This window comes from Amycolatopsis sp. N2S4-7, assembly GCF_058119595.1.
This window is the reverse complement of sequence record NZ_CP172299.1, coordinates 4,585,599-4,642,924: the sequence shown is the minus strand read 5'-3', so window position 1 is coordinate 4,642,924 and position 57,326 is coordinate 4,585,599. Positions and strand designations below refer to the sequence as shown.

Below are 57,326 nucleotides of genomic sequence, written 5' to 3'. Positions count from 1 at the left end.
GCTCGTCGAGAGCTGGGCCCACGGCGGCGGGAACCTCGGCCTCGCCCTATACGCCAGCGGCAGTGACACCTACGCCTGGAAGCGCTTCGACAGCGTCAACTCCCCCTACCCGCCGTACCTGTCCATCACCTACAGCCCGTACGGCGCGGACTACCGGGTCTCCAACAGCTACGTCCAGCCAACCGGAACCGCCGCCGGTTCCCAACAGGTCACCGTGACCAACCGGGGCACGGGGACCTGGACCCCGCCGGGCACCACCCTGTCCTACCAGCTCTACACCACCAGCTGGCAGCGAGTTTCCGTCACCGCGCCCAAAACCTCGCTGCCGCAGTCGGTCGGCCCTAACGGATCGGTCACCGTCAACGCCGCCATCGGCGCGGTGACACCCGGCCAGTACTACTTGTGCTGGGACATGCAGAACGGATCCACCTCATTCAACACCGGCTACGGGGTGCCGACGTCGACGTGCAGCCTGATCAACTCCGCCAACACGCCACCGCAGATCGACTCCGCCAACCCACCGTCCAATGTGGTCCTCGGCTCGCTGACCCCACAGCTGATGGCGACCGGGCACGACCCGGACAACTACCCGGCGAGCGGCCTGGACTACGACTTCGTCCTGTACGGGCCGCCTGCCGCGGGGAGCAGCACCCCGCCGACGCTGGCCGACTCCGGCTGGGTGCAGACACCCAACTGGAGCGTGCCCGCAAACAAGCTGGCGTGGAACCAGACCTATTCCTGGACCGTCGCCGTACGCGACCACCTCGGGCAGAGCGCACCTTCGGTACCCGCGTACTTCTCGACCGCCGTGCCGCAGCCTCTGATCACCTCCCACCTCGGCACCGCGGCAACCGCCGAAGCCGGCCGCGGCTTCGACGCCGGCGTCGGCGACTACACCAGCACCGCCACCGACGCAAACGTCGCCGTCACCGGCCCGGCACTGACGATCACTCGGTCGTACAACTCGCTCGACCCGAGAACCACCAGCTTGTTCGGCAGCGGCTGGTCCACCGCCTACGACATGGCAGCCACGCCGGACAGCGACGGCTCCGGCAACGTCGTGGTGACCTATCCGGACGGCCGGACCCTGCGCTTCGGCCTCAATGTCGACGGCACAACTTTCGCGCCACCGCAGGGCACCTACGCCACGTTCAGCCCCGTCTCCGGCGGCGGATTCACCCTGACCGACCGTGGCGGCACGACCTACACCTTCGGCCGCCACGTCGGCGCGAGCTGGAAGCTCACCACCGTCACCGACGCCGATGGCCGGACCGAAACCCTGACCTACGACGCCGGGGGCGCGCTCAGCACGATCACCAACACCGCCGGCGGCCGCTCACTGCACCTGACCTGGAACGGCGCCCACGTCGGCCAAGTGAGCACCGACCCGGTCACCACCGGCGGCGCCCCGCTGACGTGGACCTACAGCTACGCCGGCGACACGCTCACCAAAGTCTGCCCGCCGACCTCGGCGACCCAGTGCACGACCTACGGTTACACCAGCGGCAGCAGTGCCGGTTCGCACTACCGGTCCACGGTCCTCGACGCCCAGCCCTACGCCTACTGGCGGCTCAACCAGACCTCGACGGCGACCACCGCGGTCGACGAGGTCGGTCCGAACCTCGGCACCCTCAACGGCACCTCCACCGCGACATCGTCGAGCACCTCCACACCTCACCCGGGGTCACCCGACACCGCGACGGCGTTCGGCGGCAACGCATCAGTCCGCTTGCCGGACAACCTGGTCGGGTCCGCGACCTACCTGTCCGTCCAGCTCTGGTTCCAGACGACCGCGAACGGTCCCGCCGGCGTGCTGCTGTCCACCGGACACAGCCCGATCGGCAGCGCCAATCCGAGCTCCGGATCGATGCCCGTGCTGTACGTCGGCACCGACGGCAAGCTCTACGGCCAGTTCTGGACCGGCGCCGTGGCCCCGACCGTATCCGCGGGGAAGGTCAACGACGGTGCCTGGCACCAGGCGACACTGACCGGACAGGGCACGACGCAGTCGCTGTACCTGGACGGCGCCCTCGTCGGCACCAAGGCCGGGCAGCTGGGCAACTACGATCCCGAAGACTTCGTCGGCGCCGGTTACGTGAACACCAACGCCTGGATCAACGGCCCGCCCGCCGGCTGGAGCTACTTCTCCGGCAACATCGCCGAAACGGCGTTCTACACCCACGCCCTGGGCGCGCCCGCCATTGCTCAGCAGTACGCCGCCGGAACCACCGCCGCAGCCGAGTTGACGTCGGTCACCAGCCCGAACGGAAAGACAGCGGCGCAGGTCCAATACGACAACGTCATCGACCGCGCCACCCGGGTCACCGACGCCAACGGCGGCAGCTGGACCATCGGCTCACCGTCGTCCTCCGGATCCAGCGCCCAATACCGCGGCGCCGTCCTCAGCGCGCTGCCGCGTAACCACTGGTCGCTGGGGGAGTCCTCTGGTACCCAAGCCGCGAACCTGATGACCACGGGCAACGCCCACGGCAACGGCTACGACCCCATCGGCTCGGACGGATACGCGACCTACCACAACGTCACCCTCGGACAGCCCGGCATGATCACCGGCGCGGCGGACACCGCGGCCGGCTTCAACGGCACCAGCTCATGGGTCGCCTTGCCACAGGCTGCCAACGGCGACTTCGGGCTGTGGTTCAAGACCTCCAACCCGGGCGGCGTTCTCCTCGGCTGCCAGTCCCAAGCACCCGGCACCTCCGGTGTCCCGGCCGACGCCCACCCCGAGTTGTACGTCGGCACGGATGGCAAGCTCTACGGCGAACGATGGGACGGCTACTACACGCCGATGGCTTCGCCGTCGGGAGTCGCCGACGGGAAGTGGCACTTCGTCGCTCTGGTCTGGGAGAGCGACGGGGCCGCCTGGGACGAGAAGCTGTACCTCGACGGCATGCCCGTGGCCACCCGGAGCAAGGACGTCGGCGACTGTGACGGCGACGACACCACCTACGTCGGTGCGGGCTACATCAGCAGCGCCTGGCCGGCCGCGCCGACGGCTAACCCGCAGGGATACTTCACCGGTTCCATCGCCAACGTCACCAATTTCGGCTATGTGACGCCGAACGCCGGCACGATCAAGGCGTTGTACGACGCGTCCCACGCCGCGGCCACGAGCACCACACCCTTCACGACGGTCACGGTCACCGACCCCGGCACTGCGACCTTGAAGTCCGTCTACGACCCCGCGGGCGGCGGGCGCCTCGTCGCCGCGACGGACGGCCTTGGCAACACGACATCTCACAGCTACGACGTCAACGGCTTCCCCTACCGGACAACCGATCCGGACGGCGCCTACGTCCTCACGACCCATGACACCCGCGGGAACCTGCTGTCCCGCACCACCGGCGACACCAGCGACTGGAACACCGCCACCAGCTACTACACCTATCCAGCCGCCGGCACCTACGCGAGCACCGACCCCCGCGACGACGAACCCACGGCGTTTCGCAACGAAAACTCCGCGGACCAGAACGACACCACCTACCTCACCGGCTACAGCTACTCCACCCACGGTGACCTCCTGACCGTCACCGACCCACTCGGCGGGCAGAACACCAGCACCTACACCACCGGCACCGAGACAGCGATCGGAGGTGGCACCCAGCCGGCCGGGCTGCTCGCCACCCGCACCGACCCGCTCCACCACGTCACCAGCTACAGCTACGACAACGCCGGAGACCTCGCCCAGGTCATGCTGGCCAGCGGAGCCCGGACGACGTACTCCTACGACAACCTCGGGCGCCGCACCGGTCAGACCGACTACTCCGACACCTTCCCCATCGGGATCACCACCGCCTACACCTACGACGGCAACAGCCGCCTGCTCAGCAGACTCGATCCGGCCACGACCGACGCCGTCACCGGCAGGGTCCACACCAGACAAACGAGCCTCACCTACGACCCGGACGGCAATACCCTCACATCGACCGTGTCGGACACGACCGGCGGCGACACGGCACGCGCCACAGTGGACACCTACAACAGCCACAACCAGCGCGACAGCCACACCGACCCGCTGAACCACCGCAGCACGTACGGTTACGACGCCTACGGCAACATCAGCACCACCACAGACCCGAGCGGCAACAGCTACGCGTACAGCTACAACGCCAACCGGCAACGCCTGACCACGACGCTGCGGAACTGGACCGGTGACCCGAACGCCCCTTCGCCCGCCGCCGACCTCGTCCTCGACTTCCGCTCCTACGACCCGGCCGGACTGCTCGCCCTCGACACGAACGCCATGGGGCGGCAGCACGCCTACACCTACACCGCCCGCGGCGCCCTCTCCACAGACACCCTCAGCGGTCCCGGAGACCCCGCAACCTTCTTCCGGTTCTACGACTACGAGCCAGCCGGCGCCCTCTTCGAGATCGACCAGGGCCCGAAAGACAACGTACTGCAGACCTACTACTTCCATGACGAAGCGGGCCGGATAAGCAGTTACGCCCGCCTCACCGACAGCTGCACCTGTGACGGCCAGACGACCATCGGCTACACCCGCGACGCCGCGGGGAACATCACCAAGCAGTCCGAAGTGGACGGTACGAGCACCTACGACACCGACTACACCTACGATGTCCTCGGCGACCGGACGTCCCAGACCGTGCACAACGGGTCCGCCGACCTCATCACATCGTGGACTTACGACCAGCGCGGCGTCGCGACCTCGATGACCGATCCGCGCGGGACGGGCTACACCACCGACTACACCCACGACGCCCTCGGCCGGCTGACCACGACGACAGCGCCCGCCACGAGCGTGGAAACCGGCGGCGGTGCGCCGGTCCAGGCCCGGCCGATCAGCCAGACCGGCTACGACACCTTCGACGAACCGACGGCGACGTCCGATCCTGACGGAAACATCACCACCGACACCTACGACGCCGACGGGGAGCTGCTGGCCGTCTCCTCTCCGGCATACACACCGCCGGGGACCACGACGAGCCTCACCCCGACGTCCAGCCGTACCTACGACGCCCTCGGCAACGTCCTCACCAGCACCGATCCGCTCGGCAACGTCACCACGAACACCTACGACCAGCTCGGCCACCTCGCCCGGCAGAGCCTGCCCACGGCCGGCGGTACCACCCCGGTCTGGCGTTACGGCTACGACCTCGACGGCGACCTGCTCTCGGCCACCGATCCGACCGGGGCACGTCACGAAGCCACCTACGACGCTGCCAGGGAACAGCTGACCTCGACCGACATCGTCCGCCAACCCACAGCCGCCGCCTACACCACCCAGTTCACCTACGGCCTCAACGGCCGCTTCCTCGGCCTGCCCACCATCGTCACCCAGCCCGGCGGGCAGCAGACCAGCTACGAATACAACCGGCTCGGCGAAACCACGTCCGAAACCGACCCGCTCCAGCACAAGACCACCTACGACTACGACGACCTCGGCCGCGCGACCCGCACCACCCTGCCCGACGGCACAGCTACGACAAAGACCTACGACCCGGCCGGTCGACACACCGGATCGGCGGAACTCGACGCCGCCGGAACCACCCTGGCCACCACCAGCGCGACGTACGACCCGGCGGACAACCTGGCGACCAGCACCGACGCGACCGGCGCCACAACCGTCTACAGCCACGACGCCCAGGGGCGGCTGACCCAGCGCGTCGACCCGGTCTCGGCCGGATCGACGATCACCACCGGCAACGGCTATGACGCTGCCGGCCACCTGACCCGGTCCACCGACGGCGCGGGCCACGTCACCACCTTCACCTACAACAGCCTGGGCCTGCTCGAGTCGAAGATCGCGCCGCACGTCGCCGGATACACCACCACCGCCGACAGCACAGCCACCCTGTCCTACGACAGCGCCGGCCGACCGACGGCGGTCTCGCTACCCGGCGGAGTCGGCACGTCCGTCACCTACGATGCGCTGGGCCGCGTCACCGCAGAGACCGGCACCGGCGCACAAGCCCCGACGCCCAACCGCAGCTTCGGGTACGACGCCGCAGACCGCCTCACCTCCGTCGGCGCGCCCGGCGGCACCGAGACGTTCACCTACGACGACCGCGGCGACCTGCTGACCGCCGCGGGCCCCGCCGGCACCAGCAGCTTCGGCTACAACAGCAACGGACAGCTGACCACTCGTACCGACCGGGCCGGCACCGCAGCCTTCACCTACGACGCCGCCGGGCAGCTGGCCACCGCCACCGACCCCCAGACCGGCACCACCGCCACCTACGGCTACAACACGATCGGGCAAGTCACCTCGATCGGGTACGGCACCTCGGCCGCCACCCAGACCAACACCTACAACGACCAGCACCAACTGACCGGCCAATCCCTGACCGCACCCGGCGGCACCGCCGAGGCTTCGATCACCTACGGCCACGACCCCGACGGCCATATCACCAGCCTCACCACCGCCGGCACCGCGGGCGCCGGCGGTACCAGCTACGGGTATGACCAATCCGGGCGGCTGACCTCAGCCACCAGCGGCGGCACGACGACGACCTACGGCTACGACGGTGCGGGCAACCGAACCCAGGCCGGGTCGGCAACGGCGACGTACAACGAACGCAACCAGCTGGTCAGCGCCGGTTCCACGTCGTACACCTACACCGCTCGCGGAACCCTGTCGTCGAAGACCTCCGGCGGGACGACGACCGGCTACACCTTCGACGCTTTCGGCCAGCTCGGCACCGACGGCACGAACAACTACAGCTACGACTCCCTCGGCCGCATGCTGACCAGCGGCGCCAATACCTTCAGCTACGACGGCACCACCAGCGTTCTCACCGGCGACGGCGCCGACACCTACGGTCGCGGTCCCGACGGCGATCTGCTGTCGGTCAGCCGGGGCGGGCACTCGGCACTCGCCTTCACCAACGCCCACGGCGATCTCACCGCGACCTTCACCGCCGGCGGCGCCTCGCTCGACGGTTCCACGGCATTCGATCCGTACGGCCAACAGGCCGCGGTCTCGGGAAACAGCTATGACCTCGGCTACCAGGGTGGCTGGACCAGTCCCACGACTGGCTTCGTGGCCACGGCGTCGCGCTGGTACAACCCGGCGTCAGGCGGGTTCACCAGCCAGGACACCATGCAGACCATCGGCGGGTCGGCAGCGACCGGCAACGGCTACGCCTACGGTGACGACGACCCGCTCGACAACCTCGACCCCACAGGCAACAGCTCCTGCGGCGGCAAATCACGCGGTAGCAGCTCGAGTCGGGGTGGTTCCCGCGGCAAATCTCGCGGCAAGCCACGCCCCGCCGGCGCGGCAGTCAGCTACCTCAGCGAGGCCGACATCCAGGCGGCCCTCTCCCTGGGCGGCTCCCTTTCGTGGTCGGACAGCTACGAAATAGCACCGGCGCCGACCTGGCACTGGTCCTCGGGTCCCTATGTGACCGAAGAGGGCGACATCTACGAGAACGGTCGCCGCGTAGGTAGCGGCGGACGCTACTTCTACGACGAACTGTTCGAGGAATTCTTCGAGGGCGGCCTCTTCCCAGCGTCCGCTGGGGAGTGCGATGTGCCCGACGGGCCGCGCAAGCCGACTGCCGAAGACGGCATCACCCAGAAACCGATCAACGAACGGCCGAGCGGACAGAACACTGCGCCGACCCAGCCGGGTATGAAGAACGGTGACAGCGGCCCTGCCGACGAGCCGGCGAACACTGGAACCGAAGCAGACGTCAATCCCGCTGAGGTCGCCGGCGAAACTCCGTTCCAAGGAGCAAGCCAGCCGGTCGAGCCGGACTTCGGTGAGTCACATGGCGGTGACCCGGGAACCGGATGGGACGCCACCACTGACAGCGGCGTCGACGAAGACTCGACTGGCCAGCTCGATGACCAAATCAAGGCAAGAGAACCGTTACGAGGGCCCGACGGGCGATACATTTCGGATCCGAACCGCCCCGTTACCTCGTCGACCTACGATCGAGTCAATCTTCGCGAATCCACGAAGGCCGCGGTTCGTGCCGCGCAGCCGCAGGACGAGGACGGAAACTACATCGATCCGAACACCGGTAAAATCATTCCGAAGGACGGCCCGTTCCACTACGGACATAGGCCCGGGTTCGAGTATTGGCGAACCCGTGACCGTGCACAGCTGGAAGAGTGGACCCGGCAGCGGTTCATCGAGTACGAGAACGAACCCTCGCATTACTGGATCGAGGATCCGTACAGTAACATGAGCCATCTCTACGAGCAACGCTAGGAGACATCGACATGGTTGACCGCCAAGGGCGCTCAGAGTTGCATTACAGTGCGCTTGAGGGTGCCGCTGACCAGGCTCGCGCACTCCTGGCGGCCGGGCAGGACCCAAACCTTGGGGATCGTGACGGTTTCGTTCCACTCCACCTGGCGGCACAGCAGGGAAACGTGGAGGTCGCCGAGGTGCTGCTTGAGGCCGGGGCAGTTGTCGATGCGGTCAACAAATACGGGAACACACCCCTGTTTGTAGCGGTCTTTAATTCGCAGGGGCGCGGTGATGTCATCCAATTACTTCGTCGACATGGGGCGGATCCGCGCAAGACCAACGATTCAGGGCAAACTCCCGTTGGCCTGGCTCGACTTATTGCGAATTATGATGTCAAGCAGTTCTTTGAAGACGTCCAGTAAAGTGTGATCCACAGGCAAATGGACTCAACGGCGGCCGAGATCACGACGGAATGCGGCAACTACGAAATTTGGTAGCTCGGCGGTGATGCCATCGCGAAGCACCGCTGAGAAGAAAGGCTGTCGTCAGGGGACCGTCGGTCAGAAATGACAAGAACATCACCAGACTCGGTCGCCCGTTCCAGGCGGAACCGGACTTCCAAGCGGGGAAGTTCAACATCGATATCACCGCTGACGCCGAATATTCGGAACGAATACATCTCAACCGTGACTACATCGATTCGAAGGAGAATCTGCTGACCTACCGGAGGCTGACCATCCCGGAGATGATCGAACTCTTCGGCGAAGCATGACGGCCTGCCGGGTATGCTCCGACCGTTCGCAATCGGCCCGACCTTGTGAGTACGCGACATGACCCACGCAACCTACGAAGACCGGGAGTTTCGCCACCTCAGGCTCGACGAGCGGCCGTGGACGCTCGCCGGTATCTCGGTTCGGGGCGGCGAGTTGTTCGACTGTGCGATTGTGCAGGTCGACGATCCGGCGTACCCGATCCGGTGATCGACTCGGCGATCACCGGAACGCAGCTGGTCAACAGTGCGGCGATCGGCGTGCGGTTCGAAGACGTCACGGTCACCGACTGCCCCACACCGGCCGACCCGGTGTACCTGGACGGGTGCCTGTTCCGGCGTGTCGTCCTGCGCGGGCGGCTGGGTTCGTGGATTTTCAACGAAATGCCAAAGTCGGTCCCCGGTGACCGCGGGGAGGCGTTCGCCGAAGCCGAGCGGCAGTTTACGCGGAAGGCGAGTACGCGCTGGACATCAGCGAGGCGGTGTTCGAATCCGCGTCGATGTTCTCCTTGCCGGGAGAACTCGTCCGGCGCGATCCGGAGACGCAGTTCCTGGTGCGCAAGCAACGGTTGGCCGGAGCGGACCTCTCGACGCTGCCACGGTCCGTCCAGCGCTGGCTGAAGCGCGTGGCCCGCAGCCCGTTCGACTCCACCGTACTCGTCGTCGGCCGCGACGAAGTGGACTTCAAGGAAAGCCTGACGCTCCACCGGAAACTGGTCGACCTGGGCATCGCCGAAGCCTGAAGACAAGGATCACCGTGCTGTACACCTACTTCGCGGCAAAAGGAGGCCGAGAGGCGGAAATGGCCGCTGCTCGCGTCGGCAACGAACTCGACGGCTTGACGGTCAAGGGAGTCGATCCGATGGACGAACTTGCACGACTGGAAGCGGTTCTCACGGGGAGAACCTCGACGAGATCCGATCCGACCCGCGGCACGGCTTGGTGGTTGCAGAGTTCAACGACGACGACTGCGTTGTCCTGCCGTTGACTGATCCGCTGACGAAAGCGCTCGCTTCAGCTGAGCCGGACGTCCTCCGACAGGCGGTGTCGAATGCCGTCGGTGCGGGAGGTGCCTTGAGCATCGTCGCCGAGCGGCCAGCACTGACGGAGTTCGCGGCGGAGCTGGCAGCGCTGGCTCGTCGCGCCGTCTCAGATGGTCAAAAACTCTATTGCCGAGTCGCTTCTTGATTCTCTTCGGCGTCACCCTTGTCGCGGGTGAGTCGGATCGATCTCCCGAAAGCCGAACGGCGTTACCTCACTCGCCGGATCGAAGAACTGGGTCCGTGAAGCGGCGGGTCATCACGGCGCCGGGAGCCGAGCCCCGATCGGCCGGCCGCGTAGTTCACGATGATTCTCGAAACCGAGCGCACGCAGCCCGTCCGTCGCAAGGGTTCATCCGTAGTCAAAAACAACCGAGGTCACATCACACGAGCGAAACCACGGCGCAGGCGGAGGGCGATCGCGCAGGCTGCTCGACTGATCACCGGAGATCGTCCGGATTCCGACGTTGCTATCGGCGGTTCGCGTCCAGCACCAATACCGTCATGTCCAGAATCCGCTGGTAGTAATCGCGATCGCAGGCGTTGAACTCGGGGATGACTCGGATGAGTTGCTGTTCGCATTCGGCGAGGACCTTCCATCTCCGGTCGTCCAGGAGATGTTGTTGCGCCAGCCAGACGGCGACACAACCGGCTGGGTGCGCGTCGAGCATCACCATGTCGATGCCTCCCAGGTCGGCACCTCGCCAGCGGCTTGGGAACGGCGCCTTGCGATGGGCCTCGAAGAGCGTCCTGACAGCTGCCCGCCGACCCGTGAGATCCACCGGCTTTCCCCCTCTTGACTTTGGCGAAGCAATGGTGCGGGCGCACGCTCATCGGCATGTGCGTGCGTCGCGGCCCCCGAGGTCACCGGCCCTACCAAGCGACCAGCAGCTCTGTTCGGTCGGAGATCGCGTAACGAGCCATCGGGAACCACGACTGAGTACCGACTCGCCGGGAGTTCATGCATGTCGATGACCGGGGCGACTGCGTCGACCTCCAAGCCGCTGCCGGGGGTCTGGCCGTGACCTGATCGAGGTGACACCGGTCGGAGTGCGGTTGACCTGCGTCGGCGGCGTGCACGACGTCGGCAACGGCACACCGCCCTGACCGGTCGCGGTGGCCGGTCAGCCGCGCGGGAACGGCGTGCGCAGGACACGCGCGGCGAGCACGGCGCAGACCAGCGCGATCGGGATCTCGGCGAAGACCGCCATACCGATCGCAGTGGCCAGGTCCGGGCCGGGCGCCGCCGCGGTGACGTCGAACCAGGCGTCCACCAGCAGCAGCACCGCGGTACCGACCGCGGTCAGCACGCACCGGCTGTCCCGTCGCAGCAAGAAGCGGCCGGTGGCGAACAGCGCCAGCGCCTCGCAGCTGTCCAGACCGACCCAGACGAGCGACCAGTGCGCGTCCCGCGCGCTGGCCGGCAAGGTGACCGAGAGGTAGAACACCCACGGGATCATCGCGAGCCCGGCCAGCACGAAGGCGACACCGAGCGCCCCCGGCCGGCGTCCGCCGGGGCGGTCGGCGCGGGCGTCCGGACGCCCGCTCCTCGGCCGGGACCCGATCCGGCCGGGGACGGGGTCACGGCTGAGGCTGTCCGTGGCGGCGAGCATGGCGGTCGTCCCCTCTCCGCCCGGCGTCGGCGTCTGATGGTGCGCCGGGCACGATCACCACTCTGGCTGCCGTGGCCCGGCGAATCAGTAATGCGGCTTTCCGTTCCGGGGGTGGTGCTAGGTACAGGCCGAAGCGGGCGTCAGCGCCATGGAGCACCGGTCACGCGGTCGATACCTTGGGGACCATGAACACCGTCCTGGCGCCGATCGGCCGCTTCCTGCTGGCGCCCTGGCGCGGGCGGGCGTGGCGCGACCTGTGGTTCGTGCTCCTCTCCTCGGCGCTGAGCCTGCTGCCGCTGGGTCTGATCGGGCTGCCGTGGGCGTTCTTCGCACCGAGCTACCTGCCGTCGATCCTCGCCTGCGCCTTCCTCCCGCCGCTGGCGGCGGTGCTGCTGGGCCCACAGCTCACGACGCTGCGCCGGTACGCGTACTACGAGATCCGGGGCGCCCAGATCCCCCGGGCCCCGCACACGGCCCGGGACAAGGCGTCCGCGGACGCGCCGTTCCTCCAGCGGATGCGCGCGCGGCTGCGCCACCCGCGCACCTGGCGGCAGGCCTGCTTACTTCGTGATAGGTGCAGTGTGATCGCTTCGTGCGGTGGGCGGGCTGACAGGCTTGTCGCCTGACTGGCGCAGCAGTGCTGCGTGCTCTTCAAGCCCGGGTGCTGCGAACGATGTGCGTCCTCGGTAGACACGAGTCGCTGTCCGCACACGAGCGTGGGATGGTCCCGACGGGTGACTGGGTTGCCCGAGTCGTTGTGCGTCAGACAATTGCTTCTTGTAAGGCTAGCAGGTGGGAAGGTTGCAGTATTTGGTTGTCGGCTTCGAGTCGCGTCGGGGTGATGCTGGTTCTGCCTCGTTCGATCGGGCGGCTTGGAGGTCGTCATGGCGTGGGTTGAGCAGACGGGTCAGGCTTCGTGGCGGGTCCGGTACCGCCGCGCGGACGGAACTGTGGGGTCGGTGCCGGGTTCTCGAGTCGCCGGAGCGCGGATGCGTACGCCGGTGACATGGAGTCTGACCAGCGTCGGCAGGTGTGGATTGATCCGGCGGGTGGCCGGCTCGTGTTGCGGTCGTGGGTGGAGCGGTGGTTTCCGGTGCAGGATCTGGATCCGCGGACGGTGGACAATTACGAGAGTTACCTGCGGTGTCATGTTCTTGTCCGGTTTGGTGCGACGCCATTGGGGGAGATCACGGCGTTGGATGTCGATGCGTGGGTGAAGGAGTCGCGGAGGCGGGCTACGCGGCGGCGACGGTGGCGAGTTGGGTGAAGCTGCTGTCGATGATTCTGAGTGATGCGGTGCGGGAGCGGTTGATTCCGGTCAATCCGGTGCGGCAGCGGCGTCGGCGTGGCCGCCGGTCCCGGGCGATGGTGGCAGAGCGGGTGTGGGCGAGTCCGGAGCAGGTGCTGCGGATTGCGAATCAGGCCGGTGTGCTCGGGGGAGAGGTGGCGCGGTTGCTGGTGATCACGGCGGCGTGGACGGGGTGCCGGTGGGGTGAGCTGGCGGCTCTGCATCGCGACAACCTCGACCTGGAGGCCGGTCGGCTGGTCGTCGACGCCGAGGTCGGTTCCCTGCATGAGTCGCGAGGCCGGCGGTGGTTAGGTCCGCCGAAGACGCCGTCGTCGGCCCGCACGATCGTGTTGCCGCCGTTCCTAGTCCGGCTGCTGCGTCGGCATCTGGAGACGCATCCGTTCGAGTTCGTGTTCACCAACGCGTGTGGCACCTGGCTGTGGCGGTCGAGCTTCGACCGGCGGGTGCTGCGCCCGGCGATCGACGGCGGTGGCGGTAAGGCGGGGGTGCGGCTGTATGCGGTCCAGCCGGGGTTGACGTTTCACGGGTTGCGGCACAGTCACAAGACGTGGTTGATCGCCGGGGGTACGCCGGAGATCGCGCAGGCGCGCCGGTTGGGTCATCATCTGCCGAATCGGGTGGTGGAGGTGTATTCGCATGTGGCGCCGGAGGTGGAGAGGCGGTTGCTGGCCGATCTGCAGCGCCGCTGGCTTAAGGCGACCCGCAGTCCGTATCCGAAGGGGCTGAGGCCAAAGTCGGCAGCGACAGGCCGACCGCGGACAGCCCCGTCGGCAAAACACACTCGATCGGGGTCGGCTGCCCCTATCGCCGCTGGCGGGAGGGGTCAGCTCGGAGGCACTGCCTGTGAGCGGCGGCGACGTGGCGTCAGAGGTTCCGTGGGCGGGAGCGTGGTGCTCCAGAAGTGCCCCAGCAGGGACACCGATGCGTCGGTCGAAGCGAATCACCCAAGATCGTCCCTCAACAGCAAGAAACCCCTCCGACCTGCCGGAACGGCGTGACCGAAGGGGTTCTGCGAGAGAGTGGAGCTAAGGGGACTCGAACCCCTGACCCCCTCACTGCCAGTGAGGTGCGCTACCAGCTGCGCCATAGCCCCGGAGCGAAGTTCAACTCCGCATCTCGTGTGTCCATACATTACACCCCGCCCAGCACCCCTCCGCGCGGGGGTCCCCACACTAACGACAACCCTCTGACCTGCGGCTTTACACCTTATTTTTAGTCGTGTATTGACTCCGGGTGTGGCCGCCGTTACATTTTGCGCGGTTGTGACGCCGAGGTCCCCGCCCGTTACGCCGCGTCTACCCAGACCGGGCACGCCTCTGCCGTTTCCTGCTCTACGAACGCCGCCCACGGCGGCAGAGGAGGTTTCGCATGAAGAGGACGCTGGTGCTGCTGTCCGCAGCATTGGCCCTGGTCGCGGGCACTGCCACCGCACCCGGAGCCCAAGCCGCCGTCACTCCCGATGGCTGGTACACCGTGACCGCCGCGAACAGCGGGAAGTGCGTTGACGCGCGGGCCGCCGGGACCGCGAACGGCACCGTTGTCCAGCAGTACTCCTGCAACCAGACCGCGTCGCAGGAGTGGCAGTTCCAGTCCACCGGCGACGGCTACTTCCGGGTGAACGCCCGGACCAACCCGGCCGCGGCCTGGGATGTCACGAACGTCTCCACCGCCGATGGTGGCCTCGTCCAGCTGTGGACCTACTCCGGCGGCGCCAACCAGCAGTGGCAGGCCGTCGACGAGGGGAACGGCCGGTACCACTTCGTCAGCCGCAACAGCGGGAAGTGCCTCGACGTCCCCGGGGCCTCCGCCGCCGACTCCGTCCAGCTCCAGCAGTACGCCTGCAACGGCACCACCGCGCAGTCGTTCACGCTGAACCCCGTGAACACGACCCAGCCCGGCCAGCCCGACTTCGGCCCGAACGTCGTCGTCTTCGACCCGTCGATGCCGAGCTCGACCATCCAGAGCCGCCTGAACAGCATCTTCGGCCAGCAGGAGCGCAACCAGTTCGGCAGCCAGCGCTATGCCGTGATGTTCAAGCCGGGCACCTACGCCAACGACGTCAACGTCGGCTTCTACACGCAGGTCCTGGGCCTCGGCCTGAGCCCCGACGCCGTGACGATCAACGGCGCCGTGCACGTCGAAGCCGACTGGTTCCCGCCGCAGAACGCCACCCAGAACTTCTGGCGCGGTGCGGAAAACCTGTCCGTCAACCCCACCGGCGGTGCCGACCGCTGGGCGGTGAGCCAGGCCGCGCCGTACCGCCGCATGCACGTCCGCGGCGACCTGCAGCTCGACGACGGCGGCTGGGCCAGCGGCGGCTGGATCTCCGACACGAAGATCGACGGCCAGGTCCGCTCCGGCTCGCAGCAGCAGTGGATCTCCCGCAACTCCCAGTTCGGCAGCTGGTCCGGCTCCAACTGGAACATGGTCTTCGCCGGGGTCCAGGGCGCCCCCGCCAACACCTTCCCGACGCCGCCGTACACCACGGTCGCCCAGACGCCCGTCGTGCGCGAGAAGCCCTTCCTCTACATCGACAACGCCGGCAGCTACCAGGTCTTCGTGCCGAGCACCAAGACCAACGCCTCCGGCACCAGCTGGGCGAACGGCACCGCTCCCGGCAGCTCGATCCCGATCGACCAGTTCTACATCGCCAAGCCCGGCGCGAGCGCCGCGGACATGAACGCCGCGCTCGCCGCCGGCAAGAACCTGCTGGTCACGCCCGGTGTCTACCACCTCAACCAGACGCTGCGCGTCACCCGGCCCGACACCGTCGTGCTCGGTCTCGGCATCGCGACCCTGGTGCCGGACAACGGCATCACCGCGATGACCGTCGACGACGTCGACGGCGTCAAGGTCGCGGGCCTGCTCATCGACGCCGGCACGACCAGCTCGAACACGCTCATGCAGGTCGGCCCGGCCGGCTCGACCGCGAACCACGCGGCGAACCCGACGTCACTGCACGACGTGTTCTTCCGGATCGGCGGCCCGGCCGTCGGCAAGGCGACGAACAGCCTGGTGGTGAACAGCGGCAACGTGATCGGCGACCACATGTGGATCTGGCGCGCCGACCACGCCGCCGACAACAGCTACGTCGGCTGGACCACCAACACCGCCGACACCGGCCTGATCGTCAACGGCGACAACGTGACGATGTACGGCCTCTTCGTCGAGCACTACCAGAAGACGCAGGTGGTCTGGAACGGCAACGGCGGCCGCACGTACTTCTTCCAGAACGAGATGCCCTACGACGTGCCGAACCAGGCGAGCTGGATGAACGGTTCCACGCAAGGGTTCTCCGCCTACAAGGTGGGCCCGAACGTGACCAGCCACGAGGCGTGGGGGCTGGGCAGCTACTGCTACTTCAGCACCAACCCCTCGGTCGCGAGCGCGCACGCCTACGAGGCGCCGAACACCGCCGGCGTCCGGTTCCACGACATGGTGACCGTGTCGCTCAACTACCAGGGCACGATCACGCACGTGATCAACACCACCGGGGCGGCGACGCCGACCGGCACCAAGCCGGTCAACCTGGTGAGCTACCCCTGAGCACCGGCGTGCGCCGTGGTGGCGGCCGCGGCGCACGCCGGTCCTTTGTGGATACGCCCGAACGGGGTGTTCGGGAAGCCGCCGGCGGGTGGTCGTCGCGATACTGGGGTCCCCAACGATCCGGGAGCGGCAGATGACCTCCTTCGCAGCGTTCACCGTCGTCGAACCCCGTCGGGCCTGGCCGCTGGTCGCCGTCCGCGGCGTCTTCGCCGTGCTCTTCGGGCTCTTCGCGCTGATCTGGCCCGGCGCCACCGTGCTCGTCCTGGCGATCCTGTACGGCGTGTACGCGATCGTCGACGGCATCGGCGGCCTGATGCAGGCGTTCCGCCCGGGCGACGCCGCCCACCGCGTGGCCTACGGCGTCCTCGGCGCGCTCGGCATCATCGCCGGCATCCTCGTCCTGGTCTGGCCGGGCATCACGGTGCTGCTGCTGGCCCTGCTGGTCGGCCTGTGGGCGATCGTCACCGGGATCGCCGAGATCGCGGCGGCGGTCCGGCTGCGCAAGCAGATCCGCGGCGAGGCGTTCCTCATCGCGGCGGGCGCGATCTCGGTGCTCGCCGGCGTCCTCATCGTGATCAACCCGATCGCCGGTGCGTACGGCATCGCCCTGCTCGTCGGCATCTACGCGGTGCTCTACGGCGTCGTGCTGCTGGTTTTGGCCTTCCGGCTCCGGAAGCTCGCCGCCTGAGTAGCGTGCGGGGGTGTCGACCCGCGAACTGGTGGTGCTGGGCACCGCGAGCCAGGTGCCCACGCGCCACCGCAACCAGAACGGCTACCTCCTGCGCTGGGACGGCGAGGGCATCCTCTTCGACCCGGGTGAAGGCACGCAGCGGCAGATGCTGCGCGCCGGCGTCGCCGCGTCCGACGTCACGCGCCTCTGCGTCACGCACTTCCACGGCGACCACAGCCTCGGCCTGCCCGGGGTGATCCAGCGGCTGTCGCTGGACAAGGTGCCGCACCCGGTCCACGCCCACTTCCCGGCGTCCGGCGCGCACTACTTCGCGCGGATGCGGCACGCGACGGCGTTCTACGAGCAGGCTGACCTGCGGGAACACCCGATCACCGAGGACGGCCCGATCGCCACCGGCAAGCTCGCCCTCGAGGCCCGGCGGCTGAGCCACCCCGTCGAGGCGTTCGGCTACCGGCTGGTCGAGCCGGACGGCCGGACGATGCTGCCCGAGCGGCTCGAGGAACACGGCATCGGCGGCCCGGACGTCGGCAGGCTGCAGCGCGAGGGCCACCTCCGAGGCGTCAGCCTCGACGACGTCAGCGGGGTCCGGCGCGGCCAGCGGTTCGCGTTCGTGATGGACACCCGCCTGTGCGACGCCGTCTACGCCCTCGCCGAGGACGCCGACATGCTCGTGATCGAGTCGACGTTCCTCGCCGAGGACACCCAGCTCGCCCGCGACTTCGGGCACCTGACCGCGCAGCAGGCGGCGCGCGTCGCCGCCGAGTCCGGCGTCCGGCAGCTCGTGCTGACCCACTTCTCGCAGCGCTATCCGGACCCGGCGCGCTTCCTGGAGGAGGCCAAGGCCGAGTTCGACGGCGAGATCGTCGTGGCCGAGGACCTGGAGCGGGTCCAGGTGCCGAAACGGCGGTCCTCCCCGGACGGGCGCGGCGCGCCGTAGGCTGCATCCGTGAGCCAGCCGATCCTGATGACCGTCGACGACGATCCCGCCGTGTCCCGTTCGGTCGCCCGTGACCTGCGGCGCCGCTACGGGAAGGACTACCGCGTCATCCGCGCCGACTCCGGCCAGGACGCCCTCGACGCGCTGCGCGAGATCAAGCTGCGCGGCGACGCCGTCGCGGCGATCCTCGCCGACTACCGGATGCCGCAGATGGACGGGATCGCCTTCCTCGAGAAGGCGATGGACCTGTTCCCGCACGCCCGCCGTGCCCTGCTGACCGCCTACGCCGACACCGACGCCGCGATCCAGGCGATCAACGTCGTCGACGTCGACCACTACCTGCTCAAGCCGTGGGACCCGCCGGAGGAGAAGCTCTACCCGGTGATCGACGCGCTGGTGGAGACCTGGCGCGCGGTCGGCGACCGGCCCGTCGAGGAGGTCAAGCTCCTCGGCCACAAGTACTCGTCGCCGTCGTTCCACATGCGCGACTTCCTCGCGCGCAACGCCGTGCCGTACCGCTGGTTCTCCGTCGACGAGCCCGAGGGCAAGCGCCTGCTGCAGGCGGCGGACGCCACCGAGGCCGACATCCCGGTGGTCGTCACCCCGGACGGCACCGTCCTCAAGCAGCCCAGCGGCAGCGAGATCGCCGACGCGGTCGGCTTGTCGACCCGCCCGGCGCAGGAGTTCTACGACCTCGTCGTGATCGGCGGCGGTCCCGCAGGCCTCGGCGCGGCCGTGTACGGCGCGTCCGAGGGCCTGCGCACGGTCCTCGTCGAGAAGAAGGCCACCGGTGGCCAGGCCGGCACGAGTTCGCGCATTGAGAACTACCTCGGCTTCCCCGACGGCGTCTCGGGCGCCCAGCTGACCGACCGGGCGCGGCGCCAGGCCCAGAAGTTCGGTGCCGAGGTGCTGACCGCGCGTGACGTCGTCGGCCTGGAGGCCCGCGGCTCGTCGCGGGTGATCACCTTCGGCGACGGCAGCGAGATCGCCGCGCACTCGGTGATCCTCGCCAGCGGCGTCACCTACCGCGCCCTGGAGGCCGACGGCATCGAGGAGCTGAGCGGCCGCGGCGTCTACTACGGTTCGGCCTCGACCGAGGCGCCCGAGTGCAAGGGCGAGCACGTCTACATCGTCGGCGGCGCGAACTCCGCCGGGCAGGCCGCGGTGTTCTTCTCCCGGCACGCCAGCGACGTCACGATCCTGGTGCGCGGCTCGTCGCTGGAGGCGTCGATGTCGCACTACCTGATCGAGCAGATCGCCGGCATCGAAAACATCCACGTCCGGACGCACACGACGGTCAAGCAGGCCCACGGCGACGGCCACCTCGAGCGGCTCACGCTGTGCGAGGACGGCGTCACCGAGACGGTCGAGACCGGGCACCTGTTCATCTTCATCGGTGCCGCCCCGCGCACGGACTGGCTCGGCGAGGACATCCAGCGCGACGACCACGGCTTCGTCCGCACCGGCCCCGACCTCCTCACCGCCGGGCAGCGGCCCCCCGGCTGGCCGCTCGACCGTGATCCGCACTACCTCGAGTCGTCGATCCCGGGCGTGTTCGTGGCCGGTGACGTGCGGTCCCAGTCGGTCAAGCGGGTGGCGTCCGCGGTCGGCGAGGGCGCGATGGCCGTGACGCTGGTACACCGGTACCTGGAGGAACAATGAGCGCACTGCCGCGGGAAGAGCTTCGCGGCCTCTTCCTGTTCGAACACCTTTCCGAAGCCCAGCTCGACTGGGTCGCCGCCAACGGCGTCCTGGAGCAGTACGAGGGCGACACCTTCGTCATCCGCGAGGGTGAGGAAGCGACCTGCTTCTACGTGATCCTGAACGGCGCCGTCCGGATGACGCGGCTGGTCAGCGGCACCGAGGTCGAAACCAACCGCTCCGACCAGCGCGGTGCCTACTTCGGCGCGACGCAGTTCTTCGTGCACCAGGAAGCCGAGCACCGCTACGGCGCTTCGGTCCAGGCTCTGAGCGATCTGACGCTGCTCGCGCTGCCCGCCGCCGAGTTCGCCGTCGAGTTCCGCCAGTGGTTCCCGATGGCGACCCACCTGCTGGAGGGCATGTACCTCGGCTGGCGCAACAGCGACACGGTGATCGGCTCGCGCCGCCGTCTCCTGGCGCTGGGTGAGCTGTCGGCCGGCCTGACGCACGAGCTGAACAACCCCGCGGCGGCCGCCGTCCGGGCGACGTCCGCGCTGCGCGAACGCGTCGCCGGGATGCGGCACAAGCTCGCCTTCCTGGCGAAGAAGGACATCGACCCGGAGCTGCTCTACCAGCTCATCGACGTCCAGGAACGCCTGGTCAAGCAGGTCGCGCAGGCGGAGAAGCTGACCGCGATGCAGCAGGCCGACCGCGAGGACGAGATCACCGACTGGTTCGACAACCACGGCATCGACGGCGGCTGGGACCTCGCCGACATCTACGTCCGCGCCGGGCTGACCACGGCCGACCTGGACAACGTGCTGGAGCAGGTCGGCGACACCTTCATGGACGGCGCCGTCCGCTGGCTCGCCTACGCGCTCGAGACCGAGATGCTGATGGGCGAGATCGAGGACTCGACCACGCGCATCTCCGCGCTGGTCGGCAAGGCCAAGCAGTACTCGCAGATGGACCGGGCGCCGCACCAGTGGGTCGACGTCCACGACGGCCTCGACTCCACGCTCGTGATGCTGTCCGGCAAGATCGGCGACGGCGTCCGCGTCGTCAAGGAGTACGACCGCTCCCTGCCGAAGGTCCCGGCCTACCCGGCCGAGCTGAACCAGGTCTGGACGAACATCATCGACAACGCCCTGGGCGCCATGAAGGGCGAAGGCACCCTGACGCTGCGCACGTGGCGCGTCGACGACCAGATCCGCGTCGAGATCGGCGACACCGGCCCGGGCATCCCCGCGGACATCAAGCCGCGGATCTTCGAGCCGTTCTTCACGACGAAGCCGGTCGGCGAGGGCACCGGGCTCGGCCTGGACATCTCGTGGAAGATCGTCGTCGAACGGCACCAGGGCGATCTGCGCGTCGAGTCCGAACCAGGGAACACCCGGTTCGAGGTCTGCCTGCCGACGGTCGAGCAGGCCTCGCTCTGATGAGCTCCGTCCCGACGGTCACGACCGAACTCGGGGCGCTGGTGGGGCTGGCGGGCGACGGCGTCCGGCGGTGGCGCGGGATCCCGTACGCCCGACCGCCGGTCGGCGAGCTGCGGTGGAAGGCGCCACGGCCGCCGTCGCTGCCGCGCGGTGTGCACGTCACGGCGGAGTACGGCCCGCACGCGATGCAGGCGCCGGACCCGATGAACCCGTCCGCGGTGTGCGACGAGGACTGCCTGTACCTCAACGTCTGCACGCCGGAAGGGCCCGTGCCGGCGGGTGGGTGGCCGGTGCTGTTCTGGCTCCACGGCGGCGGGTACCGCGTCGGCCACGGCGAGCAGCTGGGCGACGGCGAGGAGTTCGCGCGCGCCGGCATCGTCGTGGTCACGATCAACTACCGGCTCGGTTCGCTCGGCTTCCTGCACCTCGCCGGGATCTTCGGTGAGTCCGAAATGGACGCCGGGGTCTGCGGCCTGCTCGACCAGATCGAGGCCCTGAAGTGGGTGCGCCGCAACATCTCCGCGTTCGGCGGCGACCCCGCGCGGATCACCGTCTACGGCGTTTCTGCGGGCGCGAAGAGCCTCGGCAACCTGATGGGCAGCCCGCTGGGCGCGGGGTTGTTCGCGCAGGCGATCAGCAGCAGCGGCGGCGCGGACCACGTGGCGACGCCGGAAGCCGGGACGGCGCTGGCCCGCCGGCTCCTGGACGAAGTCGGCTGCCACGACATCGACGCGCTGCGGGCGTTGCCGGCGAAGGAGTTCGTCGAAGCGCAGGAACGGATCCTCACCGGCTTCCAGGCGCTGTGGCTCTGGCGGCCGACGCTGCATCCGCGCGTGCTGCCGGAGGTCCCGATCGAGCCGATCCGCCGGGGGAGCGCGGCCGGGATCCCGCTGCTGATCGGCTGCAACAGCAACGAAGGCAGCACGTACGCGCTGATGCTCGGCGACGACGTCGCGACGGCTCCGGCGTCCGACGTGCTCGCGAGCATCCTCGGCGACGAAGGCGCTTCGCGGCTTCTCGAGACATACCTCCGCCGCGTCCCCGACCTCAAAGCCGCGAAGATCGCCGCGATGGGCGACGAACGCTACGGCATCCCGACGCAGCGGCTCGCCGACGCGCAGTCCGCGCACGCGCCCGTCTACCGCTACCGCATCGACGTCGCGGCGCCCGGCGTGCCCGAACAGCTCGACGGCGGCCACGGCACCGAGACGACCATGGCGTGGAAGACCCCGCTGCCGCTCTACGCTGAGGCGACCGCGGTGAACCCCGCCCGCGAGCGCGCGGCGTTGCTGATCCACCGCTGCTGGGTGCGGTTCGTGCACGACGGCGTCGCGTCCGCGGACGGTCCCGAATGGCCGCCGTACGGCCCCGAATTGCGGCCGGTGCTGGTTTTCCGGGAAGACACCGATCTGGTGCTCGACCCGCGGGCCGACGAGCGGAAAGCCTGGGGCGACGCGGAATGGGCGTCCGGGACCTGGTTTCCGGTGCTCTGACAGGGTTTCCGTGATTTACCCGTGTGAGTGATGATGTTCGAACGGGCGTTCGAGTAGCTTGGTCAGTGTCAGCCAATCCGGGCTGGCACAGGCAAAAGGGGAGCTATGAACGCGTTCCGAGTTTCGGCAGAGTCAGCGTCACGGCCGCCGTGGTCAGCCAGGTCAGCAAATCCGTCAGGGGAATGCGGGAAAGCCGTTCCGGCCATTCCTCCGCCATTGTGTGCAACACGAGTTCGTCGCGCCGTGGCTCGACCTTCGTCAGCTTTATGCCCGGCGGGAGTTCCGGCAGCGGAAGCACGATGGGGCGGAAGCGGGCCGGTGGGCGCAGCTGCCGCCGTCCGATGTGGAGTGTCCGCGGCACGAGCACCACGGCGTCGTCCGCCACCTGGGCTTCGAGCGTCAGGTGACCCCACTGCGGGCGCTTGGCCCAGTGGATCTGGAGCAGCCCGCTCTCGGCCGGGGCCGCGACGATCCCGGGGCGGACCGCCGCCACCCGCTCGCGCAGCACATCCGCGGACACCGCGATGTGCAGTTCGACCCGCGCGGGGATGGCGGCCGGCGTGGGCAGCGAGCGGAGGCGGACGTCTTCGGCGAGCACGGTGACCCGGCGCAACGGGATGCTTCCCGGCTCGCCGTCGTCCTCGGTTGCCGACTGCGGCCAGTCGACGTCCTCGGCGACGATCCGGACGTCGCCGACGCGGCCGGTGGCCAGCCGGAGGCTGTCGGCCGGGTAGTCGAGCTCGGTGAGCGTGAGGCCGACTTCGCGGTCGCCGACCTTCGCCGTCAGCCTGCGGCCGACGAGCTGCTCGGTGACGGTGCGCGCCAAGGCGGCCGGGGTGACCGGGACGTTCGGGAGCAGGGCACGCCCGGCCGCGGCCAGCCCGGCCAGCTCGGGCCAAGGCGACCAGCCGTCGAACCACCTGCCGTCGCTCATCCGTCCAGTGTCGCTGAAGAACACCGGTGGCGGCGACGGCGGGTGGTCCGGCGGCGCGGGTGGGGCAGCGGTTCGCCGCCCGTCACCGGCCCGCGAAGCGGGCGATGATGCCGGTGACGACCAGCCAGAACACCGCGGCCAGGCCGAAGTCGAGGATCACGGCCAGGCTCGGGCTGTCCACCGGGAACAAACCGGGCCAGAACAAGGCGAGAGGAACCGCCAGTGACTTGATGAACTGGAAGAAGGCGTTGCCGGCGTTGGCACCGGCGAGCACCATGATCATGTAAAGAACTTCGATCCCCGCGAAGATCGCGCCGATCGCCGTGATGACCCGCACGGCCGTGTTCCGTCTGGTGGTGGTTCGCCAAGGAGACATGCCCGCAAAATTCCCGGATCGGGTGACGGATCAAACGCTCCAAGGGGCAGATTGCGCCGTTCGGCCGCTTCCTGTCGCTCTCCGCTAGCTGGATAGCGCGCTCAGTGAGCTTCCTGTGCGTCCTGTTCACGGCGTTGTCGTGGGTGCTGCCGCACGCCTTCACGTCCGACCCGGGCGTGCTTGCCGAGATCCCGCACGCGTGGTGGTTCTTCGTCGCGCTGCAGCCGATCGCCGGGGTGGTCTTCGCCCTGGACGGCGTCCTGCTGGGCGCGGGCGACGCCGCCTTCCTCCGCAACGCCACCCTGGGCTTCCTGCCGCTGATCTGGGCGTCCCTGGGGTAGGACGGGCATCTGGACCGGCCTCTCCCTCTTCATGCTCCTCCGCCTGCGGCGATCCTGGCCCGCTGGCACTCGGGCAACTGGGCGATCACGGGCGCCACCCGCCCCGCCTGACCGGTCGGCTCGCGTACCCAGAGGGTCGGCTCACGAACCGACCTCCAGGTACGCGAGATGCCCTCCAGGCACGCTAGGTGCGGGCCTTTTCGGCGCCGCCGAGCAGACGGGCCACGGCCCAGTCCTGCACGGCGAGCCCGACGGACTTGAACACCGTTCGTCCGTTCACCACCGGCGGGGTGCGCAGGGCCTGACCCAGCTCGAGCAGCGCACCTCGGTCGAGGAGCCCGGTCTCCACGGCGTGGATCACCTCACCGGCCTCCTCGAGGGCGGCGCCCACCTGGTCCACCACGACGAGACCGGCGGTGGCGAGCAACCCGGCGGGAAGCTCCCGCATGGACGGCAGGTACGACCCGATCGCGTTGACGTGAACCCGTTCGGGCAAGTCATCGACGGCGAAGAGAGGAGCGCGAGACGAAGTAGCGCAACAGACGATCTCCGCGTCGGACACGGCGTCCGAGGCGCTCGAAGCCACCCGCGTCACCATTCCGGGGAACTCGGCGGCCATCCGTCCCGCGAAGGCCTCGGCCCGCGACCGGTCGCGGCCGAACACGGCCAGCCGGCGCACCGGGCGCACCGCCGCCACGGCGCGCACCTGGTCGGCGGCCTGCGCGCCCGTGCCCAGCAGGGCGAGCCGGTGGGCGTCGGGTGGGGCGAGGAGGTCCGTCGCGACGCCGGACGCCGCGCCCGTGCGCAAGGTCGTCACCTCGACGGCGTCGGCGACCACCTGGCCCTCGGCGGTGTTCCAGACGAGCGTGCCCAGGATCATCGGCGTGCGGCCGGCGACCAGGCTGAGCGTCTTCACGACGGTCGTCGACGACGGGGTGTGGCAGGCGCTCATCACGAGCGTGGTGCCACCGCCGAAGGACAACCGTTGCGGCACTGCGAAATGTCCGGCGGCGAGGTCGAGGAACGCCTCCCGCACCGCGTCGACGGCGGCCGTCATCGGCACGGCCTTCCGGACGTCGTCGGCGTCGAGCATGCGCGCGGCCCTCCCGGGTCGGGGTCTGCCGCTAGCCTGACGGGATGTCCGAGGCCACGCAAGATCCGTGCGAGGAGCAGCGGTTCGTCCGCGACGACTGGTACGGCGAGGAGATCACCGGGCGGCACTACGTGCGGTGCGAGTTCCGGGAGGTCGACTTCTCGGAGGCGGTCACGCGGAACTCGGTGTTCACCGACTGCGTGTTCGGCAACGTGCGGTTCAACGCGTCGCGGCACGAGGATTCGGCGTTCACCGGCTGCGCCTTCAAGCGGTGCAACTTCTTCGACGCGGAGTTCACCGGGTGCAAGCTCGTCGGCGCCACCTTCAGCGAGTGCGAGCTGCGCCCGCTGCGGGTCACCGGCGGCGACTGGTCGTTCGCCGGGCTGGCGGGCGCCGACCTGCGGTCGGTCACCATCCAGGGCGTGCGCCTGCGGGAGGCCGACCTCACCGGGGCGAACTGCGCCGGCGCGGTGTTCACCGACGTCGACCTGTCCGGGGCGACGCTGCACGCCGTGCAGCTGCCGCGCGCCGACCTGCGAGGCAGCGACCTGTCGGCGCTCGACCCGCTGAACGCCGACCTGGCCGGCGCGATCGTGTCACCCGAACAGGCTGCGGTGCTCGTCACGTCGCTGGGGCTGCACGTCCGGGCGTAGGCTCGGCTCGACCGGGAAGGGAGTGCCGCATGGGTGTCGTGACACCGGGTTTCCAGGGCCGGGCGCGCAGCGGCGATCCGCGCCTGCCGCCCGGGCAGTACCTGGCCGAGGACTTCCCGGTGCTGTCGGTGGGCCCGACCCCGCGTGTGCGCACCGAGACGTGGGAATTCACCGTCACCACCGAGACCGGCGAGAAGCACGCCTGGAGCTGGGCCGAGCTGATGGCCCTGCCGAGCGAGAAGCCCACAGTGGACATCCACTGCGTCACCCAGTGGTCCAAACTGGACACGCGCTGGCGCGGCGTCGCGGTGGACACGCTGGTCGGCGGGCTCGACACCGAGGCCGACTACGTCATGGTGCACTCCTACGGCGGGTACACCACGAACCTCCCGCTGGCCGACCTGCTCGACGGCCAGGCCTGGATCGCCTACGAGTACGGCGGCGAGCCGCTGACCCCGGAGCACGGCGGCCCGGCGCGGCTGCTCGTGCCGCACCTGTACTTCTGGAAGTCCGCGAAGTGGGTGCGCGGGCTGGAGCTGAAGACCCGGGACGAGCCGGGCTTCTGGGAGAACGTCGGCTACCACGACTACGGGGATCCATGGCGCGAACAGCGGTATCAGGGCGACTAGCCTGGCGGGTCGCCCGCCTGGCCGCGTTCCGGGACGAGACACCGACGGCCCGCACGCTCGTCTTCGACCTGCACGGCTGGCCGGGACACCTCCCGGGACAGCACGTCGACGTCCGGCTCACGGCCGCCGACGGCTACCGGGCGCAGCGCAGCTACTCGCTCGCCGCGCCCGCGGACGGCGACCGGGTGGAGCTGACGGTGCAGCGCGTCGCCGACGGCGAGGTCTCGGAACACCTCGCCGGGCCGTACGCGATCGGCGACCCGGTGGAGATCCGCGGCCCCGTCGGGGGCTGGTTCGTCTGGCGTCCCACGGACCCGGCCCCGGTACTCCTCGTCGCCGGCGGCTCGGGCATCGTGCCCCTGATGGCCATGATCCGAGCCCGCCGCGCGGACGGCGTCCGGACGCCGTTCAAGCTGATCTACTCCCTGCGCACCCCGGCCGAGCTGTACTACGCCGAGGAGCTGCGCACGCCCGTGGCCGGCCTGGACATCACGTACGTCTACACGCGCGAACTGCCCGAAGGCCGCCCAGGTCTGCCGCGCCGCATCGACGTGGCCACGCTCAACACAGCAGCCTGGCCGGCAGAGTTCGGCGCATCGTGTTTCGTGTGCGGGCCAACGGGCTTCGTCGAGACGGTCGCGGACATCCTGGTCGCCCTCGGCCACGACCCGCACCGCATCCGCACAGAACGCTTCGGCCCCAGCCGCGACTAAGCGGTGCCCGGGCAGCCCAGCCGCGACCGGGCCGCGCCAGCCGGGGCCGAGCAGCTGCGGCCGAGCTTCGGCAGCTGCAGCCGGGCCGCGCCAGCCGTGACCGAGCCGCGGCGGCTGCGGGCCGGGCCCGCCGTAGTCGGCCCGGGCCGGCTGTGGCTGGGCCGGGCAAACCGTGACCGGGCCGCGCCAGCTGCAGCCAGGCAATCCCCAGCCGCCGACGGGCCGCCCCAGCCGCCGCCGGGCCGCCCCAGCCGCCGCCGGGCCGCCTCAGCCGCCGCCGGGCCGCCTCAGCCGGGGCCGAGCAGCCCCAGCCGCGCCGACCTTCGCTCAGGAGGCGTCCGGGCGGGACAACAGCTCCCGGAGCGTCGCCAGCAGCTCCCGCCGGTCCGCCGCCCCCAGCTTCCCGCGGATCCGCGCCATGTGGTGCTCCACCGTCTTGCCCGAGATGAACAGCTTGCTGCCCGCCTGCTTGTACGTCAGTCCCTCGACCACCAGGCGGGCCACCTCCAGCTCGCGCTCGCTCAGCGCCGCCAGGCCGCTGCCGGGGGCGGCCTGCTCCGTTGTTCCCGGGTCGCGGCGGGCGGCCGTTCCCTGGAACTGGCGGGCCGCCTCCAGGAGCTGGACCATGGCCTTGCGGTCGGATGTCCGGATCGCCGCCTGGCCGGCCAGGCGCGCCGCGTCCCAGCGGAGGCCCAGGTCGTGCAATTCGGCCGCCGCTGCGGAGATCGTGTCCGGGTTGAAGCCGCCGCCCAGGACCGTGAGCCAGCCCTGGGCTGCCGTGGCCAGCGCCAGTGGGTGGCGGCCGCAGTGGGCGTGCGTCGTCAACGTTGCCAGGTGTGCCTTTGCCGCCTCCGCGTCCTCCAGCGTGATTGCCGCGTGCAGCTCGTGCCAGACCAAGGAGACCGTCCACAGTGGAGGCTCGCCGAGGCGGGCCAGCAAGCCGTGGGCGCGCTCCAGCTGACCCGCCAGCTTCGCGTACGCGCCCGTGCGGGCGGCGGCGATCGCCAGCTCGCCCAGCGGGAGCAACGTGAACAGGTCGGTCTGCTGCCGCATCGACGCCTGGTACGCGCGGTTCCACGACCGCTGCAGGCCGACGAGGTCGCTGGCCCGCCGGGCGAGGCCGAGTTCCAGCGTCGCGAAGAACAGCTCGTCGCGGGCTTCCAGCGTGCGCCCGGCGACGGCGTCGCGGTGTTCCGCGGCCTTGGCGAGGTCGCCGGCCGTCATCGCGACCCAGCCCAGCAGCAGCCGGTGGCGGACCTCCAGGAGGTCTCCGCCGATGCCGCCGTCGAGGGCCCGGCTCAGCACGGACTCCGCCAGCGCCAGCTCGCCGGTGTGCAGGGCGGCGAGCGCCGCCAGCGCCGCGGGACTGTCCGGCAGCAGCGTGCCGCCCAGTGCGGGCTCCAGCATCGCGGCCGCGCCGAGGAGGGTGGACAACGTCTCCGTCGCGCAGCCGGCCACCGAATCCGCGATGCCCTGGGCCATCCGGGTCGCCGCGCCGGCGAACAGCGTCGGGGCGAGGCCGGGGGAGGGGGAGTCGAGGAGCCGGCGGGCGCCGTCGAGGTCGCCGGTGCCGACCAGCGCGATCGCCGCGAACGCGTCGGCGCCGGCCCAGTTGGCCGTGGCGGACGTCGCCGCCGCGGGCCCGTCGGCGGTGCGGGACGCCCAGTGGTACAGCTCCGCGCTGCGGGCCAGCTCGCCGCGGTGCGCCAGCACCGTCGCGGCGATCGCGGCCCCGGCCGCGCGGGTTCCGGCGTCGTCGGCGCCGAGCATCCCGTCGCCGAGCCGCAGCGCGGTGTCGAGGTCACCGGACAACGCGGCCGCCCGCGCCCAGCCCGCCATGACGGCGGAAGAGCGGTCGCCGGCTTCGGCGGCGGCTTCGAAGAGCCGGGTCGCCAGCCGGGCGTCGGTCGGCAGGGCCTCGCCCGCGGCCGCGGCGAACGCGGCCGCCGCGGATGCGCCGGAACTGCCGGTGCCGAGCAGCGAGCGCGCCAGGTCGAGCACCGGGAGGCCGTTCGCCAGCTGCAGCTCCACCAGCCGCTGCACCGTCGTCAGCCGGCGGGCGGGCGGGCCGAAGTCGCGGACGGCGGCCGCGGCCAGCGGCAGCAGCGTGTCGTCCGGCGCGAGCAGGCCGGTCGCGCGGGCGCCGTCGACGATGGCGGGCAGCTGGTCGGGGCCGCGGTCCAGCAGCGCGCACAGCAGGTCGAGGTTGCGCCCCGCGCCGGCTTCGGCCGCGATCAGGTAGCGCAGCACGTCGTCGTCGAGCTCGTCGAGCTCCGGCCGGAACTCCTCCAGCCGCCCGAGCAGCGCGCGTTCGGCCAGCCTCGGCACGCCGCCGCTGCGGGCGTGCAGCTCGGCCGCGGCGACGGGGTCGGCGGGCGAGCCCGTCACCGCCGACATCAGCTGCGCGATGTCCTCGACGCCGAGCGGGCCGAGCTGCAGCAGCGTCCAGCCGGGCGCCACCGCGGCCGGCCGGTGCGCGACGACGATCGGCCCGTCCGCGCCGGTGAGCAGCTCCTCGAGCTGGTCGGCGCCGAGCCGGTCGGCGTCGTCGACGAGCAGGGCCTCGGCGCCGGCTTGCCGGTAGCAGCGGTCGAGCGCGGCGAGCAGCACGCTCTTGCCGTACCCGCCGGGGGCGACGACGGCGAGCCGCAACGGCGCGGCCGGGTCGGCGGCGACCTGGTCGAGCAGCTGCCGGGCCGCCGGGTGCACCGGGACGGTGCGAAGCGGGGAAACCTGCGTGAGCAGTGTGTTCAACAGTGACCTTCACCGGAGGGGGCGCCGGGGCGGGCGCAGTGGCTCGGGACGGGGGACTGGTCGGGGCCGGCGGTGGCTTCGCGGGCGGTGATGGTGATCAGCACGGCCGAGACGGCCGCGGCGAGCACCAGGATCGCGGCGGCGAGGGGGCGCCGCCGCCGGAACAGGTTCATCGGGCTGCTGCGCTCGGGCAGTTCGAACGGCGTGATCTCGACCGGCGGCCGGGGTGGCCGCTCGCCGAGCTCACCGAGCGTGTCCACCTTGGGGAGCAGGGTGGTCTCGACGGCGGGCGGTTCCAGCGGCGCCCCCCGGTGGTCCGCGCGCAGCGCCGCGAGGGCCGCGGCACCGAGGGCGGCGGCCGCCGGCGGAACCGGTCCCGCGAACACCGGGCACGGCGGCCGGGCCGGCAGCGCGTGCGGCGGGACGTCGCCGCAGAAGACCACACCGGCGAGTCCCTTGGGGGACGTCGACGCCGCGCCGGCGAGGGCGAACAGGGTGCTGAGCGCGGCCGCCGGGGCCACGCCCTCGGCGCTCGCGGCCGGTTGCCAGCCGCTCGCGCCGGACGCCGTGGCCAGCGTGACGTTCACGCCGTCGGCGCCGAATTCGCACACGCCGGCGACCTGCGCGCCGGGGCCGGGGACAGGCAGGTGCGCGCCGAGCGCGGCGATCGAGCCCGGGACCAGCGTGACCGCCGTGAACCCGGCGTCGGCCAGCGCCCGCCGCAGCACGTCGCGGCGGTAGCTGCCCCAGTCGCCGGGGTGGGTCAGCACCAGGTGGTGCGGGGGCCCGCCGAACAGGTTCGCGGCGTGCTCGGCGATGCCTTCGACGAGCACGGTGGTGAGCGTCTCCGGCGGGAACGCCTCCCCTTCGACGAGCATCGGGACGTCGTCGCCGATCCGCCGGTGGAAGCCGGTGAGCAGCCGGGACGGCACCTGCGCGCCCGCCTGGGCCGCCGCGTCACCGGTGAGCAGGTATCCCTCGTCGTCCAGGAACAGCGCGGACGCCGCGGCCGGGGACCGCTCGCCCAGCCAGAGGGGTTCGGGCTCGCCCCAGCCGGGGCGTGAGCGGTGGCAAGCCGCGGCGTGGGTCCGCCCCTGAGCCACATCGATCCCGAGGACGTAGGGCAACGGCGCTTCCTCCTCACCTCGCGGGGGCCGAACGGGGGCGCGGAATCCCCCTAGGGCTCGGGGCATCCTCACCCAAACGGGTTAGTCAAGCAAGTGGCTGGAGGGATTTAACCCAACTGAGTGCGTCTCGGATGAGCCCCTAACTCCCTAACGATGACATATCGATCCCCTATCGGCTGACTGACCCGCAACTCGGAGTGATCCCCGATGTGCGGTGGGGGACCGGCTCCCTACCTTGATCACGGAGCACCGGTTCTTGCGGCCGGTGCTGTCCCCCGATCCACCGGACCAGGAGAAATCCCCATGGACTCCGTGCAGACGTTGCACGACTTCGCCCTCAACCTGCTCAACGACCCGACCGCGCTGGCGGCCTTCGGGACGGACCCGCAGGGCGCCCTCGCTGCCGCCGGTCTCGGCGACGTCAGCGCCGCCGACGTGCACGAGGTCATCCCGCTGGTCCTCGACTACGTGCCGGTCGACAGCCTCCCGGCCGTCGGCGCGCTGCCGCAGGTCGGCAACCTGACGTCGCTGGGCACCGACTCCCTGGGCACCGACGCCCCGCAGGCGGGCATCCAGGGCGCGATCGACCAGCTCACCGCCCTCACCGCGGGCCTCGGCCTGCCGGCCACCCCGGCGCTGCCGGGCATCGGCGACCTCGGCGTCGGCGAGCTCCCCGGCGTGGGCGAGCTGCCCGTCGGTTCGCTGCCGGGCGTGAACGACATCACCAACGCCGGCAACGTCACCGCGCTGGCCGGCAACGTCACCAGCGTCATCGTCGGTGGCGACCTGGCGAACGGCCTCGACTCGGCCGCGCTGACCAACCTCACCGCGGCCCCGTCGTACCTGACGGACCCGGAGTCGGGCGTGACCGGCAACGTGGCCTACGCCGCGGCCGCGGGCGTCGGCGAGACCCAGCAGGTCCTCGCCACCTCCAACGCGGAGATCCACGAGATCAACGGCCACGTCGGCGACGTGACCGACACCCTCGGCGTCAGCGACGCGGTGAGCGGCGTCACCGGCCACATCGGTGACTTCTCCGGCATCCTCCAGGGCGCCGGCGAGTCCGTGCACGCCGCGGGCGGCCACGGCCACGGCCCGCTGGGCGAGGTCACCAACGTCGTGACCAACGCCACCGGGATCGACGTCGACCACAACGCGGTCGGCCAGGTGGCCGGCGCGGTCGGCGACGTCGCCAGCGGCAACGGCACGGCTGTCCACGACGTGGTCTCGGACGTCGCCGACGTCAGCCACAACGCCCTGGGCAACCTGCACCTCGGCGACATCGCGTCCAACGACATCCACATCGGGCACTGATTCCCGAACCGGTCACCGGAGCCCGTCCCGCGGTCTGGGTGCAGCCGCGGGACGGGCACCCGGTGTGCGTACGGGGAGTGAACCGGGGACACTCGTCCATCGTGAACGCCCCGGCTTGGCTCGAAGTGCTCAACGAGACCATGGACGCGTGCCGCACGCACGGCCGCGCCGATCTCGCCGAGCGCCTGCGCAGACGCCGGGACGCCCCGCCGGGGCAGACCCGGCTCGGCGTGCTCGGCTTTCCCAAACAGGGCAAGGGTTACCTGCTCAACGCCGTGCTCAACGCGCCGGTGTGCGCGGTCGGCGACGCCGCGACCCCGGCCGTGCCCACCGAAATCGCCTACGCCGCCGAACCCGCCGCGACCCTGGTCGGCCGCTCCCGCGAACGGATCCCCGTCGCGGTCGAACGGCTCACCGGTGAGCTCGGCGCCCGGCCCGCCGGCACCCTCAGCCGCGTCGAGGTCGGCGTGCCGCGGGAGCTGCTTTCGGCCGGGCTCGTCCTCGTCGACACCCCGCCGGTCGGTGACCCGCGGTCACCGCGGACCGCCGCCGCTCTCGACCTCCTCGCCGAAGCGGACGCGGTGATCATCGTCTCCGACGCGACCGCGCCCCTGAGCGCCGCCGAGCTCGCGCTCGCCCGGCACGTGCGCACCTGGTGCCCGCACGTCCTGTTGGCGCTCACCAAGATCGACGCCTGCCCGGGCTGGCGCGCGGTCGCCGAGAGCGATCGCGCGATGCTCGCCGAGGCGGGGATCGACGCGCCGGTCGTGCCGGTTTCGGCCGTCGTGCGCCAAGCCGCCGCGAAGGCCGGTGACGCGGATCTCAACGCCCGCTCGGGGTTTCCCGACCTGCTCACCTGGATCGCCGACCAGGCCGCGCGCCCGGCCGAACAGTCCCGCGCGCTGCTCGCCGCGGTCGGCGTGCGCGCCGCCGCCGCCGAACTCGTGGAGTCGCTGCGCGACCGCGTCGACGCCGCGGGCCAGGACGTCGGCCTCGGCCAGGCCGCGCTGCTGCAGCGGGCGCAGCGCCGCGCCGACAACCTGCGGCGGCAGAACACCCGGTGGCAGAACCTGCTTTCCGACGAGATCACCGACCTGTTGTCCGACGCCGAGTACGACCTGCGCGAGCGGACCCGCAAGATCGTCAACACCATCGACCAGACCTTCGACGAGGGCGACCCCGCGAAGGTGTGGGACGAGTTCGCGCCGTGGCTGGACAACGCGCTGGCCGAAGCCGTCGACGTCAACTACGCGTGGCTGGCCGACCGGGCGGAGTGGATCGCGCAGGCGGTCGCGGCCTGCTTCGGCGCCCAGTACGACCGCGCGCTGCCCGACCTGCGCCTCGACGGCTCGGGCATCGAGGGCCTCGACGACGTCCGCCGCCCGAAGATCGAGAAGTTCAAGGTCGGCCAGCAGGCCTTCACCGGCCTGCGCGGGTCGTACGGCGGTGTGCTGATGTTCGGCCTGGTCACCAGCCTGGCCGGGCTGCCGCTGATCAACCCGGTCTCGATCGGCGCCGGCGCGGCGTTCGCCGCGAAGACGATCAAGGACGAGGGCGGGATGCGGCTGCAGCGCCGCCAGGCCGTCGCCAAGCAGGCGGCGCAGCGGCACGTCGACGACGTCTTCCTCCGGTTCAGCAAGGAGTGCCGCGACGCGATCCGCGTCGTGCAGCGGCGGTTGCGCGACCACTTCACCGGCCTGGCCGAGGAACTCGCCGACGAGCTGACGCGCGAGCGCGAGACGATCCTCGCCGGCACCGCCGAGCGGGAGCGCCGGACGGGGCACATCCGCCGCGAGATCGACCGGCTCGCCGGCCTGCACCAGCGCGCGGGCGAGCTCGGCACGATCGCCGGGAGGCAGCGGCGGGAGCTTTCGGCGTGAGCCAGGACGTCCGCGACCTCCTCGCCGCCGCGGCCGGGCTCTACCGGGACGATCCGCGGGCTTCGGCGGTCCTGCACGACTGCCAGAACCGGCTGGAGCAGCCCCTGCGCGTCGCGTTCGCCGGGGCGCCCTCGTCGGGGAAGACGACGCTCGCCGCCGCGCTGGGCGAGTGGCCGACGCGCGCGCTGCGCGATCTGGTCCTGCTCGACGACCCCGGCCCGGCCGACGACGTCCCGGACGCGACGGTGCGGCTCGTGCGGCACCTGGAGCCGGACGAGCTCGCGGCGGCGCACCCGCCGGGCGGTTCGGCGTTCGCGCGGCAGAGCGCGGTCAACTCGGTGCTGGTCCTGTCGCGGGCCGACGAGGTCGGCGCGGGCCGGATCGACGCGTTGCTGACCGCGAAGCAGCTGGCGCGGCGCGCGTGGCGCGAAGACCCGCTGTGCACGGGGTTCCTGGGCGTGATCGCGGTCGCCGGGCAGCTGGCGTACGGCGGCCGGTCCCTGCGCGACGACGAGTTCGACCTCCTGGCGGCGTTCGCCGCGGTGCCGCGCGAAGAGCTGGAACGGCACGTGCTTTCGGTGGACTCGTTCACCGATCCGGCGTTCCCCGGCCCGATCCCGGTGGAGACGCGGCGGTCGCTGGTGGTGCGGTTCGGGATGTTCGGCGTCCGGCTGGCGCTGACGCTGATCCGCACCGGCTGCGACAACCGCGTCAAGCTTTCGGCGGAACTGGTCCGCCGCAGCGGTCTCGGCGAGCTGCGCGACACGCTCGCCGGGTGTTTCGTGGCGCGGGCGGAGGCGTTGAAGGCCCGCACGGCGATCATCCGCCTGGAGGCGCTGCTGGCGGCGCAGCCCCGCCCGGGCGGCGACCGGCTGGTGTCCCGGGTGGAGCGGTTCGCCGCCGCCGCGCACGACTTCCGCGAGCTGCGCCTGATCGCCGACATCCGCGGCGGCCGGACGGCGCTGTCCGGCGAGCCCGCGGAGGAGGCGGTCCGGTTGCTGGGCGCCCAGGGCACGGCCCCGGCCGATCGCCTGGGCCTGGAACCGGACGCGGACCCGGGCGAAATCTACGAAGCGGGCCTGGACGCGTTGCGGCGCTGGCGGCACGAGGCGGAGCGGCCGGACCGCCCGCACGCGGAGCGGACGGCGGCGCACGTGGTGGTGCGGTCTGCCGAGGGGATGCTGGCGTTGTTCGCCTAGATCGGGTTCCCGTTCACGGTGACGTTCGAAATCGTCACGTCCCGCGCGTGGCTGATCTGCGGCGCCGGTGTGTCGATCCGCGTGAAAGTGCTGTCCGCCAGGCGGAACCCGGTCAGCGGGCTCTCCTCGGCGCCGCTGATCTTCAGCGCGAACGGCGAGTCGTCGAGGTGGACGTCGCGAAGGTCGATGTCGCGGATCACGGGCTGCACGATCGGGCCGTAGCCGGGGCCGGTGAGGCTGTAGTTCATGTCCACGAAGATCGCGCCGCGGTCGACCGGGCCGCCGGTCAGCCGGCGCACGTGGATGTCGGAGACGACGCCGCCGCGCCGCGGGTTCGTCTTGAGGTAGACGCCGTAGAACGACTTGTACGACGAACCGGCGTGGATCCGGTTGTCCTGCGCGAAGACGTTGCGCACGCCGCCGGACATCTCGCTGCCGACCGTGATCGCGCCCCAGCGGCCGTGGTAGTCGTTGTCCTCGATGACGATGTCCTCGCTCGGTACGCCGACGCGCCGGCCGTCGGTGTCGCGGCCGGACTTGATCACCGTGCCGTCGTCGCCGGTGTCGAAGGAACAGCCGTGGACGTGGACGTCCGCGCAGCTCTCCGGGTCGACGCCGTCGACCATCGCGCCGCGCGAATAGATCGTGACGTTCCGGACCGTGACGTTGCGGCACAGCACCGGGTGCACCGTCCACATCGCCGGGTTCCGCAGCGCGACGCCTTCGACGAGGACGTTGCGGCAGCGGTAGAACTGGATCAGGTTCGGCTTGAGGAAGTGCTTGTCGCCGAAGACCCGCCGCTCCGGCGGGACGCCGTCGGCCGCCTGCTGCTGCAGCCGGTCCCAGTCCGGGCCGCGCCGGCCGTCGAAGTCGAACCACGGGCCGGCGGCGGCGTTCCCGTCGATCGTGCCGGACCCGGTGATCGCGACGTCGGTCTGGTCGATCGCGTAGATGAACGGCGAATAGTTGCGGCATTCGATGCCCTGCCAGCGGGTGAACACCACGGGCAGGTACGACGCGGCGTCGCTGCGGAACCGGATCGTCCCGATGACGTGCAGGTCTACTTGGGACTTCAGGTGGATCTTGCCGGTGCGGAACGTCCCGGCGGGCACCAGGACGCGGCCACCGCCGGCGGCGTGGCACGCGGCGATCGCCGCCTTGAACGCGGGCGTGCAGTCGGTGGTGTTGTCGCCCACCGCCCCGAATGAGCGGATGTCGAAGACCCGGCCCGGGAACACCGGCGGCGAGATCCGGCCGAGGATCACCGGGACCCGCGCCCACGGGTCTTCCACCGCCGCGGCGTACCCGGGGCCGAAGACCGCGCCGGCGGCCAGCAGCCCGCCCGCCGCCCCCGCGGCCTTGAGGAAGTCACGTCGACTGGTCATCCGAGTCCTCCGCTGTCGCTGTCATACATCATGTACAGCATGCGATATCTCGAAATCACGGTCAAAAACCTTCCCGGTCACCGGTATTGACGCGCGGGGGAGCGCGGCGCACCATAGACCGGTCTATGGTCCAGTGCCGGCCCGAAGGGACTCCTCCCATGCCCGAAGACCACCGCCCGCGGGTCCGGCTGTTCGGCGAGCTCCTCGCGCACTGGGCGCGCGAACGTCCCACGGACACCGCGCTCCTCTTCGGTGACCAGTCCTGGACCTGGGCGGAGTTCGACGAGCGCGTCCGGCGGCTCTCGGGTGCCCTCGCCGTCGCCGGGATCGCCCGGGGCGACCGCGTCGCCTTCGTCGACAAGAACCACCCCGCCTGCCTGGAGACGACCTTCGCCGCGGCCGGGATCGGCGCCGCCAACGCCGTGGTCAACTGGCGGCTCTCCGGCGACGAACTCGCGTACGTCCTCAAGGACGCGGGCGCGAAGGTGGTCTTCGTCGGCGCCGAACTGCAACCCGCGCTCGAGGCGATCCGCGACCGGCTGCCCGCGCTGGAACGCGTGGTCGTCGTCGGCGGGGACGCCGACGAGTACGAGCCGTTCCTGACCTCCGCCGCGCCGCACACCGAAGCCGGCGTCGACGAGGACGACGGCGTGCTGATCATGTACACCAGCGGGACGACCGGCTTCCCCAAGGGTGCCGTGCTGACCCACCGCAGCGTCATCGCGCACGGCCTCGCCGCGGGCACCGCGTTCCCGATCGGCCCCGGCGACGTCAACCTGGTCGCGATGCCGCTGTTCCACGTCGGCGGCAGCTGTTACGCGGTCTCCGGCTTCCTCTACGGCGAACCGTCCTACCTGACCCGGGAACCGGACGCGGCGTCGCTGTTCGCGGCGCTGCGGGCCGGCAGCACGCACGCCTTCCTGGTGCCCGCCGTGGTCGCCGGGATCGCGCAGGCCGGGGAGGACGCCCTCAAGGCGTTCTCCCGGCTGAAGTACCTCTGCTACGGCGCGTCGCCGATGCCGCTCCCGCTGCTGCGCACCGTGCTGGCCGCCTGGCCGGGCGTCAAGTTCGCCCAGGTCTACGGCATGACCGAGCTGTCCGGCGCGGTCACGGCGCTGGATCCGGAGGCGCACCGCGACGAGACCCGCCCCGAACGGCTGGCCTCGGCCGGGACCGCACTGTCCGGTGTGGACATCCGGATCGTCGACCCGGTGACGCACGAGGACACCGAGGTCGGTGAGGTCTGGGTCCGCACCGAGCAGCGGATGGCGGGCTACCTCGGCAAGCCCGAGGCGACCGCGGAGACCATCGTGGACGGCTGGGTGCGCACCGGCGACGTCGGCCGCCTGGACGACGGCGGGTTCCTGTTCCTCGAGGACCGCGTCAAGGACATGATCATCACCGGCGGCGAGAACGTCTACTCGCCGGAGGTCGAGCGCGTGGTCGCGGAGTACCCCGGCGTCGCCGAGGTGGCCGTGATCGGCGTGCCGGACGACCGGTGGGGCGAGCAGGTCAAGGCCGTCGTCGCGCCCGCGCCCGGAGAAGAGCTCGACACCGACAAGCTGGTCGAGTTCTGCCGCGAGCGCCTGGCCCACTACAAGTGCCCGCGCAGCGTCGACGTCCTGGCCGCCCTGCCGCGCAACGCCACCGGCAAGATCCTCAAGCGGTCGCTGCGCGAGCCGTACTGGCGGGACCGCAGCCGGAACGTCTGATGCCGCCGGTGACGCGGCGGGCGTACTTCGAGGCCGCGCTGAACATGTTGGCGGAGCACGGGTTCACCGGGCTGAACGTCGGCGCGCTCTGCCGGGACCTGGGGGTCACCAGCGGCTCGTTCTACCACCACTTCGGCGGCTGGCCGGGATTCGTCGACCGGCTGCTGGAGCACTGGGAGAACCGGCAGGTGCTCATCCTGCGCGAACGGAACTTCGGCGCCGGCGGCCCGTCGGCGGACTTCGCCGCGCTGATGGACCTCACGCTCGGGCTGCCCCACGAGGCGGAGGCCGCCATCCGGGCGTGGGCGATGAACGACGAGACCGTGCGCGCGGCGCAGAAGCGCGTCGACGAGGCCCGGCTGCGGACGGTCGGCAAGGCGGTCGCCGGCCTCGTCGGCGACCGCTCCCTCGCCCGGACGCTGACGTCGCTCGGGATGGCGATGCTGGTGGGCCACCAGCAGCTGGCAGCGGCGGGGGAGCACGGCGAGCTGGAGAAGCTGCTGGCGGAGTACACGCGGCTGGTGCACTCCCGGGCGGCGGCGACGTGACCGGCTGGCCGGCGGAGTACGCGCGGCTGGTGCGCTCCCGGGCGGCGACGTGACCGGCTCGCCGGCGGAGTACGCGCGGCTGGTGCACTCCCGGGCGGCGGCGACGTGACCGGCTCGCCGGCGGGTCAGGCGTTGCCGAGCACTCGCGTCACGGTGATCTCCAGGACCACCCGCTGCGGGTTGGGCTTGGGCTGCCGGTAGCGGGCGGCGTACCGGTTTTCCGCGTCCCGCACCGACTCCGGGTCGTCGCGCAGCACCGCGCGTCCCTCCAATGTGGACCACTTCGGGCCGTCGAGCTGGCAGACCGCGACGGGGATGCCCTCGGCGCCCGCGGCGCGCACGAGCCGGGCCTTGACCGACGAGCCGAACGTGATGACCCGGGCGAGGCCGGCGTCGAAGTCCACGGTCACGCCGACCGCGACGACGTGCGGGGTGCCGTCCGGCCGGACCGTGGTCAGCGTGGCCAGGTGGCGCTCGGTCCAGAAGGCGCGGAAGTCCGGGCCGCGGCCGTCGAGGTCGATCTGCATGGCGCCCACGCTAGTCCGTCCGGGTGGCCGGGCCGCCGTGAGACCACTCACCGTCATAGTAAGGAAAGTTTCCTAACAGCCTTGACCTGGTCTTGAACCGTCTGTCAGGCTCTGATCGCCGTCGCCGCAGCCAACGATTGTCTACGGAGGAGCGATGAAGAAGATCGTCCAGGCGGTGGTGGCCACGGCCGCGCTCGCCGCCGGCCTGCTGAGCGTGCCGGCGACCGCGTCCGCGGCGGGCACACCGTACGTGCCGGGTACCCTCCGGCCGTCGGTCTCGCAGGCCACCCAGGATGCCGCGCTGCAGAAGTACTACGACTTCTGGAAGCAGAACTTCCTCACCACCAAGTGCGGCAGCGGCACCTACGCGGTGCTGTCCAAGGACGCCGACCACTCCTTCGTCGCCGAGGGCGAGGGGTACGGCATGACGATCTCGGCGATGATGGCGGACAAGGACCCGCAGGCCCGCTCGATCGTCGACGGGATACTGAAGTTCGTGAAGGCCCACCCGTCGGTCAACAACCGGGACCTGCACGCGGCCGAGCAGGACTCGAGCTGCAGGAGCGTCAACGGCAGCGACTCCGCGACCGACGGCGACCTCGAGATCGCCTACGGCCTGCTGATCGCGGACAAGAAGTGGGGCAGCGCGGGCGCGGTCAACTACAAGGCCGAGGCCGTCCGGATCATCAACGCGATCAAGAAGAGCGAGGTCAACGGCACCACGAAGTTCACGCTCCTGGGCGACTGGGGCAACGACGCGGAGTACAAGAACAGCTCGCGTTCGTCGGACTGGATGCCGGGGCACCTGCGCGCGTTCGCGAAGGCCACCGGCGACAGCTTCTGGGACCAGGTGCGGACCCGCTCGGAGAGCGCGGTGAGCCAGCTGCAGTCTTCGTACGCGCCGAACACGGGCCTGCTGCCGGACTTCGTGGTCAACACGAACACGACGCCGAAGCCGGCGCCGGCGGACTTCCTGGAGGGCTCGTACGACGGCAAGTACAGCTGGAACGCGTGCCGCGACCCGTGGCGCCTCGGCGCGGACGCGATCTCGTTCTCCGGTAGCGCGGCGGCGAACCAGGTCCGCAAGATGAACACGTGGATCAAGTCGGCCACGGGCGGCGACCCGTCGAAGATCCAGAGCGGTTACTCGCTGTCGGGCTCGAAGACCGAAAGCGGCCAGCACCCGTGCTTCACGGCCCCGTTCGCGGTGGCGGCGATGACGGACGCGGGCAGCCAGGCCTGGCTGGACAAGCTGTGGACGGCGGTCTCGACGTGGTCCCCGGACGCGACGGACTACTACGGAACGGGCATCACGATCCAGGTGCTGCTGATCCTGTCCGGCAACTACGTGGCGGCTTAGGGCGGTTCGTCCCGCACCCGGTATTTCGGGTGCGGGACGGCTCCCTGGTGCGTGAGACTGGCGGGATGACCGGTCACCCGCGCAGTGTCGAGGAGCTGACCCGCGCCCTCGACGCGGGGAAGCGGTTCAAGTACGTGTACTTCTGGGGCCACCGGCCGCCGCGCGGAGGCGGGATCGGCGCCGGGTGCTTCAGCCAGTGGTGGCCAGCGCCCTTCGAGATCGACGACGCCCGGTTCGCCACCGCCGAGCACTACCTGATGTGGCGCAAGGCCCGGCTCTTCGGCGACGACGAGATGGCCGCGCAGGTGCTCGCCGCCGTGCATCCGAAGCAGGCCAAGGACTTCGGCCGCCGGGTGCGCGGCTTCGACGAGGACACCTGGGTGGCTCACCGCTACGGCATCGCAGTCGACGGGAACGCCGCCAAGTTCGGTCAGCACCCCGAGCTCGGACGCTATCTCGCGGGGACGGGGAACCGGGTGCTCGTGGAGGCGAGCCCGGTCGACCGGATTTGGGGGATCGGGCTCGCGGCCGATGACCCGCGGGCGGAGAAGCCGCGGGCTTGGCGGGGGGTGAACCTGCTCGGTTTCGCGCTGGCGGACGTCCGGGCTCAGCTGGGCTCGCGCAGCGGGAGCCCAGCGGCACGGTAGATCTCGTCGATCACCGTCATCGTCTCCACCGCGTCCGCCGCCGACGTCTTGACCGGCTCGCCGTGAAGGACCGCCGCCGCGAACGCGTCCAGCTGGTACGCGTACGACGCTCGCCGCGGGAAGCGTTCCGTCCGGTGATGCCCGCCCACGCGGACCGACACGCGGTGGTACGCCTGCGGGGCCACCGGATTCAGCACCGACAGCGCCCCCCGCGAGCCGATCACCTTCGCGCTGATCTTCAGCAGTGAAGACGACCACATCGAGCACTCGATCCGCCCGGTGTGGCCCGAGGGGAACCGCAGCTCCGCCGTCATCGCCCGGTCCACGTCAGGAGAACGCAGCTTCGCCGAAGCCGACACCACCGAAGGGGTCTCGCCGCCGCCGAAGACGCGGGCCATGTGGACCGCGTAGCAGCCCGCGTCCATCGTCGCCCCGCCCGCCAAGCCGTAGTCGTACCTGATGTCCGAGAACTTCGGCAGCGGGAAGCACAACGCCGTCTCCACGCGCTCCAAAGTGCCCAGCTCGCCCGACGCCACGATCTCCTCCACCCGCAGCGCCAGCGGGTGGTAGCGGTAGTGGAACGCCTCCATCACGACGCGGTCCGTGGCCAGGCCGGCGATCTCCCGGGCCTCCGCCGCGTTCGCCGTGAACGGCTTCTCACACAGCACGTGCTTGCCCGCCTCCAACGCCGCCCGGGTCCAGCGGCCGTGGAGGCCGTTCGGCAGCGGGTTGTAGACGGCGTCGATGTCCGGATCCGCCAGGAGCGCTTCGTAGGACCCATACGCGGTCGGGATCCCGTGCCGGGACGCAAACGCTTGCGCGCGGTCCAGGGCACGCGCCGCCACCGCCGTCACCGAAACCGAAGGGTGGGAAGAAGCGGGCTTGACCAGGGCCGCCGGGGCGATGCGGGCCGCCCCCAGGATGCCGATCCGCAGGCTCATGCCGCGAAGCTAGCACCGGACAAGATTTCAACAGCCAGTTGACCTCTTCAACAACGAGTTGTACCGTTCCGGCCAGCCGAACAGTGGAGGTCCGTTATGTCCCGTTCCCGTAAAGCGCAGGCGGTGTTGCTCGCGAGCCTGGCCGTCCTGGTGACCGCCTGCGGTGGTGGCCCGGACGGCGCGGGCGGGACGTCGCAGGCCGCCGGCGCGCCCGCGTCCGGCATCCCGGACACCGCCGCCATCGTCCAGGCCGTGCAGAAGGACGCCCAGCTCAACGCGGCCCTGCCGGACAACGTCAAGCAGGCGGGCCTGCACCTGGCGTCCAACCTGCAGTCCGCGCCCAACAACTTCTACGCCGCCGACGGCAAGACCCCGATCGGCTACGAGGTCGACCTCGCCAAGGCGATCGCGGCCAAGCTCGGCGTCACCGTGACCCACCAGGACATGGCGTTCGGCTCGCTCATCACCAGCCTCCAGTCCGGCCGCATCGACCTGACCATGGCCGGGATGAACGACACCAAGGCCCGCCAGGCGCAGATCGACTTCGTCGACTACTTCACCTCGGGCATCACGATCATGATCCGCAAGGGCAACCCGGACGGCATCACCGGCCCGGACACCCTCTGCGGCAAGAACGTCGCCGTCGTGCAGGGCACCAGCCACCAGAAGTTCGCCGAGGCGCAGAGCACCAAGTGCACGCAGGCCGGCAAGCCCGCGGTCACCGTCACCGCGACCGACAGCGACAACCAGAACCAGAACCAGCTGCGCACCGGCCGCGTCGCGGCGATCCTCAACGACCTGCCCAGCGCCGTCTACATCTCCCGCACCGCGGGCGACGGCAAGTTCTTCGAGGTCGTCCCCGGCGAGCCCATCGAGGGCGGGCCGTACGGCATCGGAGTCAACAAGCAGAACACGCCGCTGCGGGACGCCGTGCAGAAGGCGCTGCAGGCACTGATCACCGACGGCACCTACGGCAAGATCCTGCAGGCCTGGGGTGTCGAGCAGGGGGCGATCAAGGAGGCGGCCGTCAATGGCGGAAGCTGAGCCGCTGCCGATCGTCCGGCTCCGCCACTGGGGCCGGTGGGTCGCCGCCGTCGTCATCCTCGCCCTGCTCGTGCTGCTGGGCATCGCCCTCGGCAACGCGCAGATCGCGTGGAGCCAGGTCCCGGACTTCGTGTTCTACCGCATCATGGCGACGGGCCTGCTCAACACGGTCATCCTCGCCGTGCTGTCGCAGGCCGTCGCGATCGTGCTGGGCGTCGTCATCGCCCTGCTGCGGCGCAGCGCCAACCCGGTCGCCCGGTGGTTCGCCGCCGGGTACATCTGGATCTTCCGCGGCCTGCCCGTGCTGCTCCAGATCCTCCTTTGGTACAACCTGGCGCTGGTCTTCCCGGTCATCGACATCCCGTTCCTGGTCCACGAGCAGACGAACGTGCTGATCAGCGCGTTCACCGCGGCGTTCCTCGGCCTGGCGCTCAACGAAAGCGCGTACATGGCCGAGATCGTCCGCGCCGGGCTGAACAGCGTCGACAGCGGGCAGACCGAGGCGGCGAAGTCGATCGGCATGACGCCGGCGGCGACGCTGCGCCGGGTCGTGCTGCCGCAGGCCATGCGCGTGATCATCCCGCCGACCGGCAACGACTTCATCAACATGCTCAAGGGCACGTCGATGGCGTCGGTGATCGGCGTGACCGAGCTGATCCACGCGGCCAACAACATCTCGTCGAACAACCTGCTGGTCATGGAGACCCTGCTGGCCGCGGCCGTCTGGTACATGGTCGTGGTGACCGTCGCCGGGGTCGGCCAGCACTACCTGGAACGCGCGTTCGGGCAAGCCGACCGCGGGCCGCTCGCCCGCGCCGGCAAGGCCCTGCGCGGCGTGCCGCTGGTGAGGAGTGCCCGTGTCTGAGCCGCTGCTGCGCGCCGTCGGCGTCCGGAAGTCCTACGGCCACACCGAAGTCCTCGGCGGCATCGACCTCGACGTCCACAAGGGACAGGTCGTCTGCCTGCTCGGCCCGTCCGGCGCCGGGAAGAGCACGTTCCTGCGCTGCATCAACCACCTGGAGACGATCGACGCCGGCCAGATCTGGGTCGACGGCGAGCCGATCGGGTTCCGGCAGCGCGGCGGGAAGCTCTACGAGCTGCGCGAACGCGACGTCGCCCGTCAGCGCCGTGACATCGGCATGGTGTTCCAGCGGTTCAACCTGTTCGCGCACCGGACGGCGCTGGAGAACGTCGTCGAGGGCCCGATCCGGGTGCTCGGCGTCAAACCGGACGACGCGCGGAAGCAGGGCCTCGAGCTGCTGGACCGCGTCGGTCTCGCGCACCGGGCCGACGCGTACCCGGCGCAGCTGTCCGGCGGCCAGCAGCAGCGCGTCGCGATCGCGCGGTCGCTGGCGATGAAACCGAAGCTGATGCTGTTCGACGAGCCGACGTCGGCGCTGGACCCGGAGCTGGTCGGCGAGGTGCTGGAAGTGATGAGTACGTTGGCGGGGGAGGGGATGACGATGGTTGTCGTGACGCACGAGATGAGCTTCGCCGCGGAGGCCGCCGACGAGGTGGTGTTCCTGGCCGACGGCGCCGTCGTCGAGACCGGGCCGCCGTCGGAGGTGCTGAGCGCGCCGAAGCACGAGCGCACCCGGCAGTTCCTGGCGAGGATCCTCGCGTGACGCGGATTTCGCCCCGGTACCTGCTCCAGTTCGACGAGCCCGCCGGCTACCTCGACTTCGCCCGGTTCGGCCCGCCGTCGCACGCGGTGCTCGACACGACGGCCGCGCTGCTCGACCAGGCCACCACGGCCGGGCCGTCCACTGTGGACGAGCTGATGCGGCAGGAGGTCCGGGCCAAGGCCGCCGCGGCGCGGCTGTCCGGCTCGGACACCGACCACACCGTGCTGCTCCCGCACACCAGCCTCGGCCTCTTCCAGGCCGCGTTCCACAGCTCCGGCGAGGTCCTCGTGTCGGCGGCGGAGTTCCCCGCCAACACCTACCCGTGGGCCCGCGCCGAGCAGGCCGGACGCCTCAAGCTGCGCCGCCTGACCGGCGGTTACGTCACCCCGGAGCGGGTGGCGGACGCGCTGACGCCGGAGATCACGACGGTCAGCGTCAGCGCGGTCGACTTCCGCACCGGCTTCCGCGCGGACCTGGCCGCGCTGCGTGACGTCGTCGGCGACCGGCTGCTGGTCGTCGACGGCATCCAGGGCTTCGGCGTGGTCGAAGCGCCGTGGGAGGTCGCCGACGTCCTGGTGGTCGGCGGGCAGAAGTGGCTGCGCGCGGGCTGGGGAACCGGCTTCGCCGTGCTGTCCGACCGGGCCCTCGACCGGATGGATCCCGTGCTGTCCGGCTGGACCGGCGCCCGCGACCCCGGGCTCTTCGACGACGAGATCCACCCGCCGGACGCCACCGCCCAGGCCTGGTCGATCTCCAACCTCAGCCCGATCACCTCCGGGGCGTTCGCCGAGGCGCTCGAGCTCGTCGAGGACGCCGGCGTCGGCGCGATCGCGGCGCGGATCGCCGAGCGGATCGGGGAGTTCGAAGACGTCCTCAAGGCGTGCGGCGCCGAGGTCGTCTCGGCGACCGGGCGGCGTGCCGGGATCCTCGCGTTCACCCTGCCCGGCCACCCCGCCGAGCAGGTCGGCGCCGCGCTGGCCAACGCCGGGATCGCGGCGACCGTGCGGCCCGAGCACGTCCGGCTCTCCCCGCACGCCTCCACTCCGGCGGCCGCGGCCGACCTGCTCCGGACGGCGCTGGAGACCCTGACCCGGCCGCGCGAGCCGCTGGCCGTCCCGGCCGCGGGCGCGACGACGCACGAGGTGCTCACCGCGCTCGTCCCGGCCATTCCGGGGCTCGCGGCGATGCTCGGCCCGGGCAACGAGGTCCTGCTGCACGACCTGAGCCGGCTGCCGGACTCGATCGTCGCCATCGCGGGTGACCTCACCGGCCGCAGCGTCGGCGGCCCGATGACCGACCTGCTGCTCGGCCTGGTCCGCCGCGGCACCACCCAGGACCTGACGAACTACCGCACGCACGGCCCCGACGGCCGCCCGATCCGCTCGTCGACGCTGTTCCTGCGCGACGCCGACGGGGTCGCGGTCGGCTGCCTGTGCGTGAACAGCGTCGACACGGCCGCTTCGGCCGGGGGCAACGGCGAGCCGGAGACTTTCCCACCGGACGTCGACAGCCTGCAGCGGTTCCTGGTCGACCGGGCGGTGGCCAAGGCCGGGATCCCGGTGGACCTGATGAAGAAGCGGCACAAGGCGGCCGTGGTGCGGGAGCTGGACGAAGCCGGTTATTTCCTGATCAAGGACGCGGTCGACCACCTGGCCGGCCGCCTGGACGTCACCCGGTACACGATCTACAACTACCTCAACGAGATCCGCGCCTGACCCTGCCCGTTCGGCCCTTGTCACCTGGGCTTTCCGGGCGGACCATGGCGCGCATGACCGAACCGGACACCCGGTGCGCGCTGCTGCACATCGAGGCAGCGGACGCCGATGCCGAAGAGCTCGACGAGCTGGCGCGTCGGCTGCGCGCCGAGCTGGGCGAACTCGACCTCGACGTGCTCGCCGCGGTCCCGGCCGGCGACCTGCCGCCGGGCGCGAAGGCCGCCGACCCGGTCACGATCGGGTCGCTCATGGTGGCCTTCAGCGCGGCCGGCGGCGTGTTCCCCGGCCTGGTCGACACCCTGCGCGAGTGGCTGGGCCGGCAGGGCGGCCGCCACAAGATCAAGGTGACCATCGACGGCGACACCGTCGAGCTGGAACGGGCGACCACGGCCGAGCGGCAGCAGCTGATCGAGGCCTTCGTCAGCAGGCACGGCTAGTCCAAACAGGACTCCACCGCGTCCGCCGCCGCGCCGACGCCGCCGTGGCCGCGGATCTCCGCCTTCAGCTCCGCCAAGCGAGCCGCCACCGAGGGGGAGGACGAAACCTCCTCGACCGCCGCCCGCAGCGACGCGGCCGTCACCGACTCCGCCGGCAGGTGACGTCCCACCCCGAGCGCTTCCAGCTGCGCCGCGTTCCCGAACTGGTCCGCCGCCTGCGGGATCGCCACCGTCGGCACCCCGAACCACAACGACTCGGTCGCCCCGCCCATCCCCGCGTGGGTGATGAACGCCGACGCCGCGTCGAGCACCGCCAGCTGGGGCACGCTCTCGTGGACCTCCACCGAATCCGGGAAGGATCCCAGGTCCGCGGGCGAAACGTGCTTGCCGATCGCCAGCACGACGTGCCAGTCCGCCGCGAACGCCTCGACGCAGGCCCGGTAGACCGGAAGCTGGTCGTTGAACGCCGTGCCGAACGAAACCAGCAGCACCCGGCGGCCCGACGCCGGCGGGGTCCAGCTCCGGTCAGCCAGCCGTGAAGGGTCCAGGCACGGCCCGACGAACCGGACGTGGTCGCCGACGCGGTCCGCGTGCGGCTGCATCGCCCGCGGGATGAGCGACAGGATCCGCGCCGGGTGGCTCAGCCAGTCCCACGCGTCGGCTTCGATCCCGTTCGCCGCCAGCCACCGCGTGAACGTCGCCGCGTAGTCCACACCGGACGGTGACGCCTTGATCGGGTCCATGACCTCGGCCATGTCCTCGTCGTAGCCGTCCCACGCCACCAGCGTCGGCGACAGCTGCACCGCGGGCACGCCGTACCGCGCACCCAGCACCGGCGCGCCGAGCCCGCCGATGTCGTACAGCAGCAGATCGGGCCGGTCGTCGTCGAACCGCGACGTCAGGAGCGGGTGGATCGCGACGGCTTCGTCGAGGAAGACGCGCATCGCGTCGGCGGGGTCGTCCGGCCAGACCGCGGCCTCGCCGAGCGGGAAGCTCGTCGGGTGCTCGACGACCTCCGCGCCGGTGGGGGAAACCAGCCCCGCCAGCGGTGAGCCGACGACGTAGGACACGCGGTGCCCGCGATCCACCAGCTCGCGGATGACGCCCAGGGACGGGTAGATGTGGCTCGGCGCGGTGCAGCCGACCATGACGAGGTGTTTGCGCGGCATGACGCTCCTTCAGGAGAGAAGAACAGACGGCGCGCAGAAGAAGGGACTCACCGGTACGCGGGAAATCCTGCGGTCACGCCGTCTCAGACGAGGCGGGGCCGGGTGAAAGCGATCATGGAGCCGACCGTACGGGATCCCCGGCGACCGGCGCCATCCGATTTCCGCCTTTCGTAGGGCATTCGCGGTCAGGGGACCGGTTGCGGTCCCCCGATGCCCCCGCGCGGGTCTAGGGTTCACCCGCTTGAAGTCGGAGCTGAAAGGGAGAAAACAGTGAGACGTGCCATTTCTTCCGTGGTGGCCGCCGCCGCGGTGGCGTGCGCGCTCGTGGCCGCTCCGGCCGCGACCGCGGCGCCCGCACCGGCTGCCGGGACGATCGCCTGGGGGCCGTGTACCGATCCCACGCTGGTCACCGCCGGCGCCGAATGCGGGTACCTGGGGGTTCCGCTCGACTACCGCAAGCCGGGCGGCGAACAGGTCCAGCTCGCCGTCAGCCGCGTCAAGCACAAGGTCCCGGACGCGCAGTACCAGGGCGTGATGCTGACCAACCCGGGCGGCCCCGGCGGCTCCGGGCTGCTGCTGGCCACCCGCGGCCCGCGCGTGCCGAACCACGCGGGCGACGCCTACGACTGGGTCGGGTTCGACCCGCGCGGCGTCGGCGCGAGCAAGCCGGCGCTGTCGTGCGACCCGAACTACATGGACTACGACCGGCCGGAGTACGTGCCGTTCACGCCACGGCTGGAGAAGACCTGGCTCGACCGGTCCAAGGGGTACGCGGAGGCCTGCGCGAAGAACAACCCGAAGGCCCTGCTGGAGAACATGAAGACGACCGACACGGTCCAGGACATGGACTCCATCCGGAGGGCGCTCGGCCGGCAGCAGCTGAACTTCTACGGCTACTCCTACGGCACCTACCTCGGCCAGGTGTACGGCACGCTGTACCCGCGCAACGTCCGCCGGATGGTGCTCGACTCCACGGTCGACCCGCGGGGCGTCTGGTACGGCGACAACCTCAACCAGGACGTCGCGTTCGACAAGAACATCCTGATCTGGTTCGGCTGGCTCGCCCAGCACGACGACGTCTACCACCTCGGCAAGACGCAGGGCGCGGTCCAGCGGGTCGTCAACGAGCAGCTGGTCAAGACGTCGTTCAACCCGGCCGGCGGCGTGATCGGGCCGGACGAGATCCTCGACGTCATCCAGCAGGCTTCGTACTACCAGCTGCGGTGGACGCTCCTGGGCGACGCGCTGTCCCGGTTCGTCAACCAGGGTGACTGGCAGAACTGGAAGTCGCTGTTCGAGGCCTTCGGCGGCCGCGGCGACGACAACGGCTACGCGGTCTACCTCGCCGTGCAGTGCACCGACGTCCAGTGGCCGCAGAGCTGGAACCAGTGGAAGCGCGACAACTGGAAGACCTTCGCCAAGGCGCCGTACTTCACCTGGCAGAACGCGTGGTTCAACGCGCCCTGCCTGTACTGGCCGGCGAAGCCGGGCAAGCCGACGAAGATCGACGGCAGCGGGGTCCAGAGCGTCCTGATGATCGACGAGACGCTCGACGCGGCGACGCCGTTCGAAGGCAGCCTCGAGGTCCGCAGCCGCTTCCCCGGCGCGTCGCTGATCGCGGAGCCGGGCGGGACGAGCCACGCGATCACGCCGCGCGGCAACGCCTGCGTCGACACCAAGATCGCGGACTACCTGGCGACGGGTGCGCTCCCGGCCCGCAAGCCGGGCCGCACGGCCGACGTCGAGTGCGCGCCGCTGCCGCAGCCGACCCCACCGGCCCCGGCGGCCGCCAAGGCCGACGTGGCGGCGACGCAGGGCCTCGTGGCCGGACGGTTCGCTGGCTGACCTGCGGAAACCCCGAGAAGCGGGGTGCCGGGCCCACGGCCCGGCACCCCGCTTTTCTGCGCTCTCCGGCACCGGGGGCTTTGAACTCACGTGGACTTTGTGTTACAAAGTGCGCATCGACTTTGCGGTTCAAAGTTCACGAAGGGGGACCCATGGGGGACACCGGACCGGCGTTCGCGCTCCACGGCCTGACCAAGCGGTTCGGCCCCGTCACGGCGGTCGACGGCGTGTCCGTCGAGGTCGCGCGGGGCGAAGTCGTCGCGTTGCTCGGCCCGAACGGCGCGGGCAAGTCGACGACCGTCGACATGCTGCTCGGCCTGACCGAGCCGGACGCGGGGGAGATCACCGTCGACGGCGGCAGCCCGCGCGAGGCCGTCGACCGGGGGCTGGTCGGCGCGATGATGCAGAACGGCGCCCTGCTGCCGGACGTCACCGTCGGCGAGATCGTCGGCCTGGTCGTCTCGACGCACGCGAAGCCGCTGCCCGCCGCCGAGGTGATCGCCCGTGCGGGGCTCGGGCACCTCGTGAAACGGCGCTGCGGCAAGCTTTCCGGCGGCGAACGGCAGCGCGTCCGGTTCGCCCTCGCGCTGGCCGGCGACCCGCGGCTGCTCGTGCTCGACGAACCCACCGCCGCGATGGACGTCGACGGCAGGCGGGCGTTCTGGGCGGCCATCCGCGAGTTCGCCGCCGCCGGCCGGACCGTGCTGTTCGCGACGCACTACCTCGCCGAGGCCGAGGACTACGCCGACCGCGTGGTGCTGATGCGCCACGGCGCCGTCGTCGCCGACGGCCCGGTCGCCGAGGTCCGGTCGGCGGTGTCCGGGCGGGTGCTCAGGGCCGTGGTGCCCGGCGCGACCGAAGCCGGGCTCGCCGCGCTGCCCGGCGTCAAGTCCGTGCAGCTGCGCGGCGGCCGTGCCGAGCTGGCCTGCACCGACTCCGACGCCGCATTGCGGGGCCTGCTCGCCGCGCACCCGCACGCCGCCGACATCGAAATCTTCGCGCTGGGCCTCGAAGAGGCCTTCCTGGCGCTCACCGCCGACGAGACCGAAGGGGCCGCCGCGTGAACACCACCTACCTGAGCCTGGAGATCAAGCGGATCGTCCGGAGCCCGCAGTTCACCGTCTTCACCATCGGCATGCCGGTGGCGATGTACCTGCTCTTCGGGTCCATCTTCGGCGACTACGTCCTCGAAAACGGCCTGCACTCGAGTACGCAGACGATGATCGGCATGGCCGCGTACGGCGCGAGCGGCGGCGCCCTGTTCACCGGCACCCGGGTGGCGCAGGAACGCACGGACGGTTGGCAGCGCCAGCTCCGCCTGACGCCGATGCGCGGCCCCGGCTACCTGGTCGTCAAGGTCGCTTCGGCGATGGCCGTCGCGCTGCCGGTGCTCTTGGCGATCTTCCTCGTCGGCTTCCTGCGCGGCGAACCGCTGACCATGGCCGACTGGGGCAGGCTGCTGGTCTTCCTGTGGGCGGCCACGCTGCCGTTCGCCGTCCTCGGCCTGGCGATCGGCCTGTTCGGCAAGGGGGACACGGTCGGCGCGGTCACCGGCGCCCTGATGATGCCGCTGGGCATGCTCGGCGGGCTGTGGCTCCCGCTGGAGATCCTGCCGGGCTGGATGACGACGGTGGCGCACTTCGTGCCGACCTACTGGCTGCGCCGCGTCGGCCTCGACCCGCTGACCCACACTTCCGGCACCTGGGTCGCGGTGCTCGTGCTGGCGGGCTGGCTGGTCGTGCCCGCCCTGGTCGTGGTGCGCCGGTTCCGGCTGGACACGGCCCGGCTGTGAATGCGTGTTAACTTCCGTGCAGCGTTGAGGGGTCTGCACGGGAGGAGGGCGAACAGGGTGGACGACGAGCCGTTGTCGGCGGAGGAGTCGCTGAACCTGATCGCCCAGCAGAACCGGCGCACCCGCCGGGAACTGGGCGGGGGCCCGGCGCGGATGCTCGCGGCCTGGGCCCTCGCCTGGATCGTCGGCTGGGGCTTCACGTACGTCACCACGCAGGCCTGGGTGGCCGTGCCCGGCTGGGTCGCCGGGGGCGTCGTCGTCCCGCTGCTGTTCCTCGGCGCCGTCGCCTACACGGCCTACACCAGCATCCGCACCGGCCGCGGGATCCGGGGGCCGTCCCGCACGGTCGGCGCGATGTACGGCTACGGCTGGGCGCTCGGCTCGATCGGGCTGATGGTCGTCGACATCCGGATCACACAGTTCCAGGCGCTCTCGTCCGACCAGGTGTCGCTGCTGTGGACCGGCACGTGGCTGCTGTTCACCGGCGTGATGTACCTGGCGGGTGGCATGGTGTGGCAGGACAAGCTGATGTACGGCCTCGGCGCGTGGATGATCGTGTCGGCCGCGCTGAGCGTGCTGGTCGGCTACCCGGCGAACTTCCTCGTGCTCACCGTCTGCGGCGGCGGTGGCTTCCTGCTCGGCGCGATCGTCTACTTCGTGCGCGAGAAGACCGGCCGCTGATGAGCGAACTGCCCCAGCTCGACCCCGTCATCCACGCCCAGGCGCGGCTGCGGGTCACGGTCGCCCTCGCCGGGCTGCGCACCGGCGACCAGATCACCTTCCCACGGCTGCAGCAGCTCCTCGACATGACCGCCGGCAACCTCTCGACGCACCTGCGCAAGCTCGAAGACGCCGAGTACGTCGAGATCACCAAGGCCTACGAGCACCGCACCCCGGTCACGCTGGTCAAGCTGACCGCCCGCGGCCGGGCCGCGTTCGAGAGCTACACCAAGGCGCTGCACCAGCTGCTGGACGCCACCGGCGGCGACTGACGTGGCCCGCTGGGTGATCCACCTCGACCTGGACGCCTTCTACGCCTCGGCCGAGCAGCTCACCCGCCCGACGCTGGCCGGGCGCCCGGTGCTCGTCGGCGGCACCGGGCCCCGCGGCGTCGTCGCCGGCGCGAGCTACGAGTCCCGGGCGTTCGGCATCCGGTCGGCGATGCCGATGGCGCAGGCACGGCGGCTGCTCCCGGCCAACGGCGTCATCGTGCCGCCGCGGTTCCGCGTGTACGAGCGGCTCAGCCAGGAGGTCTTCGCGGTCGTCACCGAGGTGGCGCCGGTGCTCGAAAAGATCTCCCTCGACGAGGCCTTCGCCGAGCCGCCGCAGCTGGCGGGGGCGTCCCTGGAGGCGGTGACGGCGTTCTGCGCCTCCCTGCGGGCGCGGATCCGGGACGAGACCGGGCTGGTCGCGTCGATCGGCGCGGGCAACGGCAAGCAGATCGCGAAGATCGCCTCCGACGAGGCCAAACCGGACGGGCTGCTGGTCGTCCCGCAGGGCACCGAACGCGAGTTCCTCGCGCCGCTGCCGGTGCGCGCGCTGTGGGGGATCGGCCCGGTCGCCGAGGGGAAGCTGCGGTTCATCGGCGTCCAGACGCTGGGGCAGCTGGCGGCACTGTCCGAACAAGACGCCGTGGCGACGCTCGGCGGCGTGGTCGGGCGCGAGCTGCGGCGCCTGGCGACCGGCGCCGACGACCGCCCGGTCGCCGACCGCGGCGAGACCAAGCAGGTCAGCGCCGAAACGACGTTCGACTTCGACATCATCGACCTGGCCACGCTGCGCACCGAGGTCCGGCGGATCGCCGCCGGCGCGCACCGGCGGCTCGTCAAGGCCGAGCGCGTGGCGCGGACGGTGGTGATCAAGCTGCGGCACACCGACATGCACACGGTGACCCGCTCCGAGACGATCTCCGCCCCGACCGACGACCTCGCCGAGCTGGCCGCGACCGCCGAACGGCTGCTGCTCGACCCGGCCGAGTTCGGCGGGATCCGGCTGGCCGGCGTCGCCTACAGCGGGCTCTCGGTACCGCACCAGGACGCCCTGTTCACCCTGGCCGTCCCCGAGACGCCCGCGTCGACCGTGGTCACCGCGGCGGCCCCGGCCGCGGCGCCGCCCTCGACGTGGCGGCAGGGCGACGACGTCGTGCACGAGGAGTTCGGCACCGGCTGGGTGCAGGGCGCGGGCCACGGCCGCGTCACGGTCCGGTTCGAGACCCGCTCGAGCGGCCCCGGCGTGGCGAGGACGTTCGAGCAGGCGGACCCGGCCCTGCGCCGCGGCGACGCCGGAGACTGCCTGAAGTGACCCCCGATGTGACATCGTGGAGCGCGGTGGTCACCGAGGGGGTTGCATGGCGGGGGAAGCGGCTGAGCTGGTCCGGCGCGCGCGGGCGGTGCTGTTCGACTGCGACGACACCGTGCTCGCCACCGCGAAGGCCCGCTGGAGCATCCTCATCGCGACCGCTCGCTCGTTCGGGGTCACGCTCACCCGGGACGCCATCGAGGCCGCGTGGGGCCTCCCGTTCGACCGGTTCGTCGCGGCGATCGTGCCGTCGGTCGATCCCGGGGCGTTCGTGGGCCGCTACCGGCTCGCGATGAGCGTGCGCCGCCCGGAAGCCGCGCCGGGCGCGCCGGAGCTGCTCGGCCACCTCGCGGCCCGGTCGGTGCGGATGGAGATCCTCACCGGCGGCAACCGGGCCCTGGTCACGCAGGACCTGGACGCGCTGGGCCTGACCGGTCACTTCGCGCGGATCTACGGGCACGAGGAAACCCCGTTCCACAAACCGGATCCGCGGGTGCTCGACGTCGTCCTCGAGAACCTCGCCCGCGAGGGGTACGACCCGGCGGAGCTGGTGTTCATCGGGGACAGCGTGCGCGACTTCCGGGTCGCCGCAGCCCGGGAAGTCGCCTTCGTCGGCGTGGTGAGCGGCTTGGAGCCCGCCGCCGGGTTCACGACGGCGGGCCTGCCGGCCGAGCGGATCGTCGGCGACCTCACTCAGCTGCTGCCGGGCTGAGGCCTCACTCCGCGGAGCAGCCCTGCAGCTTCGCGACCTCCTGGCCGGCCAGCAGGAACGCGCCGACGCCGTAGGCCGCGGTGTCCGTCGCCTTGGCCGCGGCCGGGCGGTCGCCGACCGGCTGGACGTAGCCGAGCAGCCCGCTGGGCTGCAGTGCCTTGGTCGACAGCGCCGTCCACGCCTTGTCGACCACCGGGCGGAACCGCGCGGCGTCGAGGACGCCCGCGTTGATGCCCCAGCCGATGCCGAAGGCGAAGAACGCCGTGCCGCTGCTCTCCGGGCCGCCGTGGTCCCACGGGTTCAGCAGGTCGGAGTTCCAGAAGCCGTCCCGGCGCTGCACGAGGCTGAGCGTCGTGGCCATCTTCTTGAACACCCGCAGGTACTCCGGCCGCCGCGGGTCGTCCGACGGCAGGACCTGCAGCACCTTCGTCAGCGCCGCCAGCGCCCAGCCGTTGCCGCGCGACCAGAACACGCCCGAGCCGGTGAACCGCGCGTCGCGGTACCAGAGGCCGGTGAACTCGTTGAACAGCTTCTTCTCGCTGGAGCGGAACAGCTGCTGCATGGCGTCCAAATAGGACGGATTGTGGTCGATCAGGCTCATCCGCGCGAACGACGGCATCGCCATGTTCAGCGCGTCGACGTAGTTCCAGTAGTCCCGGTGCCCGGCCTGCACGGAAGCGACCTCGGCCTGGATCCGGGTGCGGATCGAGTCGAGCGGGATCTCCGGGTGGAAGTAGGTGTACAGGTCGAGGTAGGCCTCGCCGGCGGCCTGGTTGTCCGGGAAGAACGGCCGCTCCGGGTCGTCCGGCAGCCGGTAGCCGTTGGCCTGCGCCCAGGGGTAGGTCTTGTGGTTGGACTGGCCGGTGGTCCGGACCAGCGCGAGGTTGCCGACGTGGAACGTCGCGTTCTGCCAGTCCGGCGCGTCGAGGTTCGTCCCGTTGGTGACCCAGTAGTTGCCCGCGGACACCATTTCGTCGGAAATGGTGCAGGTCGCGGCGGTCGCCACCGGGGCCGTCAACAAACCGCCCGCCACCGCCGCGGCCGCGAGCACGCCGAAACCGCGAAATCCCGGGAAACGCATGAAAGCGTCCTCCTCAACAATCATGGCGGCGGTCATCCGCAGCGAGTGAAGCGCGTCCCGGTGGGCGTGTCAAGGTGCCGATGAGCGGTACGCCGCAACGGTTTCCAGCAGCCGGCGGGCCGCGGACTCGGCGCCGTCGGCGTCCTTCGCCAGCACCAGCGTCAGCACGCGGGAATGCGCGACGAGCGTGTCCGCCGGTTCGCCCTGCGCCCGCAGCGCCGCCACCACCGGCACCTGCAGCTGTGCGATCAGGGCGTTCCCGGACGCACGGACGAGCGCCGCGTGGAACCGCGCATCGGCGGCCCGGAAGTCCGCGGTGCCGGTGGCGTCGGCCATCAGGGCGTACGCCGCCGCCATCGCCGCCAGCTCGTCGGGACGCCGGTGCTGTGCGGCCATCCGCGCCGCCTGCGGTTCGATCGCCAGCCGCAGTTCGAACAGCTCGCGCAGGTGCTCCCGGCCGTCGGGACCGCCGACGCGCCAGGCGATGACGTCCGGGTCGATCGCGTCCCACGCCTCGGGCGGCAGCGTCCAGGTGCCGACCCGCGGGCGCGCGGTGACCATGCCCTTGGACTCCAGGACGCGCAGCGCCTCGCGGACCACGGTGCGGGACGCGGAGAACCGGCGGCCGAGCTCCTCGGGGACGAGCGGCTGCCCGTCCCCGAGGACGCCTTCGACGATGAGCCTGCCCAGTTCGTCGACGATGCGGGCGTGCAGGTTCCGCGGCGCGCCCACCGCTACTCGGGCAGGCCGACGCGGCGCTCCCCGCTGCGCAGCTGCTGCAGCACGACCGCGATCACGAGCAGGGCGCCGTGGGC

Annotated in this window: 50 protein-coding genes, 1 tRNA gene and 1 pseudogene (2 of these 52 cut by a window edge); 37 read left to right on the top strand and 15 right to left on the bottom strand. The window is 70.8% G+C overall.

Annotation, left to right across the window (positions count from 1 at the left end):
- The 5 genes from ACH54P_RS21695 to ACH54P_RS21675 all read left to right on the top strand — a co-directional run.
- Positions 1 to 8,200 carry the 3' portion of a GH-E family nuclease gene (locus tag ACH54P_RS21695; protein ID WP_489915494.1) on the top strand. The gene continues 1,439 nt to the left of window position 1, outside the view, so the window shows 8,200 of its 9,639 coding nt (coding positions 1,440-9,639); its start codon lies beyond the left edge, outside the window; it ends in the stop codon at positions 8,198 to 8,200.
- Between the two features lie 11 nt (positions 8,201 to 8,211).
- Complete coding sequence (locus ACH54P_RS21690; protein WP_489915492.1) at positions 8,212 to 8,604, top strand: ankyrin repeat domain-containing protein; 393 nt, start codon at positions 8,212 to 8,214, stop codon at positions 8,602 to 8,604.
- 408 nt (positions 8,605 to 9,012) lie between these two features.
- A complete protein-coding gene (locus ACH54P_RS21685; protein WP_489915490.1) occupies positions 9,013 to 9,162 on the top strand; it encodes a hypothetical protein in 150 nt (49 codons plus the stop codon).
- Between the two features lie 271 nt (positions 9,163 to 9,433).
- Positions 9,434 to 9,694, top strand: coding sequence for a hypothetical protein (locus tag ACH54P_RS21680; RefSeq protein ID WP_489915488.1), 261 nt, complete (start codon positions 9,434 to 9,436; stop codon positions 9,692 to 9,694).
- A 14-nt stretch (positions 9,695 to 9,708) separates the two neighbouring features.
- Complete coding sequence (locus ACH54P_RS21675; RefSeq protein ID WP_489915486.1) at positions 9,709 to 9,939, top strand: hypothetical protein; 231 nt, start codon at positions 9,709 to 9,711, stop codon at positions 9,937 to 9,939.
- A gap of 522 nt (positions 9,940 to 10,461) precedes the next feature.
- On the opposite strand, the gene ACH54P_RS21670 is transcribed toward ACH54P_RS21675, so the two are convergent.
- A complete protein-coding gene (locus ACH54P_RS21670) occupies positions 10,462 to 10,773 on the bottom strand; it encodes a hypothetical protein (protein ID WP_489915484.1) in 312 nt (103 codons plus the stop codon).
- 342 nt (positions 10,774 to 11,115) lie between these two features.
- Positions 11,116 to 11,604, bottom strand: a complete 489-nt coding sequence (locus tag ACH54P_RS21665) for a hypothetical protein (RefSeq protein WP_489915482.1) — start codon at positions 11,602 to 11,604, stop codon at positions 11,116 to 11,118.
- Between the two features lie 185 nt (positions 11,605 to 11,789).
- Here ACH54P_RS21665 and ACH54P_RS21660 point away from each other — a divergent pair, with 185 nt between their 5' ends.
- The 3 genes from ACH54P_RS21660 to ACH54P_RS21650 all read left to right on the top strand — a co-directional run bounded on the left by ACH54P_RS21660 (position 11,790) and on the right by ACH54P_RS21650 (position 13,911).
- A complete protein-coding gene (locus ACH54P_RS21660; RefSeq protein WP_489915480.1) occupies positions 11,790 to 12,230 on the top strand; it encodes a hypothetical protein in 441 nt (146 codons plus the stop codon).
- Between the two features lie 380 nt (positions 12,231 to 12,610).
- On the top strand, positions 12,611 to 12,871 hold the full coding sequence (locus ACH54P_RS21655; protein ID WP_489915478.1) for a tyrosine-type recombinase/integrase: 261 nt from the start codon (positions 12,611 to 12,613) through the stop codon (positions 12,869 to 12,871).
- Positions 12,868 to 13,911: a tyrosine-type recombinase/integrase gene (locus ACH54P_RS21650; protein WP_489915476.1), complete on the top strand. Its 1,044-nt coding sequence runs from the start codon at positions 12,868 to 12,870 to the stop codon at positions 13,909 to 13,911. The genes ACH54P_RS21655 and ACH54P_RS21650 overlap by 4 nt, the downstream gene beginning before the upstream one ends.
- Before the next feature lie 22 nt (positions 13,912 to 13,933).
- Here ACH54P_RS21650 and ACH54P_RS21645 read toward each other — a convergent pair.
- Positions 13,934 to 14,006: transfer RNA gene (locus ACH54P_RS21645), tRNA-Ala, on the bottom strand.
- A 275-nt stretch (positions 14,007 to 14,281) separates the two neighbouring features.
- Here ACH54P_RS21645 and ACH54P_RS21640 point away from each other — a divergent pair.
- The 6 genes from ACH54P_RS21640 (at position 14,282) to ACH54P_RS21615 (ending at position 22,660) form a co-directional block, all read left to right on the top strand.
- The gene (locus ACH54P_RS21640) at positions 14,282 to 16,459 is read left to right on the top strand and encodes an RICIN domain-containing protein (RefSeq protein ID WP_489915474.1); all 2,178 of its coding nucleotides are present in this window, start codon (positions 14,282 to 14,284) and stop codon (positions 16,457 to 16,459) included.
- Between the two features lie 133 nt (positions 16,460 to 16,592).
- Positions 16,593 to 17,147: an HdeD family acid-resistance protein gene (locus ACH54P_RS21635; protein ID WP_489915472.1), complete on the top strand. Its 555-nt coding sequence runs from the start codon at positions 16,593 to 16,595 to the stop codon at positions 17,145 to 17,147.
- Positions 17,148 to 17,160: 13 nt separating this feature from the next.
- Positions 17,161 to 18,087: a ribonuclease Z gene (locus tag ACH54P_RS21630; RefSeq protein WP_489915470.1), complete on the top strand. Its 927-nt coding sequence runs from the start codon at positions 17,161 to 17,163 to the stop codon at positions 18,085 to 18,087.
- 9 nt (positions 18,088 to 18,096) lie between these two features.
- On the top strand, positions 18,097 to 19,749 hold the full coding sequence (locus ACH54P_RS21625) for an FAD-dependent oxidoreductase (RefSeq protein ID WP_489915468.1): 1,653 nt from the start codon (positions 18,097 to 18,099) through the stop codon (positions 19,747 to 19,749).
- Positions 19,746 to 21,167, top strand: coding sequence for an ATP-binding protein (locus ACH54P_RS21620; RefSeq protein ID WP_489915466.1), 1,422 nt, complete (start codon positions 19,746 to 19,748; stop codon positions 21,165 to 21,167). The genes ACH54P_RS21625 and ACH54P_RS21620 overlap by 4 nt, the downstream gene beginning before the upstream one ends.
- Complete coding sequence (locus ACH54P_RS21615) at positions 21,167 to 22,660, top strand: carboxylesterase/lipase family protein (protein ID WP_489915464.1); 1,494 nt, start codon at positions 21,167 to 21,169, stop codon at positions 22,658 to 22,660. The genes ACH54P_RS21620 and ACH54P_RS21615 overlap by 1 nt, the downstream gene beginning before the upstream one ends.
- Positions 22,661 to 22,763: 103 nt before the next feature.
- Here the strand turns inward: ACH54P_RS21615 and ACH54P_RS21610 are convergent, their stop codons facing one another.
- Complete coding sequence (locus ACH54P_RS21610; protein ID WP_489915462.1) at positions 22,764 to 23,594, bottom strand: hypothetical protein; 831 nt, start codon at positions 23,592 to 23,594, stop codon at positions 22,764 to 22,766.
- Between the two features lie 82 nt (positions 23,595 to 23,676).
- Positions 23,677 to 23,931 (bottom strand): hypothetical protein, encoded by a 255-nt coding sequence (locus tag ACH54P_RS21605; protein WP_020643997.1) that lies wholly within the window; start codon positions 23,929 to 23,931, stop codon positions 23,677 to 23,679.
- 149 nt (positions 23,932 to 24,080) lie between these two features.
- On the opposite strand from ACH54P_RS21605, the pseudogene ACH54P_RS21600 reads away from it, so the two are divergent.
- Positions 24,081 to 24,422, top strand: a pseudogene (locus ACH54P_RS21600) (MATE family efflux transporter); the annotation flags it as partial.
- 73 nt (positions 24,423 to 24,495) lie between these two features.
- Here the strand turns inward: ACH54P_RS21600 and ACH54P_RS21595 are convergent.
- Positions 24,496 to 25,404 carry an ornithine cyclodeaminase family protein gene (locus tag ACH54P_RS21595; RefSeq protein WP_489915460.1) on the bottom strand — a complete coding sequence of 303 codons (909 nt, stop codon included), beginning with the start codon at positions 25,402 to 25,404 and terminating at the stop codon, positions 24,496 to 24,498.
- 44 nt (positions 25,405 to 25,448) lie between these two features.
- On the opposite strand from ACH54P_RS21595, the gene ACH54P_RS21590 reads away from it, so the two are divergent.
- The 3 genes from ACH54P_RS21590 to ACH54P_RS21580 are packed head-to-tail and all read left to right on the top strand — an operon-like array spanning position 25,449 to position 27,399.
- Positions 25,449 to 26,057: a pentapeptide repeat-containing protein gene (locus tag ACH54P_RS21590; protein ID WP_489915458.1), complete on the top strand. Its 609-nt coding sequence runs from the start codon at positions 25,449 to 25,451 to the stop codon at positions 26,055 to 26,057.
- Positions 26,058 to 26,086: 29 nt separating this feature from the next.
- Positions 26,087 to 26,686 (top strand): sulfite oxidase-like oxidoreductase, encoded by a 600-nt coding sequence (locus ACH54P_RS21585; RefSeq protein ID WP_489915456.1) that lies wholly within the window; start codon positions 26,087 to 26,089, stop codon positions 26,684 to 26,686.
- Positions 26,656 to 27,399, top strand: coding sequence for a ferredoxin reductase (locus tag ACH54P_RS21580; RefSeq protein ID WP_489915454.1), 744 nt, complete (start codon positions 26,656 to 26,658; stop codon positions 27,397 to 27,399). The genes ACH54P_RS21585 and ACH54P_RS21580 overlap by 31 nt, the downstream gene beginning before the upstream one ends.
- Before the next feature lie 327 nt (positions 27,400 to 27,726).
- On the opposite strand, the gene ACH54P_RS21575 is transcribed toward ACH54P_RS21580, so the two are convergent.
- Both ACH54P_RS21575 and ACH54P_RS21570 read right to left on the bottom strand, forming a co-directional pair.
- Positions 27,727 to 30,153, bottom strand: coding sequence for a helix-turn-helix transcriptional regulator (locus tag ACH54P_RS21575; RefSeq protein ID WP_489915452.1), 2,427 nt, complete (start codon positions 30,151 to 30,153; stop codon positions 27,727 to 27,729).
- Entirely contained in the window at positions 30,150 to 31,280 is a 1,131-nt protein-coding gene (locus ACH54P_RS21570) for an Hsp70 family protein (RefSeq protein WP_489915450.1), read from the bottom strand. Before ACH54P_RS21570 ends, ACH54P_RS21575 begins: the two co-directional genes overlap by 4 nt.
- Before the next feature lie 303 nt (positions 31,281 to 31,583).
- Here ACH54P_RS21570 and ACH54P_RS21565 point away from each other — a divergent pair, with 303 nt between their 5' ends.
- The 3 genes from ACH54P_RS21565 to ACH54P_RS21555 all read left to right on the top strand — a co-directional run bounded on the left by ACH54P_RS21565 (position 31,584) and on the right by ACH54P_RS21555 (position 35,673).
- Positions 31,584 to 32,594, top strand: a complete 1,011-nt coding sequence (locus ACH54P_RS21565) for an IniB N-terminal domain-containing protein (RefSeq protein ID WP_489915449.1) — start codon at positions 31,584 to 31,586, stop codon at positions 32,592 to 32,594.
- 101 nt (positions 32,595 to 32,695) lie between these two features.
- Positions 32,696 to 34,474 carry a P-loop NTPase family protein gene (locus tag ACH54P_RS21560; protein ID WP_489915447.1) on the top strand — a complete coding sequence of 593 codons (1,779 nt, stop codon included), beginning with the start codon at positions 32,696 to 32,698 and terminating at the stop codon, positions 34,472 to 34,474.
- Positions 34,471 to 35,673, top strand: coding sequence for a GTPase (locus ACH54P_RS21555; protein ID WP_489915445.1), 1,203 nt, complete (start codon positions 34,471 to 34,473; stop codon positions 35,671 to 35,673). The genes ACH54P_RS21560 and ACH54P_RS21555 overlap by 4 nt, the downstream gene beginning before the upstream one ends.
- Here the strand turns inward: ACH54P_RS21555 and ACH54P_RS21550 are convergent.
- Positions 35,670 to 37,058, bottom strand: a complete 1,389-nt coding sequence (locus ACH54P_RS21550; protein WP_489915443.1) for a glycoside hydrolase family 28 protein — start codon at positions 37,056 to 37,058, stop codon at positions 35,670 to 35,672. The genes ACH54P_RS21555 and ACH54P_RS21550 overlap by 4 nt on opposite strands.
- 158 nt (positions 37,059 to 37,216) lie before the next feature.
- On the opposite strand from ACH54P_RS21550, the gene ACH54P_RS21545 reads away from it, so the two are divergent.
- Together ACH54P_RS21545 and ACH54P_RS21540 are read left to right on the top strand one after the other, a co-directional pair.
- Positions 37,217 to 38,770: an acyl-CoA synthetase gene (locus tag ACH54P_RS21545; protein ID WP_489915441.1), complete on the top strand. Its 1,554-nt coding sequence runs from the start codon at positions 37,217 to 37,219 to the stop codon at positions 38,768 to 38,770.
- On the top strand, positions 38,770 to 39,318 hold the full coding sequence (locus ACH54P_RS21540) for a TetR/AcrR family transcriptional regulator (protein ID WP_489915440.1): 549 nt from the start codon (positions 38,770 to 38,772) through the stop codon (positions 39,316 to 39,318). The genes ACH54P_RS21545 and ACH54P_RS21540 overlap by 1 nt, the downstream gene beginning before the upstream one ends.
- A gap of 125 nt (positions 39,319 to 39,443) precedes the next feature.
- Here ACH54P_RS21540 and ACH54P_RS21535 read toward each other — a convergent pair whose 3' ends face one another.
- A complete protein-coding gene (locus ACH54P_RS21535; protein ID WP_489915438.1) occupies positions 39,444 to 39,845 on the bottom strand; it encodes a PPOX class F420-dependent oxidoreductase in 402 nt (133 codons plus the stop codon).
- Positions 39,846 to 39,999: 154 nt separating this feature from the next.
- Between ACH54P_RS21535 and ACH54P_RS21530 the strand changes: the two genes are divergently transcribed.
- Both ACH54P_RS21530 and ybiA read left to right on the top strand, forming a co-directional pair.
- Positions 40,000 to 41,205 carry a family 8 glycosyl hydrolase gene (locus ACH54P_RS21530; RefSeq protein ID WP_489915436.1) on the top strand — a complete coding sequence of 402 codons (1,206 nt, stop codon included), beginning with the start codon at positions 40,000 to 40,002 and terminating at the stop codon, positions 41,203 to 41,205.
- 65 nt (positions 41,206 to 41,270) lie between these two features.
- Positions 41,271 to 41,852 (top strand): riboflavin biosynthesis intermediates N-glycosidase, encoded by a 582-nt coding sequence (gene ybiA / locus ACH54P_RS21525; protein WP_489915434.1) that lies wholly within the window; start codon positions 41,271 to 41,273, stop codon positions 41,850 to 41,852.
- Here ybiA and ACH54P_RS21520 read toward each other — a convergent pair.
- A complete protein-coding gene (locus tag ACH54P_RS21520; protein WP_489915432.1) occupies positions 41,813 to 42,793 on the bottom strand; it encodes a Gfo/Idh/MocA family protein in 981 nt (326 codons plus the stop codon). The two genes, ybiA and ACH54P_RS21520, sit on opposite strands and share 40 nt — an antisense overlap.
- Before the next feature lie 96 nt (positions 42,794 to 42,889).
- Between ACH54P_RS21520 and ACH54P_RS21515 the strand changes: the two genes are divergently transcribed.
- Genes ACH54P_RS21515 through ACH54P_RS21495 form a run of 5 tightly spaced genes read left to right on the top strand, consistent with a single transcriptional unit; the run spans position 42,890 to position 47,614 of the window.
- Positions 42,890 to 43,837: an ABC transporter substrate-binding protein gene (locus tag ACH54P_RS21515; RefSeq protein WP_489915430.1), complete on the top strand. Its 948-nt coding sequence runs from the start codon at positions 42,890 to 42,892 to the stop codon at positions 43,835 to 43,837.
- The gene (locus ACH54P_RS21510; protein WP_489915428.1) at positions 43,824 to 44,702 is read left to right on the top strand and encodes an amino acid ABC transporter permease; all 879 of its coding nucleotides are present in this window, start codon (positions 43,824 to 43,826) and stop codon (positions 44,700 to 44,702) included. The genes ACH54P_RS21515 and ACH54P_RS21510 overlap by 14 nt, the downstream gene beginning before the upstream one ends.
- Complete coding sequence (locus ACH54P_RS21505) at positions 44,695 to 45,462, top strand: amino acid ABC transporter ATP-binding protein (protein WP_489915426.1); 768 nt, start codon at positions 44,695 to 44,697, stop codon at positions 45,460 to 45,462. Before ACH54P_RS21510 ends, ACH54P_RS21505 begins: the two co-directional genes overlap by 8 nt.
- The gene (locus tag ACH54P_RS21500) at positions 45,459 to 47,177 is read left to right on the top strand and encodes an aminotransferase class V-fold PLP-dependent enzyme (protein WP_489915424.1); all 1,719 of its coding nucleotides are present in this window, start codon (positions 45,459 to 45,461) and stop codon (positions 47,175 to 47,177) included. Before ACH54P_RS21505 ends, ACH54P_RS21500 begins: the two co-directional genes overlap by 4 nt.
- A 53-nt stretch (positions 47,178 to 47,230) precedes the next feature.
- Positions 47,231 to 47,614 carry an effector-associated constant component EACC1 gene (locus ACH54P_RS21495; RefSeq protein WP_489915422.1) on the top strand — a complete coding sequence of 128 codons (384 nt, stop codon included), beginning with the start codon at positions 47,231 to 47,233 and terminating at the stop codon, positions 47,612 to 47,614.
- Here ACH54P_RS21495 and ACH54P_RS21490 read toward each other — a convergent pair.
- On the bottom strand, positions 47,611 to 48,783 hold the full coding sequence (locus tag ACH54P_RS21490) for a macrolide family glycosyltransferase (RefSeq protein ID WP_489915420.1): 1,173 nt from the start codon (positions 48,781 to 48,783) through the stop codon (positions 47,611 to 47,613). The genes ACH54P_RS21495 and ACH54P_RS21490 overlap by 4 nt on opposite strands.
- Positions 48,784 to 49,053: 270 nt before the next feature.
- On the opposite strand from ACH54P_RS21490, the gene ACH54P_RS21485 reads away from it, so the two are divergent.
- The 7 genes from ACH54P_RS21485 (at position 49,054) to ACH54P_RS21455 (ending at position 55,430) form a co-directional block, all read left to right on the top strand.
- Positions 49,054 to 50,628, top strand: coding sequence for an alpha/beta hydrolase (locus ACH54P_RS21485; protein ID WP_489915418.1), 1,575 nt, complete (start codon positions 49,054 to 49,056; stop codon positions 50,626 to 50,628).
- A gap of 152 nt (positions 50,629 to 50,780) precedes the next feature.
- Positions 50,781 to 51,692, top strand: coding sequence for an ABC transporter ATP-binding protein (locus tag ACH54P_RS21480; RefSeq protein ID WP_489915416.1), 912 nt, complete (start codon positions 50,781 to 50,783; stop codon positions 51,690 to 51,692).
- Complete coding sequence (locus tag ACH54P_RS21475) at positions 51,689 to 52,420, top strand: ABC transporter permease (RefSeq protein WP_489915414.1); 732 nt, start codon at positions 51,689 to 51,691, stop codon at positions 52,418 to 52,420. Before ACH54P_RS21480 ends, ACH54P_RS21475 begins: the two co-directional genes overlap by 4 nt.
- Positions 52,421 to 52,477: 57 nt before the next feature.
- The gene (locus ACH54P_RS21470; RefSeq protein ID WP_489915412.1) at positions 52,478 to 53,101 is read left to right on the top strand and encodes a hypothetical protein; all 624 of its coding nucleotides are present in this window, start codon (positions 52,478 to 52,480) and stop codon (positions 53,099 to 53,101) included.
- Positions 53,101 to 53,412 (top strand): transcriptional regulator, encoded by a 312-nt coding sequence (locus tag ACH54P_RS21465; protein ID WP_489915410.1) that lies wholly within the window; start codon positions 53,101 to 53,103, stop codon positions 53,410 to 53,412. The genes ACH54P_RS21470 and ACH54P_RS21465 overlap by 1 nt, the downstream gene beginning before the upstream one ends.
- Before the next feature lies 1 nt (position 53,413).
- Positions 53,414 to 54,721 (top strand): DNA polymerase IV, encoded by a 1,308-nt coding sequence (locus ACH54P_RS21460; protein WP_489915408.1) that lies wholly within the window; start codon positions 53,414 to 53,416, stop codon positions 54,719 to 54,721.
- A 46-nt stretch (positions 54,722 to 54,767) separates the two neighbouring features.
- Entirely contained in the window at positions 54,768 to 55,430 is a 663-nt protein-coding gene (locus tag ACH54P_RS21455) for an HAD family hydrolase (protein WP_489915406.1), read from the top strand.
- Between the two features lie 4 nt (positions 55,431 to 55,434).
- Here ACH54P_RS21455 and ACH54P_RS21450 read toward each other — a convergent pair whose 3' ends face one another.
- The 3 genes from ACH54P_RS21450 to ACH54P_RS21440 form a co-directional block, all read right to left on the bottom strand.
- The gene (locus tag ACH54P_RS21450; protein ID WP_489915404.1) at positions 55,435 to 56,511 is read right to left on the bottom strand and encodes a glycoside hydrolase family 88 protein; all 1,077 of its coding nucleotides are present in this window, start codon (positions 56,509 to 56,511) and stop codon (positions 55,435 to 55,437) included.
- Positions 56,512 to 56,580: 69 nt separating this feature from the next.
- Positions 56,581 to 57,243 (bottom strand): FadR/GntR family transcriptional regulator, encoded by a 663-nt coding sequence (locus ACH54P_RS21445; protein ID WP_489915402.1) that lies wholly within the window; start codon positions 57,241 to 57,243, stop codon positions 56,581 to 56,583.
- A gap of 2 nt (positions 57,244 to 57,245) precedes the next feature.
- Positions 57,246 to 57,326 carry the end of an ABC transporter permease gene (locus ACH54P_RS21440; protein WP_489915400.1) on the bottom strand. The gene runs 945 nt beyond the window's last position, so only the last 81 of its 1,026 coding nucleotides appear in the window; the start codon falls outside the window, past its right edge; its stop codon occupies positions 57,246 to 57,248.

Bases quoted from the DNA above. Each gene is read 5' to 3' on its own strand.
- ACH54P_RS21480 (WP_489915416.1), top strand. From the start codon at position 50,781: ATGGGGGACACCGGACCGGCGTTCGCGCTCCACGGCCTGACCAAGCGG.
- ACH54P_RS21520 (WP_489915432.1), bottom strand. From the start codon at position 42,793: ATGAGCCTGCGGATCGGCATCCTGGGGGCGGCCCGCATCGCCCCGGCG.
- ACH54P_RS21540 (WP_489915440.1), top strand. From the start codon at position 38,770: ATGCCGCCGGTGACGCGGCGGGCGTACTTCGAGGCCGCGCTGAACATG.
- ACH54P_RS21590 (WP_489915458.1), top strand. From the start codon at position 25,449: ATGTCCGAGGCCACGCAAGATCCGTGCGAGGAGCAGCGGTTCGTCCGC.
- ACH54P_RS21615 (WP_489915464.1), top strand. From the start codon at position 21,167: ATGAGCTCCGTCCCGACGGTCACGACCGAACTCGGGGCGCTGGTGGGG.
- ACH54P_RS21640 (WP_489915474.1), top strand. From the start codon at position 14,282: ATGAAGAGGACGCTGGTGCTGCTGTCCGCAGCATTGGCCCTGGTCGCG.
- ACH54P_RS21580 (WP_489915454.1), top strand. From the start codon at position 26,656: ATGGCGCGAACAGCGGTATCAGGGCGACTAGCCTGGCGGGTCGCCCGC.
- ACH54P_RS21545 (WP_489915441.1), top strand. From the start codon at position 37,217: ATGCCCGAAGACCACCGCCCGCGGGTCCGGCTGTTCGGCGAGCTCCTC.
- ACH54P_RS21655 (WP_489915478.1), top strand. From the start codon at position 12,611: ATGGAGTCTGACCAGCGTCGGCAGGTGTGGATTGATCCGGCGGGTGGC.
- ACH54P_RS21585 (WP_489915456.1), top strand. From the start codon at position 26,087: ATGGGTGTCGTGACACCGGGTTTCCAGGGCCGGGCGCGCAGCGGCGAT.
- ACH54P_RS21515 (WP_489915430.1), top strand. From the start codon at position 42,890: ATGTCCCGTTCCCGTAAAGCGCAGGCGGTGTTGCTCGCGAGCCTGGCC.
- ACH54P_RS21685 (WP_489915490.1), top strand. From the start codon at position 9,013: ATGACCCACGCAACCTACGAAGACCGGGAGTTTCGCCACCTCAGGCTC.
- ACH54P_RS21660 (WP_489915480.1), top strand. From the start codon at position 11,790: ATGAACACCGTCCTGGCGCCGATCGGCCGCTTCCTGCTGGCGCCCTGG.
- ACH54P_RS21495 (WP_489915422.1), top strand. From the start codon at position 47,231: ATGACCGAACCGGACACCCGGTGCGCGCTGCTGCACATCGAGGCAGCG.
- ACH54P_RS21620 (WP_489915466.1), top strand. From the start codon at position 19,746: ATGAGCGCACTGCCGCGGGAAGAGCTTCGCGGCCTCTTCCTGTTCGAA.
- ACH54P_RS21465 (WP_489915410.1), top strand. From the start codon at position 53,101: ATGAGCGAACTGCCCCAGCTCGACCCCGTCATCCACGCCCAGGCGCGG.
- ACH54P_RS21690 (WP_489915492.1), top strand. From the start codon at position 8,212: ATGGTTGACCGCCAAGGGCGCTCAGAGTTGCATTACAGTGCGCTTGAG.
- ACH54P_RS21490 (WP_489915420.1), bottom strand. From the start codon at position 48,783: ATGCCGCGCAAACACCTCGTCATGGTCGGCTGCACCGCGCCGAGCCAC.
- ACH54P_RS21455 (WP_489915406.1), top strand. From the start codon at position 54,768: ATGGCGGGGGAAGCGGCTGAGCTGGTCCGGCGCGCGCGGGCGGTGCTG.
- ACH54P_RS21535 (WP_489915438.1), bottom strand. From the start codon at position 39,845: ATGCAGATCGACCTCGACGGCCGCGGCCCGGACTTCCGCGCCTTCTGG.
- ACH54P_RS21595 (WP_489915460.1), bottom strand. From the start codon at position 25,404: ATGCTCGACGCCGACGACGTCCGGAAGGCCGTGCCGATGACGGCCGCC.
- ACH54P_RS21565 (WP_489915449.1), top strand. From the start codon at position 31,584: ATGGACTCCGTGCAGACGTTGCACGACTTCGCCCTCAACCTGCTCAAC.
- ACH54P_RS21550 (WP_489915443.1), bottom strand. From the start codon at position 37,058: ATGACCAGTCGACGTGACTTCCTCAAGGCCGCGGGGGCGGCGGGCGGG.
- ACH54P_RS21635 (WP_489915472.1), top strand. From the start codon at position 16,593: ATGACCTCCTTCGCAGCGTTCACCGTCGTCGAACCCCGTCGGGCCTGG.
- ACH54P_RS21610 (WP_489915462.1), bottom strand. From the start codon at position 23,594: ATGAGCGACGGCAGGTGGTTCGACGGCTGGTCGCCTTGGCCCGAGCTG.
- ACH54P_RS21665 (WP_489915482.1), bottom strand. From the start codon at position 11,604: ATGCTCGCCGCCACGGACAGCCTCAGCCGTGACCCCGTCCCCGGCCGG.
- ACH54P_RS21530 (WP_489915436.1), top strand. From the start codon at position 40,000: ATGAAGAAGATCGTCCAGGCGGTGGTGGCCACGGCCGCGCTCGCCGCC.
- ACH54P_RS21450 (WP_489915404.1), bottom strand. From the start codon at position 56,511: ATGCGTTTCCCGGGATTTCGCGGTTTCGGCGTGCTCGCGGCCGCGGCG.
- ACH54P_RS21510 (WP_489915428.1), top strand. From the start codon at position 43,824: ATGGCGGAAGCTGAGCCGCTGCCGATCGTCCGGCTCCGCCACTGGGGC.
- ybiA (WP_489915434.1), top strand. From the start codon at position 41,271: ATGACCGGTCACCCGCGCAGTGTCGAGGAGCTGACCCGCGCCCTCGAC.